The following is a 57,671-nucleotide window of genomic DNA, read 5'->3' as shown; positions in this document are numbered from 1 at the left end:
GCAAGCCTGGGCACCACGCTATCCGCCACGTCGCCGACCAGTACCGCTACGCTAATCGCCATGCAGCGTTCGCCCGCCGAGCCGTAGGCGGCGCCGATTAACGCATCCACCGCTTTATCCAGGTGCGCATCAGGCATCACGACCATATGGTTTTTCGCCCCGCCCAATGCCTGCACGCGCTTGCCGTGCTTGGCACCCCGCTCATAGATCAGGTTGGCAATTGGCGTCGAGCCAACAAACGAGAGCGCTTTGACCTCGGGGTGATCAATTAATGCTTCAACAGACTCCTTCCCTCCCTGCACCACGTTAAACACGCCATCGGGCAAACCGGCCTGCTTCAGAAGGTCTGCCAGCATTAGTGACGCGCTAGGGTCAAGCGGGCTTGGTTTGAGAATAAAGGTGTTACCCGTGGCGATGGCGATAGGGAACATCCACATCGGCACCATGACCGGGAAGTTAAACGGCGTAATACCCGCCACAACGCCCAGCGGTTGCCGGGTTGTCCAATTATCAATACCGGTACTGACCTGCTCGGTGTAGTCACCCTTAAGCAGTTGGGGGATACCGCAGGCAAACTCGACAACATCGATCCCGCGCGCCACCTCGCCCTGGGCATCGGTAAATACCTTGCCATGCTCTTGGGTGATCGCCTCAGCGAGGGCATCTTTATGCGTATTCAATAATTCCAGAAACTTGAACAGCACTCGGGCCCGGCGAATGGGCGGCGTATCGGCCCACGCAGGAAACGCTGCACTGGCCGCATTTACAGCCGCCTCCACATCGCTTTGTGACGCCAGGGCGACACGGCCGGTGACTTGGCCGGTGGCTGGGTTAAACACATCCTGGGCATCGCCAGAGCGACCTTCGCTGATCTGACCATTAATAAAGTGCTGAATGGCTGTTGTTGTCATCATCACTACCTTTATAAGCAGAACCAATGGGATCTGCCCAGACTAGCGTGATTGTTGGCGCGATCAATTGAGTAAATTTAAACCGGGATATAAGCTCTGCTAATAACAAAATGAAAACCAGGAGGCGCCATGCACGAATACGCGACACTACGGGCATTTGTCATGGTCGCCCGTCTAGGCAGCGTCTCACGCGCGGCTGAGCAACTGCACCTTACCCAGCCCGCCATCAGCCTAAAGTTGAAGCAGCTTCAGCTAAGCTTGGGGCTTACTTTGTTTGAACGCCGCCCCCAGGGCTTAGCGCTAACGCCTGATGGCCATGCCCTGCTACCCTCCGCCGAGAAAGCCCTGGCAAGCGCCTATGCTTTTGAGCAAACGGCCAATACGTTGCACAGCACGCCAAGAGGCAAGCTCAAGATAGGCACGATTGTCGATCCAGAATTTATTCGCCTGGGCGCTTTCCTGCGCCGCCTAATGACGCAAGCACCGCAGCTTGAAACCGAGCTTCATCATGGGATGAGCGGCAATACGTTAAGGCGTGTTGAGCAAGGCGACCTGGATGTGGGGTTTTACCTGGCGCCACCCGGCCTGGGAACCCACCATGAGGCGCTTGCCTGGCGCGAGCTGACCCACTTTCACTACTACGTTGTTGCCCCGATGGGCTGGGATGCCCAACTGGCCGATACGCGCTGGGAAGCCCTGGCCCGCTTGCCCTGGATCGTCACGCCAGAGGACTCGGCCCATCACCGCCTTTTACAACACACACTTGCCAGCAGTGGCGCCACACCCAATCGCGTCGCTCAGGTCGATCAGGAGGCCTGCATGCTGGACTTAGTCCGCGCAGGCGTTGGCCTGAGCCTTGCGCGCGATGCTCTGGCTATGACCGAGCGTCAGGAAAGCGGCCTTGTCGTTGCCAGCAATATTTGCCTGCCCTGCGCACTTAGCCTGATTTGGCGCCATGATCGTGCAGAAGAACCTCCCATTGACGCGGCATTACGTACGCTGAACGAAGTATGGCCCTCGCTTTAAAGAAACTGGCTTTAAAAAGATGGACGGAACTATCACGAATACATACGCCAGCCAACCATTGATAAAAGACGTACGCACTTTTTATTGCCACCCTGGAAATGCCCTTTGGCGGGTCAAATTCAGGAGTAATCGATAACGCCGTTTAGGCTATTGCCACCGGTAAAAATAAAGCGCCGCCAACATCCTGGCGGCGCTTTTTAGTGTGAAAACGAAAACGCTATCAGCCCGCCTGCTGGGCCTGGTGCTCAAGCTCTTTGGTGACATCCGGGGTAAGCTTTAACGCTTGCGCCAGTTGATCCAACCAGGCGCGCTCCATGGGGTTCTGGTCATCAGTTACTGCGACACTCATTAAATACATTTCCCGGGCAGCCTGGGGCGAGTCCGCTTCGCGGGCAAGCGCTTCGGCATCCAATGGAGCCTTTAGCTGCCTTTCGACCCAGTTATGCATTTCCTGGTCGGCCCCTAGCGCATCGATCTGCTCCGTAATCAGCACCTGCTCCTGCTCATCAATATGCCCATCGGCGCGAGCTGCCATTATCATGGCCTGCAGCAGTTCAAGGCTACGCCGCTCCTGAACCTCACCGCTTAATACATCAACACGCTCGCCTTCTGCGTTACTGCTGGCGGCGGGTTGATTTTTAGCGGCCTGTGAATTCTGCCAGGCCTTCCAGGCCAGCATGCCAACCCCAGCAATGGCACCATACTTAAGCGCCTTACCGCCCATGCTCCGGCCACGTTTGGAACCGACCAGCATGCCCATGGCGCCACCGCCCAAAAGGCTTTTCATATCGAACCCGCTGGAACTTCCCGACTGGCTTGAGCGCTGATCACTACCGCCCCCGCCCAACTGACGAGACAAGCCCTCCAGCATGCCCTTCACATTGACTCCGCTGCTGCCTTTTTGGCTGCCGCCGGCCTGCTGCATAAGCTGTTGAAGAATTTTACTAGCGTTCATCCTTGTACTCCTTGGCTGACAGGCTGTATTGACAATATACGTACTGATAACGAATGCACTCATAGATCCTACTGAGTTTAGAGGACCTACGCCGGTATAACACCTTGCACTTGTACCGTGCTTCCCTGACGGCTGGCACGTACTTCTATACGAACCGGCATTTGCTCTTTGAGTTCGCTGACATGAGAAATAATTCCAATCATGCGCCCGCCCATTTGCAGCTCGCTCAGCATCGCAATGGCCTGGTCAAGGGCATCCTGGTCCAGACTGCCAAAACCTTCATCGATAAATAGCGTATCGAGCTGAATGCCACCGGCATACGCCTGCACCACGTCAGAGAGCCCCAATGCTAGCGCCAGCGCGGCCATAAACGATTCGCCACCCGAAAGCGTCGCGACGGGGCGATTTTTACCGGTATAGGTATCGGCAACATCCAGCTCCAGGCCGGACGCCTTATTTCCTTTGGAGGGGTCTTCACGGCGCACCAACTGATAACGCCCCCGGCTCATTCGCACCAGCCGCTCGGATGCCTGGATAAGCACATCATCCAACAGCACGCCAAGCACAAAGCGCTGCAGGCTAATGCGATGCCCGGTGCGCCCATTGGCGATCTCGCTCAGCGTTCCCCACAGCCGATACTCGGCTTCAAGCTCCGCCTCGGCGGCATGGGCGGCCTTGAGCTTTTGCTGAGTGGCGGTTAGCTGTGCAATCCGAGCCGCCAAGCGCTGGTAGGTTTGATTACAAACCTGCTCATGCGCCTGCGCGCTAGCCACTTGCTCCGCCAGAGCGGTTAAATCAGGCGGTGTTAGCCCCTCAAGGCGTGTCTGGCTATCCTCAAGCTGACCATCCAGCTTGGCCAGCGCCTGCTGAAAGAGGGTGACGGTTTCAATAAGCGCCTGGCGCTCGGGCGCTTCCAGACGGGCCTGAATGAAGTCAGCGTCGTTGTCGAAAGCGCTACTGCTTAGCGCCAGTTGCCATTCGTTTTGGGCCGCGCTTAGCGCCTGAGTCGCGGCGGCGGCGCGCTGGGCAATATCTGACAGTGTGGTTTCGGCGCGGGCCAGCGCCGTTTGTGCGTGATGAGCACTCTCCTGAGCAGATTGCCACGCCGCCTCAGACTGCTGAATGTCGCTTTGCACACGGCCAAGCTCTGCCTGCAGCGCCTCAAGTGACCCATGTGGCTCGGGCAACGCCCTGCGCAGTTGCTCACATTGGGCTTCCAGCTGATGACACCGCTTTTGGGCGGCCTCTAACTCAGGCTGTTGTGCCTTTATCTGGGTATCCAGCGCTTTCCATTCGCTGCGCTGTTGCTCAAGTGTGCGCTCCTGGGTTGCCAACTCTCGAGTAAGCACTTGATAGCGCTCAACATGTCGCTGGCTCTCCTGGCAAGCAGCCTCCAGTGCGCTTAATGGCTTGGCGCCCCACTCGCCCAGCGTGTGACGCAAGTACTCGCTCTGCTCATCGTTATACTTAAGCTGTTGGGTCAAACGCTGCTGCAACTGTTGAGCTTGCACCAGCGCTTGATGCGCCTGCTCATGCTCCGTGCGTGCGCGCTTCACATCGGCCTGGGTAACGGGGGGCTGCTCTTGTACGGCGGGTGCCGGGTGATCACAGCTGCCACACACCGGGCAGGGCTGCTGGGATTCCAGCCGAGCGGCGAGTAACGCGGCTTGGCCCTGGTGCCAGTGCATCTCTTGCTCGGTGGCGCGACGCTTATAGCGCTCAACCGTTTGCTGATGATGCTCAACATCGCTTGCCGCCTGAGCCACTTGCTCGGCCAATGCAGCGCGCTGGGATTCAAGCCCGGCCAGTGTTTGCCGCTGCGCATGCAGCGCTTGGCGGCTTTTTAACATTTCATCGCAGCCTGCAAGGTGATTGCGCTCTATCTGCTCTGCTTTCAGCCTGGCGGCAAGTGCCTCGCCCTGTTCAGCGATGGTGTCGCGCTGCTGCGTTTGTTGGTCAAGCTGCCGATACAGGCTTTGCCATGTTTGTTGCGCCTGGTGTAACGCCTGCTCCACACCAGTGAGCGCCTGAAATTGCTCCAACGCTTGCTGTAAACGGCCAGCCTGTTCACGGCGTTCCGGCAATTGCTGGTAGCGGGTTTGTGCCTGGTGTAACGCTTGCTGAGCGTGTTGATGCGTCGCCTGCTGTTTTTCAACAGCCGTTTGAGCCTGAACGCGCCCTTGCTGGGTAGCGCTTGCCGTTTGCTGCGCTGTTTGTACGCGGTGAAAGGGTTCGACCAGCGCCTGGGTTTGTTCATGGGCGCTTAGGCGCTGTTGGGCACGCTCTATTTCCGGCTGCTGGTGTAGCCGCTGGTTTTTTTCTGCGCCCAATGCCGTATGGCGGTCAAAAAGCGCCTGGCACTCCTGCCCCTGGCGCTCGGCAGCCTCTGCCTGTTCACGGTGCTGTTTAGCAATGGCTAACGCCTTTTCAGCAGCCTGATGCTCTGGCGCCAGCGCTTCCAGCGCCTCAATAAGCGCCGCTTCACTTTCAATGTCGCTTGCATCCAGAATGCCCTGGACACGGTGCTGGTGATCTTTCACCGCTCGGTCTATCTGGTTGGCCTGGGTGCGCAGATGCTCTTCAATGCGTTGAAAAATATGGGTTTGAAATAGCTGGGAAAAAATCTTTTCGCGATCTTTTGACTCCGCCAGCAACAGTTCGCGGAACTTGCCCTGGGGCAGCACCATCACCTGGCGGAACTGGCTGGCATCCAGCCCCAGCAGTGCCTGCACTTGGGCGGTAGCATCGTTAACGCTACGCGCGACGAGGCACTCATTTTCCTTGTCGTCAGCGGTTAGCCGCCACAGCTGGGCTTCTGCGTTTTGCGTTGTCGTCCCTTCGCCTCGCGCTTTAGGGCGCTCCTGCTGAGGCGCGCGGCGCACCCGGTAGTTTTCTCCGCGCAGGTAAAAATCCAGCGTTACTTCAGTTAGCAACGTATCGGCGGCCTGGTCGCAGCGCATCTGGGTGCCCGAGCGTTCTTCTCCGGTGGTCTGGCCATAAAGCGCGAAGCAGATGGCGTCCAGAATCGAGCTTTTCCCGGCGCCTGTCGGGCCGTTGATCAAAAACAGCGGGCTTCTACCCAGCTGAGAAAAGTTGATGGTCTCCTCGGCCGCAAAAGGGCCGAAGGCCTGCATGGTGAGTACGAGCGGCGTCATGACTGGCCCTCTTCATCGCGGCTGAGGGAGGTGATGACATCACTCATGGCGCGCGCCTGGTCAGCGCTCATGGCATCACCGCTGGTTTGTTCGAAGAAATCGCTGAACATATCCAGGGCATTAAAGCGCAGCCGTTCGCGATCCAGTTGCTGACGCTGTTGCCCACCCAGCATGCCGGGCTTTTCGAGGTGCAAAACGTTGGGGTAAACCGCGCGCAGCTTGCCCATGGGATCTAAAATAGCGTGGCGGTCGGTTAGCCGAACCAACAAGTAGTCATCGGCACAGAGGTCCTCGCGCCCTTGCCGCAACAGCTCATCAAGTTCGCCTTCCAGCACGCGCACTTCGCGCTTGGGCACCAGCGGGCGATGCTCAATGCCGGTCACTCCCTCGTTACCTATATCCACAAGCGTAACGCCTTTACGCTGCCGAGCTTCTGAAAAGCTGTATTTAAGCAGCGAGCCGCTGTAGCGAATATGTTCGCCACCGCGGTATTGCGGGCCATGCAAGTGCCCAAGCGCGACATAGTCAAAGCCCTGCATGGGCTCCCAGGCAACGCTTTCTGCACCGCCCAGGGTTAACGGGCGCTCGGAATCAGATGCGCTGCCGCCATCTACAAAGCAGTGGCTCATCAGTACCGTTGGGCGGGTAGCGTGGCGCTTCTCACCAATACGCGTTAGCAAGTAGCGGTGGGCGCTATCAAAGTCGCGGACCGGTTCACCGAACTGGCTGCGTACGTATTCCGGGTCAGCATAGGGCACGCCAAAAATATCGACCTCAACGCCGTTGATAGCAAGCGTAACGGGGGTATCGCAGGCGCTCAAATCAGAAAGAATGTGCAGCCCCGCCTGACGCAAATGGCGTGCGCCAAAGCCCAAGCGCTCGGCGCCGTCATGGTTGCCGGAAATAATAACCACTGGCAAACCACGCGCTTGGCAAAGCTCGCCCAGCACATCATCAAGCAACGTAACAGCCGCGGAAGGCGGCACCGAGCGGTCATAGATATCGCCCGCAATCAGCACAGCGTCTACGGCTTCGCGGTCGACGATCTCGATCAGCTGGTTTAGAACGTGGCGCTGGTCTTCAAGCAGTGAGATGTTGTGAAACAATCTCCCCAGGTGCCAATCGGCGGTGTGGAGTAGACGCATGGCAGGCTCAACGGCAGGTTAGGTGGTTGCATCATAACAACCTAACCTGACGGCGTTTAGCCTTTACTGGTGAGAAATACTTAAGGGCTCTTGGGCAATTGGCGTTTATGCTCGGTGCGGGTATAGGTGTCAATGATGGTGGTATACGCCTCATCGCTGATGGCATCGCCGACCAGGAAGGCATCAATATCCGCATAAGTCACGCCTAGCGCCACTTCATCCGCCAACAGGGGTTTGAGCGTTTCAAGATCAGCAGTGGGCTGCTTTTCAACCAACGCGGCGGGTGCGCCCAGCGCCGCACCGACGTCACGTACTTGGCGTTTGGTTAGCCCGGTGAGCGGCGCAACATCACAGGCGCCGTCGCCATATTTGGTGAAAAAACCCATTAGTGCTTCGGCGGCTTGATCCGTGCCGACCATCAGGCCACTTCGTGCTCCAGCCGCTGCGTATTGCGTCACCATACGCTGGCGCGCCTTGATATTGCCCAACACAAAGTCGCGGTGAGCGTCGTCTCTAAACGTTAGCCCGCCCTTTTCCAGTGCGGCCAGCAGGGCATCACTTGCCGGTTTAACGTTAACGGTCAGCACATGGTCGGGTTCAATAAACGACAGTGCCTTCTGCGCATCGTCTTCATCCTGCTGAGTACCATAAGGCAACCGCATCGCGTAAAAAGAGGCGTCGATGCCCTGCTCACGCGCCTTATTAACCGCTAACTGCGCCAAGCGGCCACCTACCGTGGAATCCACGCCGCCACTAATGCCCAATACAAGCGCATGCTGCCCTGTATCGATCATTTCGCGACACAAAAAATCAACGCGCTTATCAATCTCTTGCTGCGGGTCAATACGCGGCGTTACCTGCAAAACCGTTTGAATATGCGATTGGGTTGCCTGCTGATCTACCATCCTGGCCTCCTTGCGGTCGAACGTTGATCCATAGCGGATAGCGTTTTATTCAGGCTAGAGCAGAAATGTGTTTGGTTCTACTCATCTAATGGCGCGCTACCGTTCAATACATCACGGTGATATTGAGGAATGCACTCCAATGCATAGTGCGCGGCGGCTAGGCGAACGTCGTTACGATCACCGGAAAAGCGGCGTGTCTCGGTAATCATGTAAGTCTTCTGATCATGGCGAAAGGCCCAGGCAAAGCATACCGTACCGACGGGAATATCATCATGCGGTTCAGGGCCTGCAATCCCGGTATTGGCGACGGTTATAGTGGCATCGTTATTATTAAGTGCCCCTAACGCCATTTCTCGAGAGGTTTCTTCACTGGTAAGCCCATACGTATCAATCGTATCGAAGCTGACCGACAAATAACGATTTTTTGCCACCGGGGAATAAACCGCCAGCCCACAGTCAATGCACTGCCCGCTACCGGGCACACGGGCCAGCTCAGAGACAATCAGCCCTGCGGTGCATGATTCGGCAGTGGCCAATTTGAGTTTTTGCTGCTGTAGATAATCAGTAATTTGCTTAAGCAATTCCATTGCGTATCTCCTGACAAATCACAATCCCTGTCGTTTTATTCTTCCTCTTAAAAGGTAGCTGTTCTCGAAGAGGGCTGAAAAATCAGCCAGCAAGTTCATCATTTGTTAAAAAGCCCTTATCCATTGATAAGGGCTTAGCGCTGTTTCTTCCCTCCATCCGCGTAGGAGCTGTTCTGTAAGCGGTAGTCATGGCGCACCTCTACAATGACCAGGGCATTTGCCCTGGTCATGTGCTGAACTAGCCGGAAGGCTTTTTAACTAGAAGCTTTTTGAAAGCGTAATCGCACCGTACTTGTCCTGCTTTTCCTGGCCATCAAATTCACGTGTGCGCTGAACACCGGAAAAAACGGCTTGCCACCCATCCCAGGCAATGGCAAAACCAGCGGCCCCTTCTCCTACCCACTCTTTACGGTCAACCGAGTGACTGCTGGAAAACACGTTGCCATCCAGAGTGAGATTATGCGCGACGTAGTAGCCTTCGACATTAGCGAACACATACCACTGCCAGCCCGTTGTACTCGTCATGCGGCCACGGTTACTGGGGTTGGGGGTAAGCGTGGGGATACCGCTGGCATCATCACCCCAGCGAACGCCATAACCCGCACTGGCGTAGGTATTGAGATTGCCCAAGGCAACGCTGACACCGGGACCGTGAGCCAAGCGCTTACCGGCCAGAGGCACGTTATGCCACCACTGACGACGCATGGTTAGGTTAAGCAACGGCTCATCCTTTAACTGGTTATGCCAGCCACTTGGACGTTCGCTATTGGTAATACGGTGTACCTCACGCTGAATGCTGTCAGCAAGCGATGATGGGCCTACTAGGCCGGCCTCTATATGAAGATCAGTGGCTTGCTGCCAGCGTCCTACCGGAACATCTTCATAAAGTGACATACCCGCATAAACCAGGCCTGCATAGGGGCGGTCGTCCTCAATTAGCTCAGAGCGCTCGATATCATCCGGCGTATAAATCTGGTGCACCAATCGGAAAGCAACTGAATCTGCCTGGCCTATCAAACTATCCGGCAGCGCCGTAGCTAAACGCTGGGTCCAGTTTTCCGGGCTGGGCTTAAATGCCCAATTAAGCTCGAAGCCGCTGGTAAAGTGCCCATCGTCACTGCTCATTAGACCGTCATTTTCATGTGTCACAGAAATGACGTTGTTATCTGCATTCGCCAAGGCAGGGAGTAGACTCATTGCTGCTACAAAGGGAAGCAGGCGCCAAGCAGGCAGGCAGACGTTGTACATTGCTCATCCCTTGAGTGAGGGTTAAAACCAAAGTAGCGCTCTCGAAGAGCGCTAGCAAACATTGCTGATTGTATGTAAACATGCAAAAAGATAGCAAGGAAATATTATTCGCCAAACATCAATAACAACCCAGCACCCGTGGCGCAAGGCGCTGCCTCCCTGCTGTTCCAAAGGTGGGTAACAGTAGGCATAGCCAGTTCATATGCCCTCGCTGCGCGCACCATCCGTTGGCAGTACCTTGCTGTATGTCTTTAAAGAAATAGCCTAGCGGTCCCTTAACAGCCACTGCGGAGTAATTTCATGCTGGCCGTTTTCATCAGTGATAAACAGCGAGCCCTCACTCACCATAACCGCCCAGTTAATAGCGCGCGGGAGGTTCTGAGCAATCACTGCCAAGGCTTCTTGAGGCAAGGTCGCTACGTGAAGGTTTTTAAGCGTTGCCACGCCTGAAAGTACTTTGTTTTCCCATATATCGGTGCGCCCGTAGGCAAGCAGCGATACGCGCTCGGCGCGCCGTGAGCACCAGATTAGGCGTTCGGCATCCGGCAAGCCTACTTCAACCCAATGCAGCACCCGCCCATCCAGGCTCTTTTCCCATAGTGCGGGTTCGTCCACATCGGAAAGCCCGCGCCCAAATGCAATCGCCTCGCTGTACCACAATATATAAGCAATCAGCCGCGCACTCATCCGCTCTTCTGTTTCAGAGGGATGGCGTGCCACGGTAAAACGTAGCGTTTCATACACCCCACGATCCAGGTCGGTAAGGTTAATATCAACTTTGTAAGGCGTCGCACTAAGGGCCATCAGAATATCCAGCGATAAATTTTGGCTAGTTTACCTGATGCGCGGCCCGATAGGCGCTAGGCATTCCGATAATCAGCCGTTAGGGTGCTGTGTTTTAACGTATCGGCTTCGTGATGAGGCTCATGCCATTTTTCGTCGAGCGCTGCTTGATACCACGCCTGCATCGCTGGCAGCGTCAACAGGTGCTTTGCATAAGCGTTCGAAGCCTCGCTTAAAGGCAAGCCAAACGTTTGTACACGGAAAACGACAGGTGCGTAGAAGGCATCTACCGCCGTAAATTCGTCACCTGCCAGGTAAGGGCCACCAAAGCGTGAAAGGCCTTCTTGCCAGAGCCTATCCAATCGAGCGAGATCAGCTCTGAGCCCAGCAGAAACATCCTGAAGCGTGACGCGCACGCCGCAGTTCATGGGGCATTCGTTACGTAACGTGGAAAAGCCGCTATGCATTTCGGCGCTGGCCGAACGTGCCCAGGCACGTACTGTCACCTCTTTTGGCCATACCCGAGCATGCTGCTCGGCAATGTATTCAACAATGGCCAGCGAATCCCAGACGGCCGTCTCGCCATCCACCAGGCAAGGCACAAGCCCGGAAGGCGAAAAGCGAATAAACGTATCACGACTCGCCCCATTGCCACCCTCAAAGGCCATAACGTGTTCCTTAAAAGGAATATCAAGCGCCTTCATAAGCACCCAAGGCCGCAATGACCATGAAGAGTAGTTTTTGTTGGCAATGTAGAGATCAAACATGGTTACCCCTTTTTTTACGTCAAAAAAGCAAGGATGGCTACGCTAGTCGCATTATGTCGCCTTTCTTTATCCCATAAATTGCCTGTTTCATCGCCTAACAGATTCTTTTTTTACTTTATTTAAACCAAGGTCGTGTATGCAAGAAAATATCAAGCTGTACGATGTTACCGATAACATAGCCAGCAATTAGCACTATCATTGGGAGTACTCGCATGGATGAATGGACGCAAACGTTGTCCACAGGACCGTTGCTAGGCATTGCCGCCGTAGCGGTCTTGTCCCTTTTACTATTGATCATCAGATTCAAGATGCATGCGTTTGTGGCGCTGATGCTGGTGAGCTTACTGACAGCGCTCGCCACGCAGATTCCAGTCAATGCGATTGTTCCCACGATGGTGGATAGCTTTGGGGGAACGCTGGGCGCTGTTGCTCTACTGGTAGGGTTAGGGGCAATGCTTGGCAAGCTTGTTGAGCATTCAGGCGGTGCCAAAGCGCTTGCCGATAAAATGATTGATCTCTTCGGCGAAAAGCGAGCGCCTTTTGCCCTCGGTATCACGTCGCTGCTAATGGGCTTTCCGATATTTTTTGATGCCGGTTTGATCGTCATGCTACCGATCATTTTTGCCGTTTCGCGTCGTTTGGGTGGTCCTATCCTTCTTTATGCCATGCCTGCTGCCGCTGCCTTTTCGGTTATGCATGTTTTCCTGCCCCCTCACCCAGGCCCGGTTACCGCATCGGAGCTTTATGAGGCAAATTTAGGGTTATTGCTGCTTGCTGGCGTGGTGATTGCGTTCCCCCTTTGGTGGATATCAGGCTATATGTGGGGGAAAATTGTCGCAAAGCGCTATCCCTTCCCTCTCGCAGACTCCCTGTTCGGCGACGTCAGCGATGACCACGTTATCAACCCGCCTTCTGTCAGCGTTGTTATCAGCATGTTGTTGCTGCCGATTGTGCTGATTTTCATGAACACCGGCTTAAACTTTCTGCGCTCAATGGGCGTTGTGGATAGTGACGCGCAGTGGTTCCAACTGCTCTCAGCCGTTGGCAACACGCCGGTAGCGCTGCTTATTTCAACGTTGGTGGCAATGTTAGTACTAGGCCGCCGTCAAGGTATCGGAGGCAGTGCATTAGAAAAAATACTGGATTCTTCTCTGGGGCCGATTTGCTCGGTAGTACTGATCACAGGCGCCGGCGGTATGTTCGGTGGCGTACTCAGGGCATCCGGCATTGGCGATGCGCTATCAAGTTCGCTCAGCGATATTGGTTTACCGATCATCCTGGCGGCTTATGTTATTGCGGTGATTATGCGCTTGGCCCAAGGCTCGGCAACTGTCGCCCTGGTAACCGCCGCCGGGCTCATGGCCCCTGCCGTGATTGGCGGTGACTTTACATCCATGCAGGTAGTGGCGATTACTCTGGCAACAGCAGCGGGCTCTGTCTTTGCAGGGCATGTCAACGACTCGGGATTCTGGCTGGTTGGCCGCCTGTTAGGAATGGACGTCAAGACAACGCTCAAGACCTGGACCGTTCAGCAGGCGCTGCAATCTGTTGTGGGGTTTGTGTTCGCATCATTTATTTTTATGCTGTTTTGAACGGTTACGCTGCATAGAAAAACATCAACTAAAGAGCTTTCCAGGCGTTCCTAGCGTGCAGCCTGGAACAACGTATTTCCCCCAAGCGCCATCAATATGCCTGCGTTTAAGCGTTGAATAAGTGATGAGGAGTAGCTCAGCATAAAACGAGGGCGGCGCTTCCGCCACCCTTGAATAGAGCGCTATGGGCTTGTTGCCTGACTAAAAGCTGGCCTTACGCTTCTCTATAAATGCGCTCATGCCCTCTTTTTGTTCCTCACCGGCAAAGCAGAGTGCAAATAGGCTAGTCTCCAGGGCCAGTGCACTATCAAGGTCCTGGTCCATCCCGTCATGAACGGCCTGCTTGGCACCGCGTACCGACTGAGGGCCGTTGCCTTTTAACTGTTGGGTAAGCTCTGCTACATAGCTTTCAAGCTCTGCCTGAGGCATTACGCGATTCACCAGACCGATGCGTAGCGCTTCTTTCGCGTCTATCTTGCGCCCTGTCGTCACAAGATCAATCGCCATGGCTGGGCCTACGCGGCGTGGTAAGCGTTGCGTACCACCAAAGCCTGGGATGACACCCAACAAAACTTCAGGCTGGCCGAATACCGCGTTGTCGCTGGCTACTGCCCAGTCGCAGGCCAGTGCCAATTCGCAGCCGCCGCCAAGGCAAAACCCGTTCACAAGGGCGACCACCGGCACCGGAAGTGTTTCAAGTCGTTTAATGGTTCGTAACGCCTGGCTTGCAAAGGCGCGCGCTTCTTCCGGCGTTTTATCACGCATTTCGGTGATATCCGCTCCGGCAACAAACGACTTTTCACCGGCGCCAGTCAGTAATACGGCGCGCAGGTTTGGCTGATTCTCAAGCTCAGTCAGGTGGGTCTCTAGCGCGGAAAGTACATCGCTATTTAACGCATTCAACGCCTTGGGGCGGTTGATGGTCAGGCGGACGATACCCTCGTTATCGACCTTTTCAATAACTGATTCGCTCATATTGGCTCCTTCATTGTTATGGTGGCTTAACTGGCCTGCCTTGCAACCCTAGCGAACGCTTGGTTGGGGGGCAATCACTTCTTTTCTCGCCCGCCAGAAATACAATCGCCGCCTCCAGGGGCGGCGATTGTCACAATAGGGCGATTAGCCAACCTCAAAATCACTCAGGCATTGAATGCCTGCCTCAATTACCGCCCGCTGGGCACGCCCAACAGGGAGCCACTGGGTGATCACAAACTGTGCGCTTAGAAGTTTTGCCTTATAGAAGGGGTCTGTTGTGCCCTGCCCAATGGCCGCCTGCGCACTGAGTGCCGCCTGCCCCATTTGCCAGGCGCATAACACATGGCCTGCCAGGTTTAGCAACGGAGTCGCATAACCTTGTACGGCATCAGGCCCGTTTTCCGGGTCTTTGCCTTGCTCAAGTACCTGCTGCTTGGCAGCACGTAAATCCTCAAGCCCGGCATCCAGCGCCTGCCCCAAATGAGCCAACGCAGGTTCAGCCTTGAGACGTTCAACCGTGTCGGCTACTTCGTTTAGCAGGCTGGAAAATGCTTCGCCATTATCACGCTGTAACTTGCGTCCTGCTAAATCCAGCGCCTGAATGCCGTTAGTGCCTTCATAAATGGGTGCGATACGAGCATCACGCAGCAGCTGTGCCGCGCCGGTTTCTTCGATATATCCCATCCCGCCGTGCACCTGAATACCTAACGAGGCGATCTCTACCGCTTGATCCGTTGAGAAGCTTTTTACCACAGGAATCAGGATATCAACGCGAGCCTGAGCCGCCAGGCGTTCACTCTCGTTTTCAGCATGGCGGGCGGTGTCCAGCTGTGCTGCACAGTACAGTGCTAACGCACGCAGCGCATCGGTGCGTGCGCGCATGGAAAGCAGCATGCGCCGCACGTCGAGATGCTCACTAATGGGGCACTCTTTACCGCCTCGCGCTGCCGACAAACGACCCTGATGGCGCTCTTGTGCGTAGGCAAACGCGTGCTGGCAGGCGCGTTCGGCCACGCCGATCCCTTGGATACCCACTTTATGACGCGCCTCGTTCATCATGGTGAACATGTGATTCAGGCCGCGCCCTTCTTCACCCACCAGATAACCGATTGCCCCACCCTGCTCGCCAAAACTTAACGAACAAGTTGGTGAGCCGTGGATACCCAGCTTGTGCTCAATGGCGGTGCATAAAACGTCATTACGCTCGCCCAGGGTGCCGTCATCATTGACGAGAAATTGAGGCACCAGAAAAAGCGAGATGCCTTTATTACCCTCTGGCGCATCAGGTTTACGCGCCAGCACAAAATGGATGATATTTTCAGCGGCGTCGTGCTCACCCCAGGTAATATAGATTTTCTGGCCACTTATCCGGTAATGATCGCCTTCAGGTACTGCCTTGGTACGCACTTTAGAAAGATCCGACCCTGCCTGGGGCTCGGTCAGGTTCATGGTGCCTGTCCAGGTCCCTTCTACCAAATGGGGTAAATACGTCGCTTTCAGCGGCTCGCTGCCATGATGGGCCAATGCTTCAATGGCGCCAGCAGTTAACATGGGACAAAGCCCTAACGCCATATTGGCACCGTGGAGCATTTCCTGGACGGCACTGGCCACCACTTCAGGCAAGTTCTGCCCACCTAACGCTTCCGACACGCCGATGCCGTTCCAGCCGCCTTCTACATACGCCTGGTAGGCCGCCGCGAATCCATCAGGCGTCGTTACTCGCCCATCCGGATGATGTTTGGCGCCTTGATGATCACCGGTAGCATTTAGCGGCCCCCAAACGTCACCCGCAAGCTTGGCGGCCTCATCCAGCACCGCCTCAACAACGTCGGGTGTTGTCTCTGTAAAATTGGACAGCGTCAGCGAGTGATGCCCGAGCAGTTCTTCGAGCACAAAACGCAAATCGCGTACCGGCGCGACGTAGTGATTCATGGCAAAACCTCGATGTAGAAATAAAACAGTCGTTTGTTATAAACCGTTATATTCGATAGTAGTTTCCTGCCTATCGTTACACCATTAGCCCAACGTCTCACCTCTTTACGATACAGACCCGCTACCAAATTACTTACGCGTGCTTAACTGTTCGACATCGTCATAGTAGGCAATTCGGGTTTCTTCCTCGGCGGGCGGTCCGACTACAGGTTCCGCTACGTCCACGTTTGGCACTGCATCCGACAAATCTTCCAGATGCTCGTGCTCAAGCGCCCCTTGGACAAGCTCCTCGGTAATCACAAGCTCTGCCCCGGCCGCAGTCATGGGCGTCGTCGCGGTAAACGGCGCCACCGGCATCGGGGCGGGGCGCACGCTGCGCCGCCAGGCAAAAAAGAGCAGGAAGAACAGGCTGAGCCCGCCAAATGCCCAGAACAACCCGGCATCGCCCACGGCTGTCATAACGGGTGAAATCATCAGCGGGCTTAAGGTTGCCCCGATAGAGTTAATCAGCAAAAGTCCTTGGCTCATACGTACAAGCGCCCCGGCGGGCGCTCGGTCGGCAGCATGACTGACGGCCACGGGGTAGAACGCAAATACTCCACCGCCCAGCAAGAACAGCAGTACCGCCAGCAGCGGCGTGGAGAGCGGTAGCCAAAGAATTGCCGCCGATACCAGCACACAAAAACCACTGATCCCGATAAGTACCATTTGGCGGTCGTGACGGTCTGACCAGCGCCCAATCGGATACTGCAGCAGCATGGCCCCCAGCACCACTAGGGCCATCATCTGGCCGACCTGATTCACGCTCATTCCAATGCGCTGCAAATAAAGGGGCAGCAAGGTGTACGCCGCCGCGACCACCATGCCCGACCCCAAGCTACCCAGCACACCCGTTGGGGTTAACATGATTAATCGATAAGGAGGCAGTGGTTCGGCGTGCTCAATCAGAGGGGTAACACGCGGAATCATCGCCATTGGCAGCACAGAAAGCGACGCCAGCATGCCGATCACCATAAACGGTGCCGTCCCGCCCATGGCATTGGTGACGCCCAGCAATAGCTGACCAATGACACCGGCAGCGTAAAGCGAAATCATGTAGAGCGCCAACAGGCGGCCACGCACTTTTTGCTCGCCTGCCGTGAGCAGCCAGCTCTCAATGACCAGATAGACACCGACCGTTGCCCAGCCGCCAATCAAGCGCAATGCAAACCAGGCCCAAGGATCAAAAAAGAGCCCTTGAAGAAGCACCGTCACGGCAACCAGCGAGGCGAAACTGCCATAGGCGCGAATGTGCCCAATACGCAGCAACAACCGGTCGTTAAACAAGGCGCCCAAGGCCAGGCCAATAAAGTACGCTGACGAGACAATCCCGATCACCGTCGCAGACTCGCCTGCCGCATCCAGGCGTACCGTGATCAAGGTAGCCAAAAAGCCGTTGCCAATGCCTAAAATAAACAGGCCCAACAGAGGCGCAAACGCCATAGCCAGTAATTGCCGCGACATGAAAACCTCACCTTGCCAAACACGTTGTCAAAAAAAGCGGGCGTAGCTGTTTAAGAGCCGTTACCACCTTTTACACAACCACAGGCAAGAAACGGGCGCGCAATTATTGCCCTGGATAGCATAAAGTCAACGCTTTTTCATAGCCTGTTCGTATCGATTAGTGTTTTCTCAAAATAACCGTATCTTTTTCAGGAAATTCGACTGTTAGTTGATGCTGCGCGGCCCACCATTCAAAGGTTGCCTCACTGAAAAAACAGATATGGGTGGGGTCATTAATATAGTGCCAGTTGGCAAATGCTGCTTGAGTGGTCACTCGCTTGGTCATGATGCCCAGATAGCCACCAGGGAGTAGCTGAGCAACCAACTGCGCCAGCACCTTTCCGGGCATGGCTAAATGCTCAACGACTTCAGTCGCGGTGATAAAATCATAGGTGTTCTGCAAAACGGACATGTCGGGCGCATAGAAGATGTCGAACACCGTCATGGGGTGGCCAACTTCCTCGAACATCACAGACAACGTGGGGCCAGGCCCTGAACCAAAATCCAACCCGTTGGCACCTTTCGGCAGTTTGGCTAGCAACGGCGTGAACAAGCGCCCTAAAAATCGCCGGTATCCCATATCTTGCGGTGAATTTTGATGCTGGTCATACTCTGCTTTTTCATCCGCTACGCTTAAATGCTGCTCGGACGGCACAAACACCAGCCAACACGTGGCACACTGGTAATATTCACGACGATGATTTTGATGATAGAGCGAGACCTTAATTTCACCGCATAGCGGACAGCATTGCATCGTCGTATTCTCTGGTTTTCGGTTTTGCATTTAAGGAAAGAGGCATGCTCTCAGGCTTGGATCATCTTGTTGTTACTGTCACAGATATGGGTCGCGCGGTTGATTTTTACTCGCGTGTTCTCGGGCTAGACGTACGCTATCGTGATGCCCAACGGGTAGATTTAATGCTGGGCGATACCGCCCTACGACTCCATCAAACCGACACCGACATCGAGCCTATTTCTGCAACCCCTACGCCTGGCAGCCTGGATTTATGCCTACGCTGCCAATTGCCGCTGGATGAATTCAAACAGCATCTAGACGTGCTGGGCATTGAGGTTGAACTTGGCCCGGTGGCTCGCCAGGGCGCCAATGGCGCGATCGAGTCCGTTTATCTGCGCGACCCCGATGGTAACCTTTTGGAGATTTGCCGCCCGGCTCGCTAATGTTACCGCCAGTATCTTGCTGGTCAGTGACTAATGCTTAGCGGCGTCGTGCAAGGTATTATAGGGCGTTAAGAACCTTCGCTTTATTGTCTCATCCGTATTAAAGGTAAAAAGACATGCAAGATAACCGTCATGACTCGCCGATTGAAGGCGAAATTATTTCAGAACACTCCACCGCCGAGCCAAGCAAGCAGCACGACACCACAATGGCCATGGTGGTTTATGCGCTTTATCTGGCAAGCTTTGTTGTTGGCTTCACCTCGGTTGTCGGCGTCATCATTGCCTATGTCTATCAAGGCAAAGGCCCGGCCTGGCTGGACGAACACTACCGCTATCAGGTTCGCACCTTCTGGATTGGCTTGCTGTACGCAAGCATTAGCTTCCTGCTCACCTTTGTACTGATCGGCTTCCCGCTTTTATTTGCGCTGGCGGTTTGGTTTATCGTTCGCTGCGTTAAAGGGTTTAAAGGCTTACAAGATAAACGTGCTCCGAGTAATGTGGACAGCTGGTTAATCTAACGAATGACGGAACACGCAACGACATCAGACAAGCGACTCTCCCGAGCCACGGCGATTGCGTGGCTTTGGCGAAGGCTTTCGCGCTGGCCCCTGCCGCGCCTGTGGCGTTTTGCCTCCACGCTTGGCCCTCTCGTTTACTGCTTTAGCCGCCGTGAGCGAAACGTCACCGATATTAATCTTAAGGTGGTATACCCCGCGCTTGACCAGCGTAAGCGCAGGGCGCTCGCTAAACAGAGCCTTCGTCACTCCACCGCCACCATGATGGAGCTGGGCTATGCCTGGATGGCGGAGCCTGCCCGCGTTGAGGCGAGTATTATTGAAGTGCATGGCCGCGACAAGCTGGACAGCGCACGGTCGCAAGGCCAAGGCGTTATTGTTCTGGCGCCGCATTTTGGTAACTGGGAAGTGTTGAATTTCTGGCTTTCCAGCCATTTCCCTTTCACCGCTATGTACGAGCCTCCCAAAATAACCAACCTTGAGCCGATTATTCGCCATGGCCGCGAACGGATGGGCGCGCAGTTAGTGCCCACTAACCCACGGGGCGTTGCAGCACTGCTTAAAGCACTTAAGCGCAGCGAGGCCATTGGCATTCTGCCTGACCAGGAACCCGACTGGGGCAGCGGCGTCTTTGCGCCGTTTTATTCACGCGATGCGTATACCGCCACGCTACTCCCCAAACTGGTGGCGCGCACCCAGGCACGCGTTGTCACAGGCGTTGCCCTGCGCCTGCCTAGGCGCGGCTTTGCTATCCATTTTCTGGACGCCGACGAGCGGGTGTATAGCGCTGACGAAACAGTGTCTGCGAGCGGGGTTAATGCCAGTGTTGAAGCGTCAATTGCGCTGGAACCCGCCCAGTACCAGTGGGAATACAAGCGCTACCGCAAAGTCATCGAAGAGCAGCAGCAAAACCCCAACGCCAACGACTTCCGGCTTTATTAAGGTTTCTCTGAGTAGGTACTGATTTATCAGCACCTACTCATAGTCATGGCGTGCATAGACATCATCGAGCCTTTCGATATCGTCTTCCCCCAGATAGGCACCCGACTGAACCTCAATCAGCTCTAACGGGATTTTACCGGGGTTCTCTAAGCGGTGAAGTGTGCCAATCGGAATATAGGTCGATTGATTTTCACTGACTAAGAAGCTGCGCTCTCCCACTGTTACCTGTGCCGTTCCGCTTACCACGACCCAATGCTCGGCGCGATGATGGTGGCGTTGAAGGGAGAGTCGGCCGCCGGGTTTCACCGTAATATGCTTAACCTGGTAGCGCTCACCACTATCAATTGCTTGAAAGTCACCCCAGGGGCGATGTACCTGGGGCGCTGACTGAAGCTCGCGGCGCCCTTTACTGGCTAACACCGCGACTAATTGTTTTATGTGCTGGGCCTGGTCCCGATGCGCCACCAGCACGCTGTCAGAGGTTTCAATCACAAGCAAGTCGTTAACCCCCAGCGTGGTCACCAAGCGATGTTCGGCCATCACGAGTGAATTCGTAGTCGAGTGCAAAAGCGCATCACCTTGCACCACATTGCCCGCTTCATCCGCCGCGGCCATCTCCCAAAGCGCATCAAAACTGCCTACATCGCTCCACTGAGCATCAAGGGGGATGATGGCCGCAAAACGGCAGTGCTCCATGACGGCATAATCAATCGAATTGGCGGGGCAGCGCTGAAACGACGCTTCAGCGAGCCTTAGAAAATCCAGATCGCTGTGAGCGCCATCAACAGCGGCCCGGCAGGCAGACAGCATCTCGGGTTGAAGGTCCGCTAGCTGCTCAAGATATGTCGAAGCGCGTAACAAAAACATGCCGCTGTTCCAAAGCGTATCGCCTTGTTCAAGCAGTTGAGCGGCGCGCTCGGCATCCGGTTTTTCAATAAACGAGGCGAGCCGATAGCCCTTTTCCAATGCGTCACCACAGGCGATATAGCCGTATCCCGTTTCAGGATGCGTAGGCACAACGCCAAAGGTGACTAAATAGCCCTGCTCTGCCAAGGGCACGGCCCACTCGACACTTTGTTGAAAAGCGCTCACATCGCCAATGACATGATCCGCCGGCAAGACCAACAGCAGCGGATCGTCTCCTACGGCCCTGGCTAACAACGCCGCACAGGCAATCGCAGGCGCTGTGTTACGCCCTTCCGGCTCTAGCACAATACGCCCCGCCTGGTTCGCTTCACGCAGTTGCTCAGCCATAAGGAACCGGTGCGCCTGATGGCCCATAATAAACGGCGGTGTCGTACTTATCCCTTCCAGGCGATCCAGCGTTTGCTGAAGCAGGCTCTTCGACGAGGTTAAGCGCAAAAACTGTTTGGGCATTTGCTCGCGTGAAAGCGGCCACAGCCGTGTGCCGCTTCCCCCGCATAGAATCACCGGCTGAATCATAGTCTCGTCCTTGTAGGCAAAGTGTTACCGGCTGCCAAATGCTTCCCGTAACCAGTGGCGAAGCTGGCTCATTCGTGCGGCCTTTTCAGGATTATCCAATGACGGCAGCGTGCCCTCCACAAATCCATACGTGCGAAAAGGCGCCAATAACGCTGGGTCACCTCTACAGCGTAGTCGACAAACCAAGCGTAATGATCACGTATCCGCTCACTATCCTGCCAGACCACCTCCGGTGGGTCACTCGCGTGCTCCCAAGGCGCAAAAATAGCCCAGCGGCGCCTGCAAGCATCGCGCAAAATGCCCATATTTGGCCTACATTACCTACTAGCAAGTGAAAGATTGAGCGCAACAACGGCAGGTCTACATATACGTTAAGCGGGCGTCCAAATGCCGTGTAAGTGGCGGCATTACCCAGGTTGGCGACCATACGTTAGATGAACAGTGTGCATAAAGGATTTAGTGTACAAAATTTGTTCAAACATGCTGGTAGTGATGTTAGCTCACCCTGTTTTAGTCAGCCGTCGAAAGGAACTCGCCTATGCGCTGTACGACGTTGAAGAGCCCGGAGATCGGAAAGTGGATATTACTGCTTGGCTGCTTTACGGCATTGCCAGCCAGTGCCCACACAGATGACCATTTCAATGCGGTCATTGAGCAGGCTAAACAGCTTGCTGAACAGGCGTATCAAGCGCCTGAAGAATCACTACCCTCGGCCCTAAAAGAGATTGATTACGACACCTATCGACAAATCCGCTTTTCGCCCGACCAGGCCTACTGGCGTGATGAAAGCCCCTTCAATTTACAGTTATTTCATAGCGGATTTATTTTTCAAACGCCTATCACGCTGAATATCATTGAGGGCGATGACGTTACTCCGCTGCCCTTCTCCAGCGATGATTTTCAGTACGATGACAATGCTGAGGCGCTTCTTGAGCAGGATTTAACCGGCAGTGGCCATGCCGGATTTCGGCTGCACTATCCCCTCAACAATGACGATTACGCGGATGAGTTCGCGGTCTTTTTAGGCGCCAGCTATTTCCGTTTGGTGGGCCAGGACCAAACCTACGGATTATCAACGCGAGGATTAGCGGTCGACACAGCGTCATCTGAAAAGGAAGAGTTTCCAGCCTTTCGGGAGTTTTGGCTATATAAGCCAGGCGAAGATGCCGATGAAATCACGCTGCTCGCTCTGCTCGACAGTCCATCGTTAAGCGGTGCTTACCGAATAACACTGCGTCCTGGTGAGCAAACCAATGCCGAGGTAGAAGCCGAGCTATTTGCCCGTCACGATGTCGCCAAGCTAGGTATAGCCCCGCTTACCAGCATGTACACGTTTGGCGAGTCTAGCCATGAAAGGTTTGATGATTTTCGGCCGCAGGTACACGACTCTGACGGATTATTAATACATACAGGCGCTGATGAATGGATTTGGCGCCCGCTCAGTAACCCTCAAGAGACACATATTTCAAGCTTTGTGGATAACGCCCCCCACGGTTTTGGGCTGATGCAGCGTGAGCGCGACTTTAGCCGCTATTTGGATATGGAAGCGCATTACCATCAACGGCCCAGCCAATGGGTAGCGCCTATTGATGCATGGGGCGCAGGTCATGTTGAACTAGTAGAAATACCCACTCCGGATGAAACCCACGACAATATTGTTGCCTATTGGGTCGACGATGAGCCGCTTAACGCTGGGGACTCACGCCACCTTCATTATCATACCCACACACTCAATGATGCCCAGGACCACGACGTAGGCCGAGTCATTCGCACCCGTCATGGCAAGGCCACCATTGAGGGGAGCGCCAGTGAAGGCGCTACATTAGAGCGCCAGTTTGTTGTCGATTTTCAAGGCGGTGCGCTTGACGACATTGCCCCAGACCAACCCGTCAAGCTCGACATTAGAACCCAAACCGGCAACGTCACGCAGCCCCATGTTATGTCGCTCCCCGATAACATGTGGCGCGCCAGCTTTCGAGTTCCCCCGGGAAATGAGCCAACTGATATCCGCCTGCGTTTAATGCTCAATAACCAGCCCATTAGCGAAACCTGGAACTATGTGTGGTATCCCGATGCGTAAATCTATTGAACTTACCCCGTTGATTCCGTGGTTGGCCTTTCGTCGCGCACTGCTGGCCGTGCTCGTCATCAGTTCCAGCATTGCTGGCTGTGTGGCGATGTTCAAGGTTATTTCCTTTTTGGAAATAGGCTGGCAAATCACCATGTTGGTACTGTTTGCACTAACGTTTAGCTGGATCGCCTTGGCGTTTTGGGGCGCGGTGTTCGGTTTTATTGTGTGCGCCCTGCGGCTAGATCCCTTAAGCCTGCGTCGGCAAGTGCCGCTTTCGCCTAACGGCAATTTACTGGTGAGTAAAACAGCACTGGTCATGCCGATTTATGCAGAACCACCCATCCCCACTATTGCAGGCCTCGAAGCAACCTGTCGCTCGCTAATTGAGCAGGCACACACCTCCTCGAACCCTCCTGAGACACCCTTAAGCGAACACTTCGACGTCTTTATTCTGAGTGATACGCAGGACCTCGACAAAGCCCAAGAAGAGGCCGCCCACGTGGCAGCACTTCAGCAGCGCCTTGCCGGTCAACTGGCGGTTCACTACCGTCGTCGAGAGAACAACCATGAACGTAAGGCAGGTAATATTGCCGATTTTTGCTGCCGCTGGGGACGCCGCTACGACTATATGGTGGTTCTGGATGCGGATAGCCTGATGAGTGGCGAGACGCTGTTAACGCTAGTTCACCGCATGCAGCGCGAGCCCAGTGTCGGCTTGATTCAAACCGTGCCGATTCCGGTTGGCCAGCGCACGCTGTTTGGCCTTTTCACCCAGTTTGCCTCTGCACTTTACAGCCCGATGCTGGCCGCAGGCCAAAGCTTCTGGCAAGGCGATGCTGCCAACTACTGGGGGCATAACGCCATTGTGCGCACGCGTGCCTTTATGGCCAGTGCAGGCTTGCCTACCATTCCCGGCAAACCGCCACTTGGCGGAGAAATTCTTAGCCACGATTTCGTGGAGGCAGCCCTGTTAAAAAGAAGTGGCTGGCAGGTACTTCTTGATACCACGGCCACCACCGCCGTTTCACGTCATGACCCGTATGCCAGCGCCGCTCATAACAGCTTTGAGGCCATGCCCAGCAATATGCTCGACTTTGCCAAGCGTGATCGTCGTTGGCTGCAGGGAAATTTACAGCATCTACGTTTGCTAACGGGCGCGGGCTTTCATCCCATCAGTCGGCTACATTTTTTCTTCGGCGCCTTTGCCTATTTATCATCACTTGTGTGGCTCGCTCTGCTGGTGTGTACGAGTCTCCTGGTCGGCTACCAGGCGATTGATGAGCCGACAGAGCAAATGCTGCCCAAATCGTTATCTGTAGGGCTACTGACCATTACCTTGGGGATGCTGCTGGCACCCAAGTTTTTGGGGTTTTTACTGGCACTCGGACAGTGTCCTCATGCTTTTGGTGGCAGGCTTAAGCTATTCACCAGCATGGTATTGGAAATACTCTTTGCCGCGTTGATTGCACCCTTGATGATGGCATGGCACAGCCTATTTATTATCACTGTGCTGCTAGGGCGCTCTATTGAGTGGCAAACCCAACCCCGAGGCGAGCGCTCTTTACCTTGGGGAGAAGTGTGGCAGCATGCTGGCTGGATGACGCTATGTGGCCTTGCCTGGGCGGGAGCTGTCATGCTGTTTTCCGCCTCAGCCTTTGGATGGCTATCGCCGGTATGGCTAGGCCTGCTGTTGGCAGTCCCGATCATCAAGTACTCCAGTAGCAGCACGTGGGGCGGCGTTATCAATCAGCGCTTAGGGCTGCTACAAACGCCTAGCACGAGTTTGAGCCCATCTTTGCTGGATGAATTTAACACCCTTATGGCGCGCGACAGTTCGACCTTGCCTGCCATGGCCGATGGTTCTCTGTACGTTCTTAATGCGCTGCCTTCTGAATTGTCTGGCGAGATGCCGCCTCAGTCGCTAAACCAGTTTAGCGTCCACGCGCCGTCGTCCCCGGCTGCCCAGACGAAGGAGCCTCATTAATGCTTGGCCAGCTAGCACATCGGCTAAGCAGTTCGATGCTGGTTTAACGCAGCCTGTGGTTCGCCACAGGTGCAGATGGCCTGCCCTCGGGCGACCTGTATGCCTGCCGAGTGGATCATCCCCTACCGGCGCGTGCCCACAGCGGGTGATGGTATGTGACAGCTTTTCAAACGTTAATTTTCGACCTAACCTGCCAACAGCGCTGTGGTTTCAAGCACAGGAGCGCTATGGTTACAAAAACGTGTTTACTAAAATGTTGATCAGGACCGGCTATCACACCCTCCATGCCAAGCTCCGTTACAAGGAGCTTACGCCAGGAATTCAGGATTTATGATTTACGATTGGCAAGCGCTTAGTGTTCCCGAGTTAGCGGCGGTCGCCGAGCGCGATCCTGTCGCCGTTTTAGTGCTGGGCGCGATTGAGCAGCACGGCACACACCTACCGTTAGGCACGGACCTTATTATTGGCGAAGGGCTGCAGGCTGCTATGCTGAGCGTTCTTGACCCCGCTCTAGAGGTCGTTTGCTTACCCTCTATTGCGGTGGGCGCAAGCGACGAGCACGCTAACTTCTCTGGCACGCTTAGCCTTCCTGCGTCGCTCGCGATTGCCACACTTGAAGCGTATGGGAAATGCGTCGCTCAGGCGGGCATCAACCGGCTGGTACTCATCAACAGCCATGGCGGTAATAAAGCCATTATGGAGTTGGCCGCGCTCACCCTACGCCAGCAGTTTAATATGCGCGTCGTTAAAGCGACGTATACGCGGCTACCACCGCTTGAAGGTGCGGTTGATGCCCAGGAGCTGCGTTATGGATTACACGGCGGGCTGCTTGAAACCGCCATGATGCAATACCTGGCGCCAACCACCGTCAATCTGGACAACTATCAGGCTGCCCCGCTCGGCACGTTAGAAAATTGCCGACTGGTAGGCCCGGAAGGGGCCGCCGCATTTGCCTGGCTTGCCGAGGACTTAAGCCAGCACGGCGTGGCCGGTGATGCCCACCAAGCCACGTCGGCATTGGGTGAGCGTCTGGTACACCATTACGCTGAGCAACTGGCAACCGTGATCACGGAAACAGCTCGGCTGCCTGCGTTTTAAGCGTGTTAATTACTTACTACCCGCAATGGCCTGGTGCGTTAGCGCCCATGTCGGCCTAATACGTCGCCGAAAAGATGGCCGGCTCGATTGGCTTTTGCGCTCAGGTAGCGATGATTCTGGTCGGTGACGCTCCCATAAAGTGCTTGACGCGATACCACCACAATCCCGCCTTCACGCAGGGCAGCGATCTTCAATGGGTTATTCGTCAGTAGCTGCACTTGAGAGATCTTCAGCGCATTAAGCATGTCCACCGCCACGGCGTACTGGCGCTCGTCGTCACCAAACCCCAGCACTTGGTCAGCATCCATGGTGTCCAGGCCACCGTCTTGCAAGGTATACGCGCGCAGCTTGTTGGCAAGCCCAATACCACGCCCCTCCTGGGCCAGGTAAAGCAATACACCGCCGCCCATAGCTTGAATGTCCGCCACGGCATTACGCAACTGCTCGCCACAGTCACAGCGCAGGCTGCCAAACAAATCGCCGGTCAGGCACGCAGAGTGCAGGCGTAAGGGGACCGCCCCTTCCAGCGTTTCAGGCTGCCCGATCACTACCGCCACATGCTCGCGTAGCCCATCCGGCTCGCGGAACAGCACAAAGCGACTTTCAGCAGCGTCTTCCAGCGGAATCCTGGCTTCGCTCACCCGTTTCAGCATACCCGGTGCACCGGCCAGGCACTTTGCAGCGTCTCTTGCATCAACCTCCAACAGCTTGCCTTGAGCAATTTCCTGCGCCACCGATTCAGCCGCCTGGTCACTCACATCGGCACATAGCGCGGCTGGAATTAGCAAAGCACGGCGCATGAGTGCGACCGCGCCACGCTCACCTGGCCCTGCGGGTTTAAGGCCACTTAATAAGGAATGCGCGGGTCGGCTCGCCGTTTGAACCACCGCGAGCGCCTGCAAATTATCTTCGTTCACATGCTCAACCAATGGCAAACAGGCTGCTTCCGCCGTTAGTGACATGCCCATCGCCTCCAGGCGATGGCGCGTTAATACCAGAGATGGTCGCGTCCCTGCGAGTTTGGCCAGCATATCGACCGACTCAATGCCCTCTAATGCCTGTACCAGCAGACGCTTTTCCCCCGTATTAAGCACAACCGGCAGCCCACGGCGAATGTCGAAAATAGCGCGTTCAATGTGATACATAGTGGCCTCCTGATTGCCTGGTGCAGCGGGTAGCGTACGCTTGCGTTGAACTATACGGCCCCGCAAGATAAGACTGTTTTCTCAGCGTGGAGGCGTTATGTCCGACACCCGTCACCATAGTGGCTGCATTGGTCCTAAAACATTGTTGGAGAAGAAGACGTCGCTGGATATAGACACGGCGTGGGCGTGGCTGTTGGCAATACGTGAAGGCCGAACAACCGAGGCGCCATTGCGGCTCGACGCTGAGGGCAACTGGCACCGTCAGAACGCTATAACACCGGCGGCCACTGACCTGCTGGACTGCTTGGTGCCGCTGGCAAGCCGCCCCCACTGGGTGATTGCCCAGCTGGGGCAAAGCCTGGACGGGCGTATTGCGACGCAGAGCGGCCACTCGCACTACGTCAACGGCCATGAGAGCCTGATTCACCTGCATCGTCTGCGGGCGTTGGTGGATGCCGTTATCATCGGCGCCGGCACGGCCAGTGCTGACGACCCCCAATTGACAGTGCGTCATGTCATCGGTACGCATCCCACGCGGGTAGTGCTTGATCCCCGCGGTCGTGTGCCCACAGGCATTAAGCTGTTCCACACCGACTCGGCGCCCACGCTGCACATCGTGGGGCCGGATACACCGCCTCCGCCCAATTCGCGGGTTCAGCGCCATGTACTGCCGCTTAATGCGCAGGGGCAGTTCGCCCCAAATGATGTAATCACGCTGCTTAATCAGTGTGGTTTGAAGCGCATTCTGGTGGAAGGAGGCGGCATAACGGTTTCCCGGTTTATTGAAGCAAACGTCATTGATCGCCTGCATCTTCTGGTCGCCCCACTGCTGATCGGCTCGGGCAAGCCGGGGCTTCAGATGACGCCTATCGAGACGCTTGGAAGTGCTCTGCGCCCGACGATGAGAACGTTTCGCTGTGGAGACGACACGCTGTTTGACGTGGTGCTGAGAGCCACCACCTTTGCCTGACGGCTGGGCACGGTGACGTTTATCCAACGCCACCCAAATGCCCGGCAGGCTTGAAAGCAGTACTAACACGCCATAAGCAAGGGATACCGCAACCCCTTGAGCAGTGGGCAGCCCCACCAGCGCCCAAGTGGCCACAGCGGCCCCTTCACGCAGTCCCCACCCGGCAACGGACAGCGGAATTAACATGGCTAACAGAAGCACCGGCGCCAATGCCAAAATTTTCGACGCCGCAAGCTCGACACCAATGGCCCGCGCCGCACAGACCATAACGACCCCATAGCTCATGACAATAACGAGCGAAGATGCCAGTTGTAAGTGCCACACCCCGGGGCTAAAAAGGCCTCGCTTGATATCCACCCCCATCGAATGACACCACGCCGGTAGCCGCGATGAAGGCAAGCGCACTACTCCTTGCCACACGGCCACGCCTGCAAAGCACAGCCCACCAACAATAGTGAGGCTAACCGGCCAGCCAAGCACGGCGTGCCATAGCGGAGAAAGTAACAGGGCCGCAATGGTTAAACCCACCACAGCCACCTGCCCAGAGGTGCGCTCGATAATTACCGCCCGCCATGCGCTACCCCGTGAGCCTGCTTGTTGAGCGTGCCGATGAGCGCGGCCAGCATCGCCTAAAATGCCACCAGGCAATATCTGATTCACTAACAAGGCAAGATAGTACTCCCGCAATGCATAGCTAAACCGCAGCGGAGCCCCCACTCGGTTGGCCGTCAACTGCCATCGCCACGCACTGAGCATAATTTGAACCACGCTAATCAGCAGCGCCACAACGACCCAGCCCAACGATAAGCGCTGTACCTGGCCCATGATGTCACGGGGCTCTACAAATAACGCGATCACCACCAGCAAGCCAGCGCTCATTAGCCCGCGTCGAACCCAAGGAGAGCGCCATATCCGCTGCATGTTCATCGGGCTACGCCCTTTTTTCTGGCGTTGCTAGCAGGTCGCAATGCCCCACCCAAATGCCTACTTCACCGGAAGCCACCAAGTGTGTACGTCGCTCACGCCACTCACCAATACGAGTAGCGGCCTCTGGTGCCTGCTCTGTCGCCGCTTCCGCCCAGCCGTTAATGAGCGCCGTCATTAAAGATTGATGTAAACGGTTAGCCGAACTCAACAGCCAAGGGGTAGCAACCTGTTCAACCTGATAATTCGCTTGTTCAAGCGCATTAACCAGCGTCTCGTGAGCCTGCCCGCCCAAGGCATCACCTAATCCTTTGTCGCGATGCTGATGCGCCATAAACAGCGCCAGTAGCCAGTGGTCATCATCATCGGATAACGGCTCATCATCGGCATCGGTAAAGCCCCACTCTCCGTTCACGCTAAGGGCCATTAAAAGCGCCTGATCACGTGCCTGACAGTGCGTTACGAGCGTTTCGATCCAACCTTGCGATACAAGATCCAGCAGTGCCGATGCGGTTATCAGATCCGCATCCTGCAGAGGCACATGAACAAGCGAATCAAGCGACGTGCAGAGCGTTTCTACCCAAATGCCCGCCTGGGCATTTTCCAACTTGCCGATGCTGTCGCGGGCGTCGTTGAGTAGTTCAGCGTCATGGTCAATGAACGTCCAGTGCTGCGGGGTCGGTAGAAAAGGCACGAGGAAGCGCATATTGCTTCCTCTGCCTGACCCTAAATCGACCAGCCTCGGCGTCTGAGTGCGTTCGTTTAGCCATATAGCGGCTTTTTGAGGAAGCTGCTGGCTTCTAAACGTAACGTCCGCCTCTTCACGTAGCGTGAGCCAATCGGCCTCAAACTGGCTGCCATTATGAAAAGAGGGAGCCGGGTTCAGCGCTTTAGCAAACGCAGCACCGGCATGCTGCCAATCGCTAAGCGTTTCACGTACCGCTTCTGCACCGGCTTTAAGCGACGCTCGCAGCTCGGGTTCATCGCAGAAACGGCTCAGTGCATGTGTCAGTGCTTTTACATCCCCAGGTGTTACTTTAAGGCCTGCGCCTTCCGGCAAGGTTTCATCAAGAGCGCCCCCGGTCGTGGTAATGACAGGCAGGCCTCGCGCCAGCGCCTCGGTGACCACCATGCCATAGCCTTCGTACCAGGAAGGCAGTACCAGGGCATGCGCGTTTTCGTACGTCCTGGTTAAGGTCGTCGCGTCGCACTCGCCGTGCAGCTGCACACAAGACGCAAGCCCATGCGCCTCAATCAACTGCGCTACCCGGTCGGCAAACGCCGCATCACGTGCGCCGCCATAACAGTTACACTGCCAGTTTCTCTGGTTTAATCCCGCCAACGCCTGGACCAACACATCCTGCCCCTTACGCGGAACAAGCGTTGCCACACACACAAACCGCAGCGGCTCGCCAAGCGCTGGGGCGGCGTTAATGGGGACAACGTCCACCCCAGGTTCAACAACACTAACCGTGGCCGCTATAGGCATGGCGTAGCGGTTTGCCAACGCCTTCAATCGGCGCTCAGTAAACCGGCTGGTCACGATTATTTGTGAGACGGCGGCAAGCGCCGTAAGCTCAGACTGATGAAATTGCTGCTGCTCGGATTCGCTTAGCCCTTGCTCATCCCCCAGCGGATGATGCACCAGTGCTGTTATCATCAACCGATTGGCCTGCTCAATAATGATGTCCGGTAACATCCCCATGGCGAGACCATCGATCACCACGTCCGTGGCCTCGGGCAAATCGTTTAGTGCCGTAGCCAATTGCTCGGCAGCCTCCTGGTCGGCATTAGGGAAGCGGCCTGATAAGCAGATGACATCGACGGTGCGCCCTTCCTGACGCAGCGCTTCGATAATGCGCGCATCGTAGATATAGCCGCCGGTGCGCTGATCAAGCGCCCCCGCGATAATAAACGTCAGTGGTTCACTCATAGATCGCCTTCATAGCTTGCCCAGGCAATATGCGACTCATGCAGTTTGACTTCCATACGAGCGATGCCTTGCGCGGTTTTCCCCATTCGGCCCTCGCCGATGGCATCGGCCAAACGGCTGAAGATAACGCTGGCCATAAACTCGGTTGAGGTGTTTTTACCCTTAAAGGCTTCTTCGTCATCCAGATTGCGATAGTTCAGGTGTGACAACACCTCCTTGAGCGTTTCGCTGGCGAGGCCGATATCAATCACTAATCCGTCCTCATCAAGCTCCGGGCGCTGAAAGACCACATCAACGACATATGTTGCCCCATGCGTGCGCTGGGCAGGACCAAAAATGTCACCTTTAAAGCTATGCGCAATCATAAAGTGATCACGAACACATAGACGGTACATAAACGCTCCTGATAGTAAGCTGTAGTGATTAAGCGTGAGCGGGGTAACGAAGGCGGTGGCATAGCACATCACTGCCCGCAGAAAAGAGTTTGGGAGCAAGCTGGGGCAAGGCGTCAAAGTCGCTCTCGCCACTAATCAGTGCGTCTAATCGGCTATCGTTTAACAGGCTCAAGGCCAACATTAAACGGCGCTGAAAGTCCCAGCGCGGGCGCAATTTAGCGGGTAGCTGGCCCACCTGGCTGGCGCGCAGGCTAAGGCGCTGTGAATGAAACGCACCGCCCAAGGGGATACTCACCTCCCCTTCGCCAAACCAGCTCATTTCGATAATTCGGCCTTCGTTGCCGACCTGGCTTAGCGCTTGGCGTAAGCCTTCGGGGTGGCCACTGGCGTGAATGATGCAGTCTTGATCGTTGGGCGCTTGTTCCGGGGTACAAAAGACAAGGCCTAAACGCTCAGCGAGCGCTTGGCGCTTCGGGTTAATATCAATCAGCGTGACGCTCACGCCGGGGATCTGTGAACACAGGTAAGCCACCAGGGCGCCTACAACACCGGCCCCGATAACACTGACGCGTTCCCCAAGCATTGGTTCGGCGTCCCAAACGCCGTTAATGGCCGTCTCCATATTGGCGGCCAGCACGGCGCGCGGCACCGGTATATTGTCAGGAATAGGCAATACGGCGGAAGCAGGAACGACATAGCGATCCTGATGGGGATAGAGACAAAATACTGTTTTGTTAAGCAAGTGCGCAGGCCCTTGCTCAACAACGCCGACACTACAGTAGCCATACTTGACCGGCGCGGGAAAACTACCTGCCTGAAAAGGGGCCTGCATACGCTCCACTTCACTTTCGGGTACGCGAGCGTTGAATACCAGCGACTCAGTGCCACGGCTAACGCCACTGAACAGGGCACGTACGCGTACGTCTTCCTCCCCTACGCTGGTGAGCGTCTCTTTTTTAAGCTCGCCAGCCCTTGGGCGCGTTACCCAGAAGGCAGTGGCCGTATCGTTCGCCGACATGTCATTTCCCTATTATTCGCGTTTTCATCCAACCAGTTGGGCGCCTCTACCGTTAATCTGGCATGGCCAACGTATGAAATTTTTGTGGCGTACCGTAAAGCTTAGCCCAGAAAAGACACAGGTCGATGAATGCGGGCGCCAATTTCGTTTAAGAACGGTTAAAAATGTACGCAGGTACTTTTCAGGGACATCAATACGCTATGATTAATGGGGTAGACAACCGCAGAGCCACGTATAAGAAGCGTATATATAAAACAGGCTCACCCATCAATTGACTGCGGGCGGGATATCCGCTTTGCGAGACACAATGGTTCGAATTACCACGCTCGCTTCTAGCCATCTTTTATCGAGCCGCCTCTACAGCGCCAGCGAACTAGCGGTGGGCAGTTTGCTACTGCTGGGGCTGGGCAGCCTGCTACCCACATTGACGGTAACGGCTTTGAACTGGGGGCTAGCGTTTGGCACCTATGCGTTTATTAGCCTTTGCGTATTGATTTTCTGGTCGGGTGGCGCACTTGGCTGGGCCAACAGAATAACGTTACTGCGTGCCGTATTAGTCGCGTTGGTGGCGGGGGCGCTGGCCGACAATGTATTCACTCATGCCATTTGGCTATGGCTTGTTACCGCGACCACCGCGCTGATGCTGGATGGCGTGGACGGCTGGATAGCCAGAAAAACGCAGAGCTATAGCACGTTTGGCGCCCGTTTTGATATGGAGCTGGATGCGCTGCTTATCCTGTTGCTCTGCGTGGGGTTAATTCAACTTGAATCGTTAGGGCTGTGGGTACTTTTGATTGGCGTTACGCGCTATTTATTTGTGGTGGCTAGCTGGCACTTTACGTGGCTTTCAGCCCCTTTATTTGCCAGCAGGCGCCGTAAAGTGGTGTGCGTTTGGCAAGTATCCGCCCTGCTATTGGCGCTCACCCCGCTGACGCCCACGCTCGTTGCGAGCCTATTGGCGTTTAGCGCACTACTCTCACTTGCCTACTCCTTTGGCATCGACACCTGGTGGCTTTATCAACAGCGCCGACGCCAAGCACTTTAATGACCTGCACGTTACTTACCCTGCTACTGATGGGCGCTATGCCTGGCATAGCGCCCAATGATTTACTCGCTAATTTGCTGCTGTAACGCATTCAATTCTTCAGTATGGCGTTCCAGCTCAAGCGTTGCCTCTTCCAGCTTAACGCGCCTTTTTTCAATGTCATCGTCATCGCCTTCATTGAGCGCTTCTTCAAATTCCGCCTGGCGCTCTTGAACCTCTGCAAGGCTCTCTTTTACTTCATCCGTTGCATCATTTAGTACACTTTCATTCGTGCAGTTATCGTCAATCGCATCTAACGCGCGCTGCAGGCCTTCCTCTCGATGCTGATTACCCTGAGCCTGGGCATGCGCTAACTGCTCACGAACATCGGCTGCCTTGCTTTCACATAAATCATCGGCGGCAGCGGCGACCGGTGGTAACAACATACCCGTTAATAAGGCAACAACACCTGCCTGAATCATATTTTTTTTCATGTTTTTCCCTATAACAGCTCATTTGATAAATACTGACTCATCGCGGGTTAGATACACAAAATGCCTGGCAGTTCGCGGTCGCCACTCTGTTTAAACGTTGCTGACGCAATGACCAAGGACTCATCACCCGTGCGTATGGCCAATGTTGGCTACCGCCTCCTGGATTAGATCATGATAAAAGCGTTACATTAACCCTCAAGAAGATGCGCACAAGGACCGTAACCGTATGATCAATCTCGCCATTTATCGCCCCTTGATAGCCCCCCTGCTCATGATGGTGATGCCTACCGCAAGTTATGCAGCGGCAAATATTCAAGTGGCGGCGGCAGCTTCGCTTACCGATGCACTTAACGAAGCTATCGCGACCTATGAAGCGCAGCATGATGTATCTGTAACGCCGATCTATGCATCTTCATCCACCCTTGCCCGCCAAATTGCCAACGGCAGCCCGGCGGCGCTGTTTATTTCAGCAAACGTTGAGTGGATGGACTGGCTGGAAGCCCAAGGCATTAATGTTCAAAAGCGCAGTGATTTACTGTACAACCGCTTGGCGCTGGTTTCAGCAAGCCCAGACGCTCCCGAGCATTTCACACCAGGCGAAGACGCCCGCATCGCCACGCTGCTGGGTGAGCGGGACCGACTCTCGGTCGGCGACCCGGACCATGTGCCGGCAGGCATCTACACCCAACAGGCGCTTGAAGCGCTAGGAGAGTGGGAGGAGCTACTCCCAAGGCTTGCGCGTGGCAACGACGTACGCGCAGCCCTTACACTGGTGGAGCGCCAAGAAACGCCTGCGGGTGTTGTGTATCAAACCGACGCATTAGCCAGCCAACAAGTAAGAGTATTGGGGCTTTTCCCGCCTGAAACGCATGCGCCTATCACCTACCCGATTGCCTTAATCGACGCCGAGCAGAACGATGCTGCGGTTGCTTTACGCCAATGGCTTGAGAGCGAAGAAGCACTGAGCATCTTTGCACAGTACGGATTTGATACCGATATGGATGCCCGGTGAGCCTTTCGCCTGCTGAGTGGGAGGTCATCCGCCTAAGCTTGTTAATCGGGCTGGCCGCCATCGCCTGGATTTTACCGCCGGGAATTGCCGTGGCCTGGTGGCTGGCGCGCTTTGAGTTTAGCGGTAAAGCAGTGGTGGACGGCTTGATTCACCTACCACTGGTGTTGCCGCCTGTAGTAGTCGGCTATTTATTGCTGGTGACGCTGGGTAGACAAGGCGTTATTGGCCAATGGTTGTATAGCACGCTGGGCGTGTCGCTGCCGTTTACCTGGCAAGGCGCTGCGGTCGCCAGCGGCGTAATGGCGTTTCCACTGCTGGTACGCGCATTACGGCTCTCCCTTGAAGCAGTTGACCCCAAGCTTGAAGCCGCCGCCAGCACGCTGGGCGCTAGCCGATGGCGGGTGTTTACCACGATTACGCTGCCGCTGGCCGTGCCCGGCCTGTTAACCGGCACGGTGCTCGCTTTTGCGCGGGCGCTTTCCGAGTTTGGCGCAACGATTACCTTTGCTTCCAACATCCCCGGCGAAACCCGCACCTTGCCGCTGGCGCTTTACACTCTGATTCAATCACCCGGCCAAGAGGCCGCCGCCGCGCGGCTGTGCCTAATCGCCATTGCCATTGCGCTGGTATCGTTAATTGCCTCGGAATGGCTAGCCCGGCGCACCCGACAACGCCTACAGGAACGCGATGGCTAACGTAACGACTACTCCTCAGGCCAGCGACCCACGACTCAAACTGCAGGTTGAACAGCAGTTGGGGGATTTTCATCTTTCAGTTGCACTCAACTTGCCCGCGACAGGCGTAAGCGGCTTTTTTGGCCCCTCCGGCAGCGGAAAAACCAGCCTGCTTAGGCTGATAGCCGGGCTTGAAAGGCCAAAACAGGGCGTCCTAACACTGGGCGAGCAGACCTTGCTGGATACCCGGCAAGGCATCTTCGTACCGCCGCACCGTCGGCGTATTGGCGTTGTATTTCAAGAAGCGCGCCTGTTTCCGCACTACCGCGTGCGCGGCAATTTAATCTACGGCATGCGTCGCCCAGCTTTGCAGCGCTTTGCCGAGATAGTAGAACTACTGGGTATCGAAGCCTTGCTGGAGCGCATGCCCGGCACGCTTTCAGGGGGTGAAGCGCGCCGTGTGGCCATTGGCCGAGCGCTACTCAGTGACCCCCAACTGCTTCTTATGGATGAACCGCTAACCGGGCTTGATGGCGCGCGCAAAGAGGAGCTGCTGCGCTACATCACCCGGCTCACCCAGCAGGTGGATATTCCGGTTATCTACGTTAGCCATGATGCCGAAGAGATCACGGCGATTGCCGATCATTTGGTGGTAATGAAAGCCGGACAGGTTCGCGCCAGCGACACACTGGGCGCCCTGCTCCAGCGCTTTGATCTAACCCATGAGCTGGGGGGATTTGATGCGGCCTCGCTACTGCAAGGCGAAGTAGTCGCCCATGAAAACGCGTATGGCCTGACCCATTTAGCGCTTGATGACGAACATCAGTTGGTACTGCCTGGCACCTCAGCGCCGATTGGCAGCCGCTTGCGAGTACGTATTTTGGCCCGCGATATTGCCTTGGCGCTTACTCCACCCGCCAACACCAGTTATCGCAACCAGCTCAGCGCCACTATCACTGATTTCATCACCCTCCCTGAAGCGCCTTATACGGTGGAGCTGCGTTTAAGCATCGGCCGGTTTTTCTTACGCGCCCGGTTAACGCGTAAATCATGGGATGAGATGGGGTTGGCAAAAGGCATGCAGGTCACGGCACTCATTCGCAGCGTGTCGTTTACGGCATGTTAAGTGTGTCTGGCTGAACGGATACGTTGCCTCTGCTATCGCTCACTTTCGCGCTGATCCAGCGTCTGATGTATCAGAGTGATCGCGTAAGCAGCGGTGTTATCCGTCGAATCGTTGGCCGCCAAATCGTTGGCCGCTAAGTCATTATCCGCTGACGTCGACAGGTTATTTTGAACAGGGCTCTCTAAAGCGGGCGCCTCAAGATGATTCTCGGCCGGGTGGGCAAGCCGAGCGCGAATACCAGCGATTGCTTGCTGCTCTTGCTCATTTGGCGAAGCCTGGCTAAGCCGACGCTCCAGCAGATGCGCGGCGTACGCCAGGGTCGAGGCGTACTTCAAGTTCTGATAAGCCCACCGGTGCGTCGCCCCGAACGAGATGAAGCTTTGCATGGGGCTTGCAGCATCAACGAAGCTCGCCCGTGCTGTATCAAGCGCGGTGACGGATCCTATCAGACGTGAATGACGCTTCGCGTCGCCCTCTTCGGCGATGATATCCCCCAGTAGCTTTTCAAACGCTGATAGAAAGCGATCAAATGCCTGACGGGCCTGCTCGCGAGTACTCTGCGGTAAGACGGCAAGCGAGACGATGATTCCCGCGAAGGCCCCCACCAGCGTTTCTTCCAGCCGCAGGACAAGCAACCCCGGCGTAAACTCTCCCAGAATGCCGTAGATGAGCGAAAGAGCGATGGTGATTAGAAACGTCATCATCGCGTAAGAGAGCATCATCAGATAAAACGCTGCAAAGATCGAGATCGCCACCAGCGGTATGGTCCAGTAGAGATTGCCATGCACCAGGGTAGCAAGCCCAATACCCACGCAAATGCCCACAGCAGTACCCAGCGCCCGGTTAAGCCCACGAACGGCGACAGCACCCCGCGACTGAGTATTGGAGAAAATCAGAAAGGCCGTCATCACCGCCCAGAACCACCTTTCTGGAGACAACGCGAGACCCACAATCATGGCAATGCCGGATGCCAGTGTTACCTGAACAGCTTGCCTGAAGAATGGATTAGCCAGAAGGCTTCCGCGCGGCGACGAGGCCGCGGCAGGCACCGAAGGCGGGCACTTGGGAGATGAAGCCGAAGAGGAAGTACCGATAGAAGCGACATCGGCACGCACTTTTACTTCAACATCCCGCAGCTCAGTGAGCTGCTTTTCAAGCACGGCAAGCTCGGGGCCGGATGTTTTATGATCAACTTTTAGCGCGTCATCAAGCACCCTTTCGATAGCAAGTCTCAGATCAAACAGGCGCATCGCCAGTAGGTCGGCTAATTTGATATCCATTGCTTCTGACATGGCGGGTAGATAGCTTTCGCATAAGAAAGTCGCCTCCTGCGCCCGGTGTGCCAGCCGGGTCGTTTCACGCAAGTCGATCGCCACTCCAGCCTGCAGCGAACGTGCGACCCCGGCCTGCAATCGGTCTGCAGAAAGCAGGGAGGCACGTATCGCCCGTTCAAAATCCTGAACGGGCCGTTCCGGCAGCACAAAATTGCGAACGAAATGCGCGATAAAGCCTGATAGCGCTAATGAAATAGCGATATCCATTAGGTCCGTATCAGGCGCCTTCAAAAAGGCAGCGATGACACCGCACATAAAGGTGAACGCGCCGACGCCCTGCCAGCGAGCGCCAAACTGGCGTATAAACACTGCCCAAAAAATGACCCCAAGCAGCACGGCACTAATGTGAAGAATCGAGTGTTCAACTAGCGAAATCGCCGCAATAACGGCGAAGCCGCAGAGTGCGGCAAAAATGCGGGAAACAGCGCGTTTGCCAGCCGTTGCATCCTTTATGGCCACCGCTCCTTGAAGCGCAGTAAGCATCGCAACGGCATAGGCTGGCGCAGGCATGGGAAACCAGCGATGAAGAAGGAGAAGCGCCAAGCAGACAAGCCCCATCGTGAGCATTGTGCGCACAGCCAAGCGAAGCCGAACCCAGCCAGGGTCAGACGTCAAAATACTCAGTCTGAAACGGCCAAGAGCACAGGTTGCGAAATCGTAAGGTCTAATCACCATTATTGACAGGGCTCGGTAGTAAGCAATCGGGTAGAAGCGGCCAACAAACGTCTCATATTCACTCCAGCCACTTTTATAAAGCCGAGACGTCTGAGACACATCGTTATGGGACGTAATAGTTTTAGGCGGCCTCTTTCCCTTACATTCCCAACATGCACTTATCATTTATGAATCGATTCTTCATCCTGACAGGTTTAGTGTCAACCCAATAACCGTCGCGCTCTTTTGCTAAAGTATCAAGCTGTCTTTTCCAACAATAGCTTTCAACAATAATAGCGTCATCACTTTCTCCTCTGATCGCCCAGAGTGTGTACGAAAAGTCGCTTAACTTAAGCGTAAAAGTTCAATTTAAGCGGGCTGCCATTTCTAAATCTTTTAACCACTTTTGAAAGGGAAATTTGTATCATAAAGAAACAGATACGAACGATGTGCGTAAAAACTATGTACATAAAAAAGATGTACATAAAAAAAAGCCCTTATCGATGGATAAGGGCTTTGATCAAAAACGCTTAAAAGAGCGCTTTAGTGACGGAAAGCTTCGGGATAGACCGTCAAATCAACCCCCCATAGCATCGGTAAAAGGAAGTATACAGACGCCGTAATCAGGAGCATGGAGATAATATTCAGGCCGAAACCGTTACGTACCATTTCGGTGATCTTGATTTTGCCGGTTGCGAAGATAATCGCGTTGGGCGGCGTCCCCACCGGCAACATAAAGGCACAGTTGGCCGCCATGGCAGCAGGTACCATCAAAGCAAACGGGTGAATATTTAGCGCCAGCGCCAGCGATGCCAGTACCGGTAAAATCATGGTTGCCGTTGCTGTATTGGAGGTAATTTCCGTAAGAAACAGCACTATACCGGTCGCCAGCAGAATGACCAGAATGAAATTCATTCCCTGGAGCACGCTCATCTGGTTGCCAATCCAGCCAGCCAGACCTGAAGACCCGAATCCTGCCGCAATGGCCAAGCCGCCTCCAAATAGCAGTAAAATACCCCACGGTACGTCCCGCGCGATATCCCAGTTGAGCAGACAGCCGCCTTTGTTTTTGGAGGGAAGCAGGAACAGTAATATCGCAGCACTGATCGCTATCATGGCATCACTGATGCCTGGAATATTAATAATCTGGCCTTGCCATAAGAAAGAGCGCGTAATCCAGAAAAACGCTGCAAAAATGAACACCCCCAGAACGGCCTTCTCTTCAAATGAGATCTTGCCTAGCGCATCCTTTTCTTTCTTGATGAGCTCCTTACCGCCGGGAAGGTTACGAAAACTAATCGGATAAATCAGATAGGTAAGCATCAACCAACCCAACACCAGCAGCACGATAACCACCGGGAAGGCAAACATTAACCAGCTGGCAAAGGAGATTTCAACACCAAAAAGCTGATTCACGACCGCAGCTAAAATGATGTTCGGCGGTGTACCAATCAACGTGCCTAACCCACCAATAGTGCCGCCGTAACCTACACCAAAAATTAGCGCTTTACTGAACTTGTCAATTTCCTTGCTATCAACCTCGCCCCCGTTTTTACCCAGTTCCTGGCTCACCTGGTAGACGATCGCGGTGCCGATCGGCAGCATCATCATGACCGCGGCGGTATTCGACACCCACATGGAAAGAAACCCAGTGGCAGCCATAAAGCCAAACACGATACTGTTAATACTGGTGCCCAACACGGAAATAATCGTCAGTGCGATACGCTTGTGCAGGTCCCACTTTTCCATGGCCAGTGCGATCATAAACCCGCCCAGGAAAAGAAAAATAATAGGATTTCCGTAAGCAGCCGTGACTGTACTTCCATCCAATGCGCCCGTAATAGGCAGCAATATAATGGGTAGTAACGACGTTGCCGGGATAGGGATAGCCTCAGTAATCCACCAAACAGCGACCCACAACGTAGTTGCCAAGACCATGCGGCCTTCAAAACTTAAATCAGCAGGATGAAAAAACAGCGCAACCAAAGCAAACAGCAGCGGCCCAAGTACAAGCCCTACTGTTTGGGGCTTATTGTAAGCAGGTGGGCGTGGAGATGGCCCACTGCCCTGAGACTCTCCACCACCGGATGCGGCGGAAGGACGTGAGGTGCTGGGAGCATGCGTTGAGGGTAACGCACACATCAGCAGTTTCTTGGCTTGATCGTGGGAATACCATAGCTGGTCCCACACGGTCATCATGGCAACTCTGCGCATTATAAAAACACCGCTGTCAGGTGAACAAAAAGTAGATTGATAGTGAGCAACTTACCCAGGCTGAGAAGGGCTCAACGATTTCGTGGCGCCCTTTATTAACTGCAATAGGACATTAGTCCAGTAAAACGCCCACAATTACAACCAAAGTCTAACAACGTTAGTCGTATAACCTGAGCCAGCAGGCACCCTGGTTATTGCCAAAAATGTCTATAGCTGCGTACTGCCAGTCGCGAATCTGGAAAAACCCTCTGGTTTTCAAGCGTCACCCATCAACACAGGCTTTTCCTTGGTGACATATTGATGGCAAAAAAATTAACGTTTTGTATAGCTTTTATTAAGTCGCTTTTTACCTATCGTGGTCTATGCTGAAACCTGAAGCGGTCTTTCAGAAACGATTCTTTAAAAAACGTTGTGAAATGGCCCAAGGGTACGGGCTTTGGATTAGTGGGGATCAGGGGTGACTAATCGCAACGCGATGGGAGCCAGGATGAAACGTCAACATCTTTTCAATGGAGCAAAACCAGACAGCCGTAACTACTTTAAAAAACATCTTATATAACAGATACATAGGAATAAAAAAGCCAAGAAGAAGAAATGATAAAACGTGCTTTACTGGCTTTTTTATCAGGCTGCGTAGTCACATTGATCGCTACGCTACCTTTGTAATAGCGGTAAGGGAAGCAGCGAGCCCCCTCTACTCATCGGAGCGGGATTTTTATTGGGCGAAAGCGTAAGAGCGAGAAGAGGCAAATAACACCTTTAAGGGGTTTGCTTCTGAAGGAAACCTATATTAGTCTTGAAGAGTACAATTTACGTACAAATAAACTCAGCATTCACAAGGAGTAGTGGCATGCAACATATCCATCTAGCAGAGATTTCCCAAGCTGGTCTTCAACTTGCGATTCAAGAAATCAAGGATGAAATGTTCGACACCCCGGAATGTGATTACACCATCGCCAAGCTACTCTGCCACTGTAGCCAGTTTGAAACAGCGGAGCATCAGCTAGACGAAATGCTTTTAAAATGGGGCTCTTCCCCCGACGTGATTGAGCTAACTGACAAAGGCTATGCCATGCTAGCCAGCATGAAAGCCAGTGCCGTTGCCGAGATGACGCCAACTGCGGTTTCTAGCAAGACACCTCGTCAGGCAATAGTCGCTGCCTAATTATTTACTTATCAAGGTACTGCTTTTCAGCCCTACCCTTGCCTCTTTTATTCGGCGGCAAGGGTAGTATTCGTTTAATCGGTCAGTCTTCCCCGCTGCGTATCCCCGTTCATTAAAACATCGCTTCTCCGCACACCTTCCTCTCAGCTTTTTTGCACTTATTGGCCTGACATACAAAGCAACACCAGTGCTGCCAAGCGCAGTGACTACTCTACTTAATACCCCGCTCAAAGAAACTTGCTCGCGAAAAATCCCGCAGGATAGCGCCAAGTGATAGAATGCTGCCCCTTTCCGGAGGCGTCTACGTATGCCCATCCCTATTCGACTACCAGAGTGACGCGCGATGATTGCAACCACCACTGGCTTATTCCGCCCGCTTTTACAGCTGGGCCTTATTCCGCAGATTTTAATTGGCATCGTGGCAGGTACGCTGCTCGCAATCTTTGCACCCGCAATTGCCGGTGATGTAGCGCTACTGGGGCAGCTATTCATTTCCGCTCTTCAAGCCGTTGCGCCTATTTTAGTTTTTGTTCTGGTGGCAGCCGCTATTTCCGCCCATAGGCAGGGGCAGCCCACGCATATTCGTTCGGTGCTAGTGCTGTATATTGTCGGTACGCTGATTGCGGCACTGATTGCGGTAGCCGCGAGCTTTTTGTTTCCTACGGAGCTGTCGCTTAACGCAGAACAGGTAAGCGGTAACCCGCCCGGAAATATTTTTCAGATACTGCAAAACCTACTGCTGAATGCGGTCGCTAACCCTGTTACTGCGCTGATGGAAGGTAATTTTATTGCTATTCTTGCTTGGGCCGTCGGTTTGGGTTTAATGCTGCGCCAAGCCAGCGAAACCACGCGCCTTGCTCTTAGCGATCTTTCTGACGCCGTTTCACGAATTGTGGCGCTGGTTATTCGCATTGCCCCACTGGGTATCTTTGGCCTGGTGGCAGGTACGCTGGCCGAGTCAGGCATCGAGGCGCTGCTTAATTATGCCCAGCTACTAACCGTTATTGTGGGCTGCATGCTGTTTGTCGCGCTGGTGAGCAACCCACTGCTGGTGTACATCGCCACCCGTCAAAACCCTTACCCACTGGTCTTTGCCTGCCTGCGTGGCAGCGCGATCACCGCCTTCTTCACGCGTAGCTCTGCTGCCAACATCCCGATTAACCTTGAGCTTTGCCGCCGCCTGAAACTAGACCCCGACACCTACTCCATCTCTATTCCGCTGGGCGCCACCATCAACATGTGTGGCGCGGCCATCACTATCACTGTCATTACCCTGGCCACGACACATACCTTAGGTATTAGCGTCGACTTCCCGACCGCCCTACTACTGTGCATCGTATCCGCCCTGGCGGCTTGCGGCGTTTCAGGCGTGGCGGGCGGCTCGCTAATGCTGATCCCGATGGCCGCTAACCTGTTTGGCATTCCTACCGAAGTGGCCATGCAGGCGGTTGCGATTGGCTTTGTGATCAGCGTGGTGCAGGATTCCACAGAAACGGCGCTTAACTCCTCAACCGATGTACTGTTTACTGCGGCTGCTTGCCGAGCTAAAGAGACAAAGACCAGCGCCTAAATTTAGAGCGTTCAGCCTTCTCTTAACAGCCACGCTCCCGCTGTTAAGAGAAGGCCAATAAATACGAACGGGCCGTTTTGGTATTTGGCTTCTTACGATTAGCATCACCCACCACTTGCTCAGAAGCGGCGAAGCGCTTTGTAACGCTCAGGTTGACAAACGAGTGTTCTTTATATAGAACGTTCTATATAAGGAACAACGAGACACTCTTCATGGATAAGCTTTCACTTAATACGTTGGGCCAGCATTTACAGTCGCTGCGTCAGCAACAAGGCCTTTCGCTTTCTCAGTTGGCGAACGCCGCCGGTATGGCTAAATCCAATTTGTGTCGACTTGAACAAGGCAACGGCAACCCAACGCTGGATACCATCTGGCGGCTGGCCGTTCAGCTCAACACTCCCTTTGGCACCCTAGTCGCGCCGATTACCGTACCGCTGGGCGAAGACGGCGTGCAGGTACGCCTCATTGACCAAGGCAAAGACTCCCCCCACGTGGATGCCTACTGGATGCGCTGCGCACCCAACACGCGGCGCCGGGCTGAAACGCATACACCGGGCACGCAGGAATCACTGACCCTTATTAGCGGCTGGCTGGAAGCTGGACCGGAAGGTAACACCACGCAGCTTACCCCCGGTGAAAGCCTGACCTTCCCTGCCGATAAACCACACATTTATCGCACCCAAGCGGCAGAAGCCACCATGATCCTGACCATCACCTATGGTGAAAAAGGTGATACACCATGAGCCATGCATTAACTCACTCAGCGCTAAAAGGCGCACGAGAAGCCATCCCTCTGCTGGGCGGCTATATACCGGTCTCGCTCTCATTCGGACTAGTGGCGACACAAGCGGGCTTCACCACATGGGAGGCCGCCGCTATTTCACTACTGATCTACGCCGGGGCCTCGCAGTTTCTCTTTGTTGGTATGATCGCGGCGGGTTCGCCGCTTTGGCTGGTTGTCGCCATGACGCTATTGATCAACGTACGCCATGTGGTTTATGGCCCTAATCTAGCCGCATTATTGCCTCAGAGCCGTCACTGGCCCTGGCTGATGCACGGCCTTACTGATCAGGTGTTTGCTTTAGCCTTAACGCGGCTTCCTCACTTAGATAAACCGGAGCGCTTCGGCTGGTTTTTGGGTGCATCGCTCCTCGCCTGGGGCGCCTGGATCATAGGGACTATCGTAGGGGCGACGGCGGGAGATGCGTTCACCGCTCGCTGGCCTCTGCTGGGTGAGATTATGCCTTTCGCCCTGCCCGCGCTGTTTTTAACCATGGTAGCACCGCGGTTTACCGACAAACGCTGGTCGCTCGCACTCAGCGGGGCCATAGTATCCGCACTCTTGTTTACGCTATATGGCTGGGCCAACGTCGCCATCCCGCTTGCTGCCGCCTGCGGCGCGCTCTGCTTCTATATGGTTAAGCTTGAATCCAGCAAAGGTGCGTTATGAGTACAGGGCTTTGGTTAGCGGTTATTGCCTCGGCATTAGGTACGCTACTCATACGCGTCGTTCCTTTTTTGTGGATGCAGCGCCGCTTAGGCAGTGATAGCGGCATCAACAACATGCCTCAGTGGCTGGGTATTTTAGGGCCGCTAATGATTGCAGCGGTGCTGGGCGTTTCTATTGTACCGGTTAACCCAAGTACGATTTCATGGACCGCAACCGCCATTGGCCTGCTGGTTACCCTACTGATATGGCTGCGCGTGCGTTCACTGGGTTGGCCGGTGGCAGCAGGCGTCGGCATGTTTGGGCTAGTGCAAGTAGGCGCTTCCGTGCTTTAACACATGTACCAACACGTCAGTTGCTGAATAAATCAGCAACTGACGTTAACCACTCACCAGCAGCAACCTACCAGCTATATTTCAGGCTACCCACCACGCTGCGTGAGGCACCGTAATAGCAGTAAAAGTCGCAGCCACTGACATACTCTTCATCGGTAAGGTTGTTGACGTTGACCTGGGCAGTCCAGCTGTCGTTAATGCGGTAGCTCGCCATGGCATCATAGAGCGTTGTAGAAGGGACATTTTGCTCAATAGCGCTATTCGCGCTGGGTACCGTTTCCCCCATATAACGCACACCCGCCCCTACCGAAAGCCCAGCCAACGTGCGGCTCATATCATAATCCAACCACGCTGACGCCATGTGCCTGGGCACCAAGGGAACGCGCTCATCCCGCAGTGCATCATTCGCATCATAGCGGGCATCGGTATAGGTATAGGCCGCAATCAGTTTTAGCTCATCTGTTAAATAGCCCACACCTTCGATCTCCACCCCCTGCGAGCGGCGCTTACCTACCTGCTCTTGAACAGGCGCACTGGTCGAGATCAGGGTGTTATTCTCTTCGACATCAAAGGCGGCAATGGTGAGATAACCATCAACGTCCAGTGGGGCAATTTTAACCCCAGCCTCAAACTGGTGGCCCTCTAATGGCTCATAACTAGCGCCATCTGGACCAATACCCGCCACCGGGGTGAACGACTCACTATAGCTCACGTAGGGGGAAACTCCGTTTTCGCTCAGGTACATCGCACCGGCCGTAACAGAGAGGTGTTCGTCATCGTACCCTTCGCTGGAGCTGCCCGTGGTATCGCTAAAATCGTCGCTGCTATCAACATTATCGTAGCGCGCCCCGGCAAGCAGAACCCACTGATCGGCTATGCGCAGTTGGTTTTGAACATAGAGCCCCACTTGGCGGCGATCGACATTATGCTCAGTGGGGTCGCCGGTATCCGGCGCCGTAAACGCCGAGTAATCGGGGTTATAGAGATCCACCGTATCGATATTTGTAAAGAAGCTAGAGCCATCACCCAGGGTGCGGAAACTGTCGCGGTTGGTGTAGTTTAAATTCAGCTCTTGATAGCCCGCGCCAACCAATAACGTATTCTCTGTGTTCTCGGTATAAGTACGCGCGATGAGTCGGTTATCAATATTAAACGCATCGTACTGGCCATCCCGGTCAATAATCCCACGGGAAATACTACGTGGCGGCGTTATATACGAATTGGGGTAAACGTTGCGCAGTTCCAAATCCAAATGGGTATAGCGGGCATTCTGCTGAAACTCCCAGGTATCGTTTATCTGGTGTTCCAGCTCATAGCCAATCGCAACCTGGCGCTGATCTAACCGATCATAATCCGGTTGACCAAAATTGGTCGCCGGATCAATTTTCCCAAACGGAGAGTCTTCAAGGGTACCCAGTGCCGGAAAGAACCCATTGGTAGGCACGCCCTGGTCTTTCTGGACGCTAGCAAGGAAGGTGACGGTGGTATCATCGCTAACATCGACCGCCAGGCTAGGCGCAAAGTAATAGCGCTCTTTTTCACTCCCGTTGAGCTCGCCCTCACCATCGCGATAGAGACCCACCAGCCGATAGCGCACGTCATCGCGCTGCCCCACCGGGCCAGACACATCCACCCCTACCTGGCGATGATCATGGTTACCGGCTTCAACCTGCAGCGTTCCTTGCGGTTCACGGGTGGGCCGTTTACTAATCCCGTTGATCATGCCGCCAAGGGGTGCCTCGCCATAGAGAATTGACGCAGGCCCTTTCAAAAGATCAACACGTTCAAAGCCAAAGGGCTCACTCATCCACCAGAAATAGCCTCCTGTACGGAAGAGCCGCAAACCATCCTGGTAAGTAGCGCCTTCCGCACTAAACCCACGCAGAAAAAACCAGTCGGCATTGTTGTCATTGCCGTAAGGCTGAGACACAACACCGGAGCGGTACTGGAAGGTTTCGTCATATTTATTGACGCCTCGATCCTCAAGCTCCTCCGCACTCACGGTTGAAATAGCGCGAGGCGTTTCGACGTCCGGGGTATCTACCTTCAGCGCGGTCGCCGTCACTACGGTGGTCCCCATGTTCACAGCCTCTTCCTGCGCCAGTGCAACAAAAGGCACAACACACAGCGTACCCCCAAACGACACAACCAACGCACGGCGAATAGCGGCAGACAACGGTGTAACGGAAAAAGGCGAACGACGCATGTTAAACAGACCTCACTGACAGGTAGAACGGGGGAGAGGAGCACGTGTTTTTATAGTAGGCATACCGGGAAAGACGAATGATACGGATTATCACTCACAACTACAATAACCGCACGATGTCAAGTTCTCTTAGCCGCAACATCATTCACAGGCCGTATCCCCCCGCCTGAGGAGCCTTGTGCTCTTTCGCGCTTTATTTCTAAAGTGACCAGCCATGAACCAGATTGGCCGAGGCATATTTATTTGTCAGATAGCTAAAAAAAGCTTTGGGATGGGGCTAGATTAGCCACTTAGAACACAGCTTTAGGCCTAGCAGACTCGTGCTCATTATTGTTAACCGACAACACAAAACAGCCGACTACCTTCGAGCCAACAGCGAAGCACATCGCAAAAGTGGGTAACTTTCAAAGAGCACGGGGAGACATACGGGAAGGAAGATTGATTTTGAGCCATGGGACTTAAAATCTCTTGCCAGAAGCAAGCAAAAATTAGAAATGGTGGGCCCAGTAGGACTTGAACCTACGACCAAGGAATTATGAGCCGTGTAAATAACATGCCAATAATCGCCTTTGACTGTATTCTTAGTTACTTACCCACAGCCTCACTGTCTCAATTCGCCTTCCTAAGTCGTTTTTGTTGACGTATTGTGGACATTGCTTTTTTCAAAACCATTTAATTTAAAATATGTAATAATTATATTACCGCATCAGTTAGGATTAAAAGCTCATATTCAGGCCTTTTATTTCCGCTACATTTTTGTAGAAATCGAATCTTTTCTTGGAACACTCTCTTAACTCACTATCAACAATTGACCTATATTTTCTATTCAATTCATGTTCTTCCACTACAAGAGCCACTCTGTAACTTCGGTCGAAATAATCGTCAGAAAAAACCACCTCTTTTCCATTTTCGGCGTAATTACTTTTTAGCGATTCCACTTGTTCATTAGCTTCAGCTATAGCTCGCTCTTCAGAACCTACTAAATCCCTATAATACCTTGACTCAATTTCATTAAAATCAGGCCTTTCACATCTTAAAGTCTCTATATTAACTGTAGCCAGACTCCTTAATTCATTTAAATATTCAGGGGGATACCTATCTCCATCTGCGTTTTTATCTTCCATTTCATCAATAGCATTTAATATTGAAAGGTATAGATTTGGCCAATTTCCTGATACGTCACTTAAGTACTCAGTTACTGTAAAATCTCTGATACTTCCAAAAGTACTGAGTGATCCAACAAGCTCAACAATTCCAATCTGCTGAATATCCGTTAAAATCAACTCCCACCGAGCAAGTTCAAGAGCATCAAGCTCAGTTTGCACCTGTTGTTGTATAGCTTCAATTCTATCTGAAGCCTCTCTCTCTCTAAGTTCAGCCACTTCAACTTCTTTTAGCAATACATCGCTGCGTTCTCGCTCTTTTTGTAAACTCAAATATGCTTCCCTGGCTTCTTTTTCTAATTCATTCCTTATAGCTAAAAGGCCATTAATTTCACTTTCGTATGATGCTATACTTTCTTCAAGGTTTTCATTACGCAACGCAACTTCGTTCAATTCAAACCTTCTATCAGCCAAATCTGTCTCAATCCTAGCCAACTCACCTTCCAACCGAACTTTATCCAACTCAACTTGTGCATTTTTTTCTTCTAACAATTGATGCTGAAAAACAGGTCTTACTGTATAAAAATAACCAAAAACAACTACTAAAAGAGTGCCCACCTGCGCAGCTGTGCTAAAAAAATCATTGTAATTAATTTTTTTACCATTACCACTTATGCCTTTATATTTTCTTTTTTTTAAATAAAAATTTAAATTATCTTTTTTGCTCACTTAGCATCCCTAGAAAATTATATGTATCAGATTAAACTAAAAAAATCTATCTCTATTTTTAAAAAATATTTAAATAAATGAATTTTAAAAATTAATGATTATTCTCCTTTTTAAATATCGCATTCCATTAAAAATTTTACCCACAATGCCTTCCCCCTGGAAATCACCTATTCACAACTCGTTGTGCTAGTTGGTACCCGTCCCTGTTTTCTTCAACGTGCGGCGCGCCCTCTCTATCTTGGGGCTTACTTGTCCGCACCCTTCATCTGTCTGCCCAGTCATTAACCAAAGTGTGTACTTCGGCCATTGCTTGCAAACAGCTTCTAGCATTTCACCTTTTGGCGCTCTGCCTGTTAACTCGATGTTCTCTAAAGTTTTTTAGGGATTCCAATCAGTTGGGAAAACTCAGCTCGTCCGCTTGTTTCGGCCTCGCGTATTTGACGTATTTTCTCGGTCAGCTTGCTTGACATGTCCCGACTTCTCGGTATCCCGAATTTAGGTGGTATACCGATAAATCGGTATACCACACAGCAATGTTACTGCTTTAACGCAATAACGCTTTAACGCAAAAACGCATTTACTGATTCAAAGCCTATCACAGCCCATTACAGTGCAGGTAATGACACATGGAAACGAGCAACGCGCCCCAGGTTCCGGCCACCGTGCCAACAATGACCATCGAACACTTCTCGCAGCTCTCCGGCCAAGATGAAGGTGTGCTTCAAGGTCACATCCGCCGCGGCTACCTCCCCACCATCAAGGTTGGTCGTTACCGCATGATCAATGTAGCGCTCCTCAACGCCCAATGTCTTAGCGCTGAGGAGTGGGCATGAACGCTATCACCACTCAAGCCCCTGTTGTCTCTCTCGCAGCGCTTATCACGTTGCTTGATATCGAAGGCCTGACCATCTGCACTCAGCGCCTTATGCTCGACGGTAAAGCGACGCCTGACAGTGTATTGCTACATCAACACATCGTCCCAGCAGGCGGCTTCTGCTTTATCGCTGTACCTGCTGACCACCTGCCAGCGCTCGACCTGAACGACACCACTATTACCGTGTTTCTAACATCCACGAAGGCACTACGTACGGCATCGTCTTTAAGCACTGCCAGCACGCCTTGAACTACCTCATCAAGCACTATGGCCTGGCCCCGGCCACTCCCTGCGGTCCCACTGCTACCAATGCCTCCCCTCGTTCCTCGGTAGTGGTTTTCCCCGCGCAACGACCCGCAACCCCACGACTAACGCGCCGCCCCTTATCCACAGCGGCCTTTAGCCCTTACGGAGTTATACACATGAGTAAAAAAACAGCCCATCCGGGTCTTTCTCGATCAGGAAATTCATAGCCGGTATTTGATCCAGGCAGGCACCCACGGCCTAACCCCCTCAGCCCTAGACGAGCGCCTAATTCAGCACGGTATTACCCAGCTAGAAGGCGGCGATAAAACACCGCTGGAAGCCCCTGGTAGTGATGCGCCTCCCGCTCCCACCACCACAAAGGCCTGATCAATGTCCCTTGCCAAGCCTTCACCAACGCTCTTAAAGCGTCAGATATCCAATTGCCTAAAGGGCAGCGCACGCATGTTTTACGGCACATGTTCGCAAGCCACTTCGTGATAAACGGCGGTAACTTACTAATACTTCAAAAGATATTAGGACATCAAAGTATACAAATGACCATGCGTTACGCACATCTAGCACCGGATCATTTAAGGGAAGCAATCACATACGGCCCGAAAGTCTTCGGTTGACACTTGGTTGCCACTTTGAGGAAAAGTACAGAAAGGAAGGGGAAGCGCGAGGATAAGTCATTGAAAAATGGTGGGCCCAGTAGGACTTGAACCTACGACCAAGGGATTATGAGTCCCCTGCTCTGACCAACTGAGCTATAGGCCCGAAAAGCGTGCATATAATAGCGAATGTGGCGGGGAGAGGCTACCCCTACGCATGTATCTTCGTACGGGAATGGCACTTTTTACGAGATTGCGGGTCTTGAGATGGAGTTCTTTATGCGGAGACGCGCCTTGAAAGCTTTGATTGCTCTTTTCCCGTTGCTGCTAACGGTGCCGGTTCAAGCCGATTGGCAGCTTGATCCTGGTGAGTCGCGTGTAGAGGCGGCGATTACTCAGCTCAACGGGGCGACACCTCAAACGCATCATCATCAGGTGCGCGATTTAGAGGGAGATATTTCGCCCGATGGTACGTTGCGTCTGCCGCTTAAGCTGAGCCAGACCGACCTGCTTTCGCGCTTTAATGATCTACCGCCATGGGTCGCTCTGCTATCGAATACGACCCTGGTCACGCTGGTTGGGCAGATGCCGCCGGAACGGCTGGATGCACTGGATATCAATGAGTCGCTGGTCGAGACCATTACCTTTCGTGTACAAAACGAAATGGTGAGCCGGGAGGAGTCGGTGCCCTTGCGCTTTACCCGCGAAGGCTTGAATCAAGTGAGGGTGACTCACGCAGAGCCAATGACGCTGGATGGCAAGACGTTAATGGCAAACACCACGGTCCGTACTCTGCTATCCATGCTTGGCTATCAACAGATTGACGATAACGTGCCCATTACGCTGAATGCCTTGCTGATTAACCGTTAAGCCTTTAGCGAATAATCTTTTTAAGCGGGCTCAGTCGCCCGGCGCACATTAGCCAGTAACGGGCTACCGGTCGCCGGGTCGGAAAGTAACGTGCAGTCGACCTGATACAGCTTGCGCACCAGCTCTGGCGTGACCACATTCGCGGGCGCGCCCTGATCAACAATTTTCCCATCACACATGGCGATCAAGTGGTCCGCGTAGCGGCAAGCGCTGGCTAAATCATGCAGTACCATCACCACGGTGCGACCATGCCCAGCCAAGTGGCGCACCAGTTCAAACACCTCGATCTGGTGGCCTAAATCAAGCGCGGAAGTCGGCTCATCCAGCAGTAAAAGCGGCGTTTGCTGAGCGATGGTCATAGCGATCCACGCACGCTGGCGTTGCCCACCCGAAAGCGCGTCAATGGGGCGATCCGCTAAATCCTCAAGCCCTGCCGCCAAAAGCGCGTGTTGTACCACTCGCTGGTCTTCGGCTGACCATTGCCGCAACCAACCCTGATGCGGCTGACGCCCAAAACGAATCAGTTCCGTTACCGTTAGCCCTTCTGGAGCGATAGCCTCCTGGGGCAACAGCGCCAACTGCGTGGCGAGTTGGCGAGACGGTAAGCGTTGAATATCTTCACCGTTGAGCAACACGCTACCTTCATCGGGCTTATGCAAACGCGCCAGGCCCGCAAGTAGTGTCGATTTACCACATCCGTTAGGCCCTACAATGGCTGTCACTTTGGCACTGGGCAGTGTCACCTCCAGGCCATCGATCACCCGCCGCGTGCCATAACCCATGCTTAATGCGTGAGTGGCTAGTGTGGGCGGGGTTCGAAAATCGTTCATGCGTGACTCCGTTGCGGGCGCATCAAAATCCATAAAAGCCAAGGGCCGCCGATGATGGCGGTGACAATACCAACCGGCAGTTCGATTGGCGACAGTAGCGTTCGTCCCGCAAGGTCCGCTAACACCATCACCAGCGCACCTGCCAGCGTAGCTGCGACTACCGGCACATGGCGCGGAGTGGAAAGTGCACGGGCAATTTCAGGGCCGATTAGCCCCACCATGCCTACGGGGCCCGCCACCGCAACGGCCAAGGCCGTTAAAGCAACCGATAGCAGTAATATTTGGATACGGCGCACGGTGGTGTTGATGCCCAAACCGCTGGCCGTAGCGTCGGAAAACCGCAACACCGTGAGTGAGCGTGCCAGCACCAGCGCAGCAACAAAGCCCAGCACTAAGCCAATTCCCAGCAGTTGAACTGAGCCGCCGGAACGGGCATTGAGGGAACCGACAGTCCAGGGATAAGCAGCATTGGCTGTATCGATAGCCACGCGCGCCAACATCAGTTGCGTGATGGCCCCAAAGATGGCCCCTACCCCAATCCCCGCAACGATAAACCGGTACCCTTGCGTGCCGCTGCCAGCAGCAAGCCCAAAGGTAATAACGGCAGCCGTGGCGGCGCCGGTCAAGGCCATCGCGGAAGGCGCCAGCGATACGCTCATCCCCACAACGGAGGCCACCGCAAAGGCGGTGGCACCGTTATCAATACCAATAATACCGGGCGTGGCCAAGCGGTTACGTGCCAGCGTTTGCATCAAAATACCCGCCAGCGCAAAGGCGCCTCCGGTCAAACAGGCGGCTACAAGCCGCGGCAAGCGTAACTCCTGCACCATAAAACCGGTCATCATATCGCCCTGCCCAACCAGTGCTTGTACTACATCGCGCGGGTCCAGGGTGACGGTGCCAAGGCTAAGGTAGGTAATGCAGGCGAGCAGCAATGTGACCGCTAACCCACTGTTAACCCAAACGGCTCGCTGCTCAAGCAGAATACTGTAGCCATCGCCTCGGCGCTCGCCCCAGCGCCAGTAGCCCGTTGGCGGCTCTACCGGCTCTTCTTCATAACGCACCATTCCCATATCGGGTGTTCTCGCGACCACAGCCGTGGCGCCCTGTTTTTTGAATTCAGCTTTTAACCAGCGAGGCGTCATAACAAACTCACAACATGGGTAAACGGCGGGCGCGTACAACAGCAATAAGCACAGGCGCTCCGCACAATGCCGTAAGAACACCCAGCGGTAGTTCAGAGGGAGCGACCACCAAGCGGGAAATAACATCGGCCGAGACGACGATTAACGGGCCAATCGGTAAACAAAACCATAGAGTGCGTCGGATATCCGGCCCGGCAAACGCACGTGCAACAAAAGGCACTACCAGCCCGACAAAAATAATAGGCCCGGCAATGGCCGTTGCGGCCCCGACCAAAAGCGCTACGCAAAGTACGACCAATGCACGAATCAGCTGAGGATGATGCCCCAGCCCCGATGCCATCCGCTCCCCGAGCGCTAATGCGGATAAAGGGCGCGCAATCAACACAACCAAAAGCGTGCAAAAGGCGATAGAAGGCAATACGGCTATTAGATCTTCCAGACGACGGCCGGCCAAACTGCCAATCACCCAGAAGCGCACTTCGTCAGCAGAGCGCTGGTCAAACAGCAGCAGTAGCGCGGTCATCGCCCCCAGCAACGCCGAGAAAGCAGCACCGGCTAGCACCAGGCGCACTGGGTCATTACCCACGCCGCGCCAACGCGCTACGCCCAATACGCAGAGACAGCCTATCAATGCACCCAACTGCGCGACGGAAATACGCAGGGTGGCCGCACTTGAACCCAGCACTAGCGCCAATGCAACAGCAAACGCCGCCCCCGCACTGACGCCCAGCAACCCCGGTTCCGCTAGCGGGTTACGCGCAACGGCTTGCAAGAGCGCACCCGAAACACCCAGCGCCATACCCACCGCAATGCCAATCAAGGTGCGTGGTGCACGCAGCTCCCATACGACAAAATGCGCGTCACTGTCTTCGCTACCCAACAGCATAGAGAGCGCTTGTAATGGCGAAACGCTGCCAGCCCCCACCAACAAACTAACGACGCTCACCGCCACTAGGGCGGTGAGCAGGCTTAACAGCAGCGTTCGTTGTTCAAAGCGCTGCGTTAGCGAACTTACTGACATGTTCGTTCCTTCACAGGCGTACCTTGATAGTAAGGACGCTTAAGGCAAGAGCGCTTGTTCAATATCGTTCAAGATGGCCTGGGCAGCCAGCGGCCCTGAGGCGCTGCTCCATACCTGACCATTCACAGGCACAACGTGTTCTTGTTGCACAACATTCAAACGGGTGAAGGCATTACTCTGTTCGGCAGCCTCCAACGCTTGCTGGCCATCTTCATTTAGCGTGGCAAGAAATAGCCAGTCGCTGTCAATCAGTGAGAGGTTTTCAAGGCTTAATACATCGCTATGGGCACTGCCCTCACTGACCAGGCCTTCGTCTTCCACCATCAGCCCTGTCGAAGCAAGTACGCCGGTTGAAAACAGCTCAGAGGACATGACCATGGGGCCAGCAGGCATCCACCGCACCAGGTAAGCGGTGCCGCCGACATTGGCATCACTCAAACGTTCGTTAAGCTCTGCGGCACGCTGCTCCACCTTTTCAAGCGCTTCATCAATTTCTGCTTCTTTACCCAGTGCTTGGCCAAACAGCTGCGTTTCTGCTTTCCAGCCGTCGCGAGAAAAACCGCTTGTTTTAGGAACGACCGTGGGGGCAATACGTGACAGCAACTGGTACTGCTCTTCAGCAAGCTGGGGCGCTGCAAGAATCAGGTCCGGTTGTAAACGAAGCACCGCTTCGATATTGAGTTCGCGGGTAACACCGACCATTTCCAGCGCGCTTACATCGGTGTGTTCACCAATATAAGCAGCGACATCGTTGCTGCCACGCGAAGCAATTGCGCCTATCGGGGTGACACCAGCGGCCAACGATGCGTCTAACGCGCCTTCATATAGCGTTACAACACGCTCCGGCGCATCAGGCACTTCAATTTCTCCAAAAGCAGTATCCAGCTCTCGGGCTTGCGCATTGGTAATCAAGCTACTCAATAGCACACCGGCCAAGCCAAGACGCAGTACCGAACGCAGCATAGTGAACCTCTATTCTTAGACTATTCGTTCGAATAGTAACGATTCTCAAAAACATTTGCATCTATATTAAATAGAACCCGTCGTTCCATTTTACGCAACACAAAGAAAACCGCTTGTGTAATACCCCTGCCCCTAGACCGGCCCTCCCTGCGTTTCTATTTTAGCAACGCATTGTTCCATGATATTGGCTCGCGCATGGGAATTTTTCTTTTTAGAACCCCACCCTCATTTGATAATAAATATCATTACCGAATCATTTACCAAGGGGATCGCTATGCCACGCTTTACTCGTAATGCTTTAGCCAGCGCTGTTGCTCTTGGGCTGACCGCTGGCGCGGCCAATGCTCAGGAAAATACCCAGCTTAATAACATGGTGGTGACCGCTTCCGGGTATGAGCAAACGCTAAATAGTGCCCCTGCGAGTATCTCTGTGGTAACGCGGGAAGAACTGGAGCAAAACCAGTTTTCCAACATTGCCGAGGCAATCAAGGATATTCCAGGCGTCGATATTCGCTCCGGCACTGGCAAAACAGGTGGCTTCAATATTTCCATCCGTGGCATGCCAAGTGCTTATACGCTGATCCTGATTGATGGGCGCCGCCAAAACGCCTCGGGCAATGTCACACCCAATGGCTTTGGCGAGACCTCAACCAGCTTTATGCCGCCCCTTTCAGCGATTGAGCGTATTGAAGTTATCCGTGGCCCAATGTCCACTCTTTATGGTTCGGACGCCATGGGCGGGGTTATCAATATAATTACTCGTCGCGTTAGTACTGAATGGGCAGGCTCAGTAACGCTTGAGAACACCTTTCAGCAAGATCGTGATGCGGGCAACAACTCAGCAATTAATCTCTACACTTCAGGCCCACTGGTTGAAGATACGC

Annotated in this window: 50 protein-coding genes, 1 tRNA gene and 1 pseudogene (1 of these 52 running past the window's edge); 23 read left to right on the top strand and 29 right to left on the bottom strand. The window is 54.2% G+C overall.

Annotated features, from left to right (window positions below; genetic code table 11):
* A protein-coding gene (locus ACT3TY_RS13945; RefSeq protein ID WP_444628634.1) for a CoA-acylating methylmalonate-semialdehyde dehydrogenase crosses the window boundary here: on the bottom strand, positions 1 to 911 show its 5' portion. It extends 601 nt beyond the left edge of the window; only the first 911 of its 1,512 coding nucleotides appear in the window; the start codon lies at positions 909 to 911; its stop codon lies off the left edge, out of view.
* Positions 912 to 1,040: 129 nt separating this feature from the next.
* Between ACT3TY_RS13945 and ACT3TY_RS13940 the strand changes: the two genes are divergently transcribed.
* Positions 1,041 to 1,937, top strand: a complete 897-nt coding sequence (locus tag ACT3TY_RS13940) for a LysR family transcriptional regulator (RefSeq protein ID WP_444622260.1) — start codon at positions 1,041 to 1,043, stop codon at positions 1,935 to 1,937.
* 220 nt (positions 1,938 to 2,157) lie between these two features.
* Here ACT3TY_RS13940 and ACT3TY_RS13935 read toward each other — a convergent pair whose 3' ends face one another.
* The 8 genes from ACT3TY_RS13935 to ACT3TY_RS13900 all read right to left on the bottom strand — a co-directional run bounded on the left by ACT3TY_RS13935 (position 2,158) and on the right by ACT3TY_RS13900 (position 11,482).
* Positions 2,158 to 2,892 (bottom strand): tellurite resistance TerB family protein, encoded by a 735-nt coding sequence (locus tag ACT3TY_RS13935; protein WP_444622261.1) that lies wholly within the window; start codon positions 2,890 to 2,892, stop codon positions 2,158 to 2,160.
* 86 nt (positions 2,893 to 2,978) lie between these two features.
* Positions 2,979 to 6,047: an AAA family ATPase gene (locus ACT3TY_RS13930; protein ID WP_444628632.1), complete on the bottom strand. Its 3,069-nt coding sequence runs from the start codon at positions 6,045 to 6,047 to the stop codon at positions 2,979 to 2,981.
* A complete protein-coding gene (locus tag ACT3TY_RS13925; RefSeq protein WP_444628631.1) occupies positions 6,044 to 7,192 on the bottom strand; it encodes an exonuclease SbcCD subunit D in 1,149 nt (382 codons plus the stop codon). Before ACT3TY_RS13925 ends, ACT3TY_RS13930 begins: the two co-directional genes overlap by 4 nt.
* Before the next feature lie 80 nt (positions 7,193 to 7,272).
* Complete coding sequence (gene nadE / locus ACT3TY_RS13920; protein ID WP_444628630.1) at positions 7,273 to 8,097, bottom strand: ammonia-dependent NAD(+) synthetase; 825 nt, start codon at positions 8,095 to 8,097, stop codon at positions 7,273 to 7,275.
* A gap of 77 nt (positions 8,098 to 8,174) precedes the next feature.
* A complete protein-coding gene (locus tag ACT3TY_RS13915) occupies positions 8,175 to 8,684 on the bottom strand; it encodes a CinA family protein (protein WP_444628628.1) in 510 nt (169 codons plus the stop codon).
* A gap of 258 nt (positions 8,685 to 8,942) precedes the next feature.
* A complete protein-coding gene (locus ACT3TY_RS13910; protein ID WP_193054516.1) occupies positions 8,943 to 9,932 on the bottom strand; it encodes a lipid A deacylase LpxR family protein in 990 nt (329 codons plus the stop codon).
* 264 nt (positions 9,933 to 10,196) lie between these two features.
* Positions 10,197 to 10,736: a YaeQ family protein gene (locus ACT3TY_RS13905; protein ID WP_193054515.1), complete on the bottom strand. Its 540-nt coding sequence runs from the start codon at positions 10,734 to 10,736 to the stop codon at positions 10,197 to 10,199.
* 56 nt (positions 10,737 to 10,792) lie between these two features.
* Positions 10,793 to 11,482, bottom strand: a complete 690-nt coding sequence (locus ACT3TY_RS13900) for a glutathione S-transferase family protein (RefSeq protein WP_444628626.1) — start codon at positions 11,480 to 11,482, stop codon at positions 10,793 to 10,795.
* 212 nt (positions 11,483 to 11,694) lie between these two features.
* Here ACT3TY_RS13900 and ACT3TY_RS13895 point away from each other — a divergent pair, with 212 nt between their 5' ends.
* A complete protein-coding gene (locus tag ACT3TY_RS13895; protein ID WP_444628625.1) occupies positions 11,695 to 13,074 on the top strand; it encodes a GntP family permease in 1,380 nt (459 codons plus the stop codon).
* Positions 13,075 to 13,275: 201 nt separating this feature from the next.
* Here the strand turns inward: ACT3TY_RS13895 and ACT3TY_RS13890 are convergent, their stop codons facing one another.
* From ACT3TY_RS13890 to ACT3TY_RS13875, 4 genes are all read right to left on the bottom strand, one after another.
* Complete coding sequence (locus tag ACT3TY_RS13890; protein ID WP_441679491.1) at positions 13,276 to 14,049, bottom strand: enoyl-CoA hydratase-related protein; 774 nt, start codon at positions 14,047 to 14,049, stop codon at positions 13,276 to 13,278.
* 144 nt (positions 14,050 to 14,193) lie between these two features.
* Positions 14,194 to 15,981: an acyl-CoA dehydrogenase gene (locus ACT3TY_RS13885; RefSeq protein ID WP_444628623.1), complete on the bottom strand. Its 1,788-nt coding sequence runs from the start codon at positions 15,979 to 15,981 to the stop codon at positions 14,194 to 14,196.
* Positions 15,982 to 16,110: 129 nt separating this feature from the next.
* On the bottom strand, positions 16,111 to 17,484 hold the full coding sequence (locus ACT3TY_RS13880; protein WP_441679493.1) for an MFS transporter: 1,374 nt from the start codon (positions 17,482 to 17,484) through the stop codon (positions 16,111 to 16,113).
* Between the two features lie 157 nt (positions 17,485 to 17,641).
* A complete protein-coding gene (locus ACT3TY_RS13875) occupies positions 17,642 to 18,277 on the bottom strand; it encodes a class I SAM-dependent methyltransferase (RefSeq protein WP_193054507.1) in 636 nt (211 codons plus the stop codon).
* 44 nt (positions 18,278 to 18,321) lie between these two features.
* Here ACT3TY_RS13875 and ACT3TY_RS13870 point away from each other — a divergent pair, with 44 nt between their 5' ends.
* The 3 genes from ACT3TY_RS13870 to ACT3TY_RS13860 all read left to right on the top strand — a co-directional run bounded on the left by ACT3TY_RS13870 (position 18,322) and on the right by ACT3TY_RS13860 (position 20,159).
* A complete protein-coding gene (locus ACT3TY_RS13870) occupies positions 18,322 to 18,702 on the top strand; it encodes a VOC family protein (RefSeq protein WP_087109765.1) in 381 nt (126 codons plus the stop codon).
* Between the two features lie 116 nt (positions 18,703 to 18,818).
* Positions 18,819 to 19,220 (top strand): DUF4870 family protein, encoded by a 402-nt coding sequence (locus ACT3TY_RS13865; protein ID WP_193054506.1) that lies wholly within the window; start codon positions 18,819 to 18,821, stop codon positions 19,218 to 19,220.
* Between the two features lie 3 nt (positions 19,221 to 19,223).
* On the top strand, positions 19,224 to 20,159 hold the full coding sequence (locus tag ACT3TY_RS13860; RefSeq protein WP_444628621.1) for a lysophospholipid acyltransferase family protein: 936 nt from the start codon (positions 19,224 to 19,226) through the stop codon (positions 20,157 to 20,159).
* Positions 20,160 to 20,192: 33 nt separating this feature from the next.
* Here the strand turns inward: ACT3TY_RS13860 and ACT3TY_RS13855 are convergent, their stop codons facing one another.
* Entirely contained in the window at positions 20,193 to 21,602 is a 1,410-nt protein-coding gene (locus tag ACT3TY_RS13855) for a mannose-1-phosphate guanylyltransferase/mannose-6-phosphate isomerase (protein ID WP_444628620.1), read from the bottom strand.
* A 538-nt stretch (positions 21,603 to 22,140) separates the two neighbouring features.
* Between ACT3TY_RS13855 and ACT3TY_RS13850 the strand changes: the two genes are divergently transcribed.
* The 3 genes from ACT3TY_RS13850 (at position 22,141) to ACT3TY_RS13840 (ending at position 26,755) form a co-directional block, all read left to right on the top strand.
* Positions 22,141 to 23,682 carry a glucan biosynthesis protein gene (locus tag ACT3TY_RS13850; protein WP_444628618.1) on the top strand — a complete coding sequence of 514 codons (1,542 nt, stop codon included), beginning with the start codon at positions 22,141 to 22,143 and terminating at the stop codon, positions 23,680 to 23,682.
* The gene (mdoH, locus tag ACT3TY_RS13845) at positions 23,675 to 25,657 is read left to right on the top strand and encodes a glucans biosynthesis glucosyltransferase MdoH (RefSeq protein ID WP_444628617.1); all 1,983 of its coding nucleotides are present in this window, start codon (positions 23,675 to 23,677) and stop codon (positions 25,655 to 25,657) included. Before ACT3TY_RS13850 ends, mdoH begins: the two co-directional genes overlap by 8 nt.
* 330 nt (positions 25,658 to 25,987) lie before the next feature.
* Complete coding sequence (locus ACT3TY_RS13840; protein ID WP_172117301.1) at positions 25,988 to 26,755, top strand: creatininase family protein; 768 nt, start codon at positions 25,988 to 25,990, stop codon at positions 26,753 to 26,755.
* A 38-nt stretch (positions 26,756 to 26,793) separates the two neighbouring features.
* Here the strand turns inward: ACT3TY_RS13840 and ribA are convergent, their stop codons facing one another.
* Positions 26,794 to 27,900, bottom strand: a complete 1,107-nt coding sequence (gene ribA, locus ACT3TY_RS13835) for a GTP cyclohydrolase II RibA (RefSeq protein ID WP_193056789.1) — start codon at positions 27,898 to 27,900, stop codon at positions 26,794 to 26,796.
* A gap of 97 nt (positions 27,901 to 27,997) precedes the next feature.
* Between ribA and ACT3TY_RS13830 the strand changes: the two genes are divergently transcribed.
* The gene (locus ACT3TY_RS13830; protein ID WP_444628639.1) at positions 27,998 to 28,870 is read left to right on the top strand and encodes a RibD family protein; all 873 of its coding nucleotides are present in this window, start codon (positions 27,998 to 28,000) and stop codon (positions 28,868 to 28,870) included.
* Between the two features lie 111 nt (positions 28,871 to 28,981).
* On the opposite strand, the pseudogene ACT3TY_RS13825 reads toward ACT3TY_RS13830, so the two are convergent.
* The 4 genes and pseudogenes from ACT3TY_RS13825 to ACT3TY_RS13810 form a co-directional block, all read right to left on the bottom strand.
* Positions 28,982 to 29,695, bottom strand: a pseudogene (locus ACT3TY_RS13825) (lysylphosphatidylglycerol synthase transmembrane domain-containing protein); the annotation flags it as partial.
* Between the two features lie 106 nt (positions 29,696 to 29,801).
* Entirely contained in the window at positions 29,802 to 31,727 is a 1,926-nt protein-coding gene (locus ACT3TY_RS13820; RefSeq protein ID WP_193056790.1) for a glycosyltransferase family 4 protein, read from the bottom strand.
* Positions 31,724 to 32,122: a 6-pyruvoyl trahydropterin synthase family protein gene (locus ACT3TY_RS13815; RefSeq protein WP_087109789.1), complete on the bottom strand. Its 399-nt coding sequence runs from the start codon at positions 32,120 to 32,122 to the stop codon at positions 31,724 to 31,726. Before ACT3TY_RS13815 ends, ACT3TY_RS13820 begins: the two co-directional genes overlap by 4 nt.
* A gap of 28 nt (positions 32,123 to 32,150) precedes the next feature.
* Positions 32,151 to 33,140, bottom strand: a complete 990-nt coding sequence (locus ACT3TY_RS13810; protein ID WP_193056791.1) for a zinc-dependent alcohol dehydrogenase — start codon at positions 33,138 to 33,140, stop codon at positions 32,151 to 32,153.
* 307 nt (positions 33,141 to 33,447) lie between these two features.
* Here ACT3TY_RS13810 and ACT3TY_RS13805 point away from each other — a divergent pair, with 307 nt between their 5' ends.
* On the top strand, positions 33,448 to 34,185 hold the full coding sequence (locus ACT3TY_RS13805; protein ID WP_193056792.1) for a CDP-alcohol phosphatidyltransferase family protein: 738 nt from the start codon (positions 33,448 to 33,450) through the stop codon (positions 34,183 to 34,185).
* A gap of 62 nt (positions 34,186 to 34,247) precedes the next feature.
* Here the strand turns inward: ACT3TY_RS13805 and ACT3TY_RS13800 are convergent, their stop codons facing one another.
* Complete coding sequence (locus tag ACT3TY_RS13800; RefSeq protein WP_193056793.1) at positions 34,248 to 34,658, bottom strand: DUF1090 domain-containing protein; 411 nt, start codon at positions 34,656 to 34,658, stop codon at positions 34,248 to 34,250.
* Between the two features lie 226 nt (positions 34,659 to 34,884).
* Between ACT3TY_RS13800 and modA the strand changes: the two genes are divergently transcribed.
* The 3 genes from modA to modC are packed head-to-tail and all read left to right on the top strand — an operon-like array spanning position 34,885 to position 37,470.
* A complete protein-coding gene (gene modA, locus ACT3TY_RS13795; RefSeq protein WP_441679510.1) occupies positions 34,885 to 35,670 on the top strand; it encodes a molybdate ABC transporter substrate-binding protein in 786 nt (261 codons plus the stop codon).
* Positions 35,667 to 36,365: a molybdate ABC transporter permease subunit gene (gene modB / locus ACT3TY_RS13790; protein WP_193056795.1), complete on the top strand. Its 699-nt coding sequence runs from the start codon at positions 35,667 to 35,669 to the stop codon at positions 36,363 to 36,365. The genes modA and modB overlap by 4 nt, the downstream gene beginning before the upstream one ends.
* On the top strand, positions 36,358 to 37,470 hold the full coding sequence (gene modC, locus ACT3TY_RS13785) for a molybdenum ABC transporter ATP-binding protein (protein WP_193056796.1): 1,113 nt from the start codon (positions 36,358 to 36,360) through the stop codon (positions 37,468 to 37,470). Before modB ends, modC begins: the two co-directional genes overlap by 8 nt.
* 32 nt (positions 37,471 to 37,502) lie before the next feature.
* On the opposite strand, the gene ACT3TY_RS13780 is transcribed toward modC, so the two are convergent.
* Positions 37,503 to 39,419, bottom strand: a complete 1,917-nt coding sequence (locus ACT3TY_RS13780; RefSeq protein WP_444628616.1) for an FUSC family protein — start codon at positions 39,417 to 39,419, stop codon at positions 37,503 to 37,505.
* A 582-nt stretch (positions 39,420 to 40,001) separates the two neighbouring features.
* Positions 40,002 to 41,654, bottom strand: a complete 1,653-nt coding sequence (locus tag ACT3TY_RS13775) for an SLC13 family permease (protein WP_444628638.1) — start codon at positions 41,652 to 41,654, stop codon at positions 40,002 to 40,004.
* A gap of 868 nt (positions 41,655 to 42,522) precedes the next feature.
* Here ACT3TY_RS13775 and ACT3TY_RS13770 point away from each other — a divergent pair.
* The 5 genes from ACT3TY_RS13770 (at position 42,523) to ACT3TY_RS13750 (ending at position 46,189) form a co-directional block, all read left to right on the top strand.
* Positions 42,523 to 42,837, top strand: coding sequence for a hypothetical protein (locus tag ACT3TY_RS13770; RefSeq protein ID WP_172118984.1), 315 nt, complete (start codon positions 42,523 to 42,525; stop codon positions 42,835 to 42,837).
* 343 nt (positions 42,838 to 43,180) lie between these two features.
* Positions 43,181 to 44,407, top strand: coding sequence for a serine/threonine transporter SstT (gene sstT / locus ACT3TY_RS13765; protein ID WP_444628614.1), 1,227 nt, complete (start codon positions 43,181 to 43,183; stop codon positions 44,405 to 44,407).
* 212 nt (positions 44,408 to 44,619) lie between these two features.
* The gene (locus tag ACT3TY_RS13760; RefSeq protein WP_444628613.1) at positions 44,620 to 45,150 is read left to right on the top strand and encodes a helix-turn-helix domain-containing protein; all 531 of its coding nucleotides are present in this window, start codon (positions 44,620 to 44,622) and stop codon (positions 45,148 to 45,150) included.
* Positions 45,147 to 45,857, top strand: a complete 711-nt coding sequence (locus tag ACT3TY_RS13755) for an AzlC family ABC transporter permease (RefSeq protein WP_444628611.1) — start codon at positions 45,147 to 45,149, stop codon at positions 45,855 to 45,857. The genes ACT3TY_RS13760 and ACT3TY_RS13755 overlap by 4 nt, the downstream gene beginning before the upstream one ends.
* Entirely contained in the window at positions 45,854 to 46,189 is a 336-nt protein-coding gene (locus tag ACT3TY_RS13750; protein WP_444628609.1) for an AzlD domain-containing protein, read from the top strand. The genes ACT3TY_RS13755 and ACT3TY_RS13750 overlap by 4 nt, the downstream gene beginning before the upstream one ends.
* Before the next feature lie 67 nt (positions 46,190 to 46,256).
* On the opposite strand, the gene ACT3TY_RS13745 is transcribed toward ACT3TY_RS13750, so the two are convergent.
* Together ACT3TY_RS13745 and ACT3TY_RS13740 are read right to left on the bottom strand one after the other, a co-directional pair.
* Complete coding sequence (locus ACT3TY_RS13745) at positions 46,257 to 48,395, bottom strand: TonB-dependent siderophore receptor (protein WP_444628607.1); 2,139 nt, start codon at positions 48,393 to 48,395, stop codon at positions 46,257 to 46,259.
* 716 nt (positions 48,396 to 49,111) lie between these two features.
* Positions 49,112 to 50,227, bottom strand: a complete 1,116-nt coding sequence (locus ACT3TY_RS13740) for a hypothetical protein (RefSeq protein ID WP_444628606.1) — start codon at positions 50,225 to 50,227, stop codon at positions 49,112 to 49,114.
* Between the two features lie 626 nt (positions 50,228 to 50,853).
* On the opposite strand from ACT3TY_RS13740, the gene ACT3TY_RS13735 reads away from it, so the two are divergent.
* From ACT3TY_RS13735 to ACT3TY_RS13725, 3 genes are all read left to right on the top strand, one after another.
* Positions 50,854 to 51,060: a DNA-binding protein gene (locus ACT3TY_RS13735; RefSeq protein WP_193054487.1), complete on the top strand. Its 207-nt coding sequence runs from the start codon at positions 50,854 to 50,856 to the stop codon at positions 51,058 to 51,060.
* Complete coding sequence (locus ACT3TY_RS13730; RefSeq protein WP_444628604.1) at positions 51,057 to 51,350, top strand: hypothetical protein; 294 nt, start codon at positions 51,057 to 51,059, stop codon at positions 51,348 to 51,350. Before ACT3TY_RS13735 ends, ACT3TY_RS13730 begins: the two co-directional genes overlap by 4 nt.
* Before the next feature lie 380 nt (positions 51,351 to 51,730).
* Entirely contained in the window at positions 51,731 to 51,979 is a 249-nt protein-coding gene (locus ACT3TY_RS13725; protein WP_444628637.1) for a tyrosine-type recombinase/integrase, read from the top strand.
* A gap of 68 nt (positions 51,980 to 52,047) precedes the next feature.
* Here the strand turns inward: ACT3TY_RS13725 and ACT3TY_RS13720 are convergent.
* Positions 52,048 to 52,124, bottom strand: a tRNA-Ile gene (locus tag ACT3TY_RS13720).
* 113 nt (positions 52,125 to 52,237) lie between these two features.
* Here ACT3TY_RS13720 and ACT3TY_RS13715 point away from each other — a divergent pair.
* Positions 52,238 to 52,828 carry a hypothetical protein gene (locus tag ACT3TY_RS13715; protein WP_444628602.1) on the top strand — a complete coding sequence of 197 codons (591 nt, stop codon included), beginning with the start codon at positions 52,238 to 52,240 and terminating at the stop codon, positions 52,826 to 52,828.
* A gap of 20 nt (positions 52,829 to 52,848) precedes the next feature.
* On the opposite strand, the gene ACT3TY_RS13710 is transcribed toward ACT3TY_RS13715, so the two are convergent.
* Genes ACT3TY_RS13710 through ACT3TY_RS13695 form a run of 4 tightly spaced genes read right to left on the bottom strand, consistent with a single transcriptional unit; the run spans position 52,849 to position 56,787 of the window.
* A complete protein-coding gene (locus ACT3TY_RS13710; RefSeq protein WP_192527436.1) occupies positions 52,849 to 53,658 on the bottom strand; it encodes an ABC transporter ATP-binding protein in 810 nt (269 codons plus the stop codon).
* Positions 53,655 to 54,803 (bottom strand): FecCD family ABC transporter permease, encoded by a 1,149-nt coding sequence (locus ACT3TY_RS13705; RefSeq protein ID WP_444628600.1) that lies wholly within the window; start codon positions 54,801 to 54,803, stop codon positions 53,655 to 53,657. The genes ACT3TY_RS13710 and ACT3TY_RS13705 overlap by 4 nt, the downstream gene beginning before the upstream one ends.
* A 7-nt stretch (positions 54,804 to 54,810) precedes the next feature.
* Positions 54,811 to 55,824: a FecCD family ABC transporter permease gene (locus tag ACT3TY_RS13700; RefSeq protein WP_172117541.1), complete on the bottom strand. Its 1,014-nt coding sequence runs from the start codon at positions 55,822 to 55,824 to the stop codon at positions 54,811 to 54,813.
* A gap of 39 nt (positions 55,825 to 55,863) precedes the next feature.
* Entirely contained in the window at positions 55,864 to 56,787 is a 924-nt protein-coding gene (locus ACT3TY_RS13695) for an ABC transporter substrate-binding protein (RefSeq protein WP_444628599.1), read from the bottom strand.
* 274 nt (positions 56,788 to 57,061) lie between these two features.
* Between ACT3TY_RS13695 and ACT3TY_RS13690 the strand changes: the two genes are divergently transcribed.
* The coding region (locus tag ACT3TY_RS13690; RefSeq protein WP_444628598.1) for a TonB-dependent receptor plug domain-containing protein at positions 57,062 to 57,671 on the top strand (610 nt) is incomplete at its 3' end.

Source organism: Halomonas sp. AOP22-C1-8 (genome assembly GCF_052378905.1).
Taxonomy (GTDB): Bacteria; Pseudomonadota; Gammaproteobacteria; order Pseudomonadales; family Halomonadaceae; genus Vreelandella; species Vreelandella citrativorans.
This window is presented reverse-complemented; position numbering and strand designations above follow the sequence as displayed.

Bases quoted from the DNA above. Each gene is read 5' to 3' on its own strand.
- nadE (WP_444628630.1), bottom strand. From the start codon at position 8,097: ATGGTAGATCAGCAGGCAACCCAATCGCATATTCAAACGGTTTTGCAG.
- ACT3TY_RS13705 (WP_444628600.1), bottom strand. From the start codon at position 54,803: ATGACGCCTCGCTGGTTAAAAGCTGAATTCAAAAAACAGGGCGCCACG.
- ACT3TY_RS13860 (WP_444628621.1), top strand. From the start codon at position 19,224: ATGACGGAACACGCAACGACATCAGACAAGCGACTCTCCCGAGCCACG.
- ACT3TY_RS13925 (WP_444628631.1), bottom strand. From the start codon at position 7,192: ATGCGTCTACTCCACACCGCCGATTGGCACCTGGGGAGATTGTTTCAC.
- ACT3TY_RS13880 (WP_441679493.1), bottom strand. From the start codon at position 17,484: ATGTCGCGGCAATTACTGGCTATGGCGTTTGCGCCTCTGTTGGGCCTG.
- mdoH (WP_444628617.1), top strand. From the start codon at position 23,675: ATGCGTAAATCTATTGAACTTACCCCGTTGATTCCGTGGTTGGCCTTT.
- ACT3TY_RS13775 (WP_444628638.1), bottom strand. From the start codon at position 41,654: ATGACCGTGTGGGACCAGCTATGGTATTCCCACGATCAAGCCAAGAAA.
- ACT3TY_RS13930 (WP_444628632.1), bottom strand. From the start codon at position 6,047: ATGACGCCGCTCGTACTCACCATGCAGGCCTTCGGCCCTTTTGCGGCC.
- ACT3TY_RS13750 (WP_444628609.1), top strand. From the start codon at position 45,854: ATGAGTACAGGGCTTTGGTTAGCGGTTATTGCCTCGGCATTAGGTACG.
- ACT3TY_RS13735 (WP_193054487.1), top strand. From the start codon at position 50,854: ATGGAAACGAGCAACGCGCCCCAGGTTCCGGCCACCGTGCCAACAATG.
- ACT3TY_RS13885 (WP_444628623.1), bottom strand. From the start codon at position 15,981: ATGAATCACTACGTCGCGCCGGTACGCGATTTGCGTTTTGTGCTCGAA.
- ACT3TY_RS13865 (WP_193054506.1), top strand. From the start codon at position 18,819: ATGCAAGATAACCGTCATGACTCGCCGATTGAAGGCGAAATTATTTCA.
- sstT (WP_444628614.1), top strand. From the start codon at position 43,181: ATGATTGCAACCACCACTGGCTTATTCCGCCCGCTTTTACAGCTGGGC.
- ACT3TY_RS13810 (WP_193056791.1), bottom strand. From the start codon at position 33,140: ATGTCGGCGAACGATACGGCCACTGCCTTCTGGGTAACGCGCCCAAGG.
- ACT3TY_RS13800 (WP_193056793.1), bottom strand. From the start codon at position 34,658: ATGAAAAAAAATATGATTCAGGCAGGTGTTGTTGCCTTATTAACGGGT.
- ACT3TY_RS13840 (WP_172117301.1), top strand. From the start codon at position 25,988: ATGATTTACGATTGGCAAGCGCTTAGTGTTCCCGAGTTAGCGGCGGTC.
- ACT3TY_RS13805 (WP_193056792.1), top strand. From the start codon at position 33,448: ATGGTTCGAATTACCACGCTCGCTTCTAGCCATCTTTTATCGAGCCGC.
- ACT3TY_RS13870 (WP_087109765.1), top strand. From the start codon at position 18,322: ATGCTCTCAGGCTTGGATCATCTTGTTGTTACTGTCACAGATATGGGT.
- ribA (WP_193056789.1), bottom strand. From the start codon at position 27,900: ATGTATCACATTGAACGCGCTATTTTCGACATTCGCCGTGGGCTGCCG.
- ACT3TY_RS13850 (WP_444628618.1), top strand. From the start codon at position 22,141: ATGCGCTGTACGACGTTGAAGAGCCCGGAGATCGGAAAGTGGATATTA.
- ACT3TY_RS13760 (WP_444628613.1), top strand. From the start codon at position 44,620: ATGGATAAGCTTTCACTTAATACGTTGGGCCAGCATTTACAGTCGCTG.
- ACT3TY_RS13935 (WP_444622261.1), bottom strand. From the start codon at position 2,892: ATGAACGCTAGTAAAATTCTTCAACAGCTTATGCAGCAGGCCGGCGGC.
- ACT3TY_RS13815 (WP_087109789.1), bottom strand. From the start codon at position 32,122: ATGTACCGTCTATGTGTTCGTGATCACTTTATGATTGCGCATAGCTTT.
- ACT3TY_RS13700 (WP_172117541.1), bottom strand. From the start codon at position 55,824: ATGTCAGTAAGTTCGCTAACGCAGCGCTTTGAACAACGAACGCTGCTG.
- modA (WP_441679510.1), top strand. From the start codon at position 34,885: ATGATCAATCTCGCCATTTATCGCCCCTTGATAGCCCCCCTGCTCATG.
- ACT3TY_RS13820 (WP_193056790.1), bottom strand. From the start codon at position 31,727: ATGAGTGAACCACTGACGTTTATTATCGCGGGGGCGCTTGATCAGCGC.
- ACT3TY_RS13895 (WP_444628625.1), top strand. From the start codon at position 11,695: ATGGATGAATGGACGCAAACGTTGTCCACAGGACCGTTGCTAGGCATT.
- ACT3TY_RS13710 (WP_192527436.1), bottom strand. From the start codon at position 53,658: ATGAACGATTTTCGAACCCCGCCCACACTAGCCACTCACGCATTAAGC.
- ACT3TY_RS13915 (WP_444628628.1), bottom strand. From the start codon at position 8,684: ATGGAATTGCTTAAGCAAATTACTGATTATCTACAGCAGCAAAAACTC.
- ACT3TY_RS13770 (WP_172118984.1), top strand. From the start codon at position 42,523: ATGCAACATATCCATCTAGCAGAGATTTCCCAAGCTGGTCTTCAACTT.
- ACT3TY_RS13905 (WP_193054515.1), bottom strand. From the start codon at position 10,736: ATGGCCCTTAGTGCGACGCCTTACAAAGTTGATATTAACCTTACCGAC.
- ACT3TY_RS13875 (WP_193054507.1), bottom strand. From the start codon at position 18,277: ATGCAATGCTGTCCGCTATGCGGTGAAATTAAGGTCTCGCTCTATCAT.
- ACT3TY_RS13890 (WP_441679491.1), bottom strand. From the start codon at position 14,049: ATGAGCGAATCAGTTATTGAAAAGGTCGATAACGAGGGTATCGTCCGC.
- ACT3TY_RS13730 (WP_444628604.1), top strand. From the start codon at position 51,057: ATGAACGCTATCACCACTCAAGCCCCTGTTGTCTCTCTCGCAGCGCTT.
- ACT3TY_RS13940 (WP_444622260.1), top strand. From the start codon at position 1,041: ATGCACGAATACGCGACACTACGGGCATTTGTCATGGTCGCCCGTCTA.
- ACT3TY_RS13745 (WP_444628607.1), bottom strand. From the start codon at position 48,395: ATGCGTCGTTCGCCTTTTTCCGTTACACCGTTGTCTGCCGCTATTCGC.
- modC (WP_193056796.1), top strand. From the start codon at position 36,358: ATGGCTAACGTAACGACTACTCCTCAGGCCAGCGACCCACGACTCAAA.
- ACT3TY_RS13830 (WP_444628639.1), top strand. From the start codon at position 27,998: ATGTCCGACACCCGTCACCATAGTGGCTGCATTGGTCCTAAAACATTG.
- ACT3TY_RS13755 (WP_444628611.1), top strand. From the start codon at position 45,147: ATGAGCCATGCATTAACTCACTCAGCGCTAAAAGGCGCACGAGAAGCC.
- ACT3TY_RS13855 (WP_444628620.1), bottom strand. From the start codon at position 21,602: ATGATTCAGCCGGTGATTCTATGCGGGGGAAGCGGCACACGGCTGTGG.
- ACT3TY_RS13695 (WP_444628599.1), bottom strand. From the start codon at position 56,787: ATGCTGCGTTCGGTACTGCGTCTTGGCTTGGCCGGTGTGCTATTGAGT.
- ACT3TY_RS13715 (WP_444628602.1), top strand. From the start codon at position 52,238: ATGCGGAGACGCGCCTTGAAAGCTTTGATTGCTCTTTTCCCGTTGCTG.
- ACT3TY_RS13900 (WP_444628626.1), bottom strand. From the start codon at position 11,482: ATGTTTGATCTCTACATTGCCAACAAAAACTACTCTTCATGGTCATTG.
- ACT3TY_RS13910 (WP_193054516.1), bottom strand. From the start codon at position 9,932: ATGTACAACGTCTGCCTGCCTGCTTGGCGCCTGCTTCCCTTTGTAGCA.